The sequence below is a fragment of the Paraburkholderia antibiotica genome (assembly GCF_012927125.1).
GTDB lineage: Bacteria > Pseudomonadota > Gammaproteobacteria > Burkholderiales > Burkholderiaceae > Paraburkholderia > Paraburkholderia antibiotica.
Genome location: NZ_JABBFZ010000001.1, coordinates 225,943 through 283,250 on the forward strand (window position 1 = coordinate 225,943; position 57,308 = coordinate 283,250).

The 57,308-nt window shown below is 64.1% G+C and carries 49 protein-coding genes, 1 other RNA gene and 1 pseudogene (1 of these 51 running past the window's edge); 32 read left to right on the top strand and 19 right to left on the bottom strand.

From position 1 onward, the window contains the following. A protein-coding gene (locus HHL14_RS01070) for a type 1 glutamine amidotransferase (RefSeq protein ID WP_169495741.1) crosses the window boundary here: on the top strand, nt 1–1,103 show its 3' portion. The gene continues 388 nt to the left of window position 1, outside the view; only the last 1,103 of its 1,491 coding nucleotides appear in the window; its start codon lies beyond the left edge, outside the window; it ends in the stop codon at nt 1,101–1,103. Between the two features lie 98 nt (nt 1,104–1,201). Here HHL14_RS01070 and HHL14_RS01075 read toward each other — a convergent pair whose 3' ends face one another. Next, entirely contained in the window at nt 1,202–1,597 is a 396-nt protein-coding gene (locus HHL14_RS01075; RefSeq protein ID WP_169495742.1) for a VOC family protein, read from the bottom strand. 414 nt (nt 1,598–2,011) lie between these two features. Between HHL14_RS01075 and HHL14_RS01080 the strand changes: the two genes are divergently transcribed. Then, nucleotides 2,012–2,791 (top strand): DUF2968 domain-containing protein, encoded by a 780-nt coding sequence (locus tag HHL14_RS01080; protein ID WP_169495743.1) that lies wholly within the window; start codon nt 2,012–2,014, stop codon nt 2,789–2,791. A 165-nt stretch (nt 2,792–2,956) separates the two neighbouring features. On the opposite strand, the gene HHL14_RS01085 is transcribed toward HHL14_RS01080, so the two are convergent. Both HHL14_RS01085 and HHL14_RS01090 read right to left on the bottom strand, forming a co-directional pair. Then, complete coding sequence (locus tag HHL14_RS01085; RefSeq protein ID WP_169495744.1) at nt 2,957–4,102, bottom strand: hypothetical protein; 1,146 nt, start codon at nt 4,100–4,102, stop codon at nt 2,957–2,959. A 162-nt stretch (nt 4,103–4,264) separates the two neighbouring features. After that, a complete protein-coding gene (locus HHL14_RS01090; RefSeq protein WP_169495745.1) occupies nt 4,265–4,789 on the bottom strand; it encodes a GNAT family N-acetyltransferase in 525 nt (174 codons plus the stop codon). Nucleotides 4,790–5,130: 341 nt separating this feature from the next. Between HHL14_RS01090 and tcuC the strand changes: the two genes are divergently transcribed. Next, entirely contained in the window at nt 5,131–6,432 is a 1,302-nt protein-coding gene (gene tcuC, locus HHL14_RS01095) for an MFS transporter (RefSeq protein WP_169495746.1), read from the top strand. Nucleotides 6,433–6,550: 118 nt separating this feature from the next. Here the strand turns inward: tcuC and HHL14_RS01100 are convergent, their stop codons facing one another. Next, entirely contained in the window at nt 6,551–8,398 is a 1,848-nt protein-coding gene (locus tag HHL14_RS01100) for a tetratricopeptide repeat protein (RefSeq protein WP_169495747.1), read from the bottom strand. 375 nt (nt 8,399–8,773) lie between these two features. Here HHL14_RS01100 and HHL14_RS01105 point away from each other — a divergent pair, with 375 nt between their 5' ends. Beyond that, on the top strand, nt 8,774–10,519 hold the full coding sequence (locus HHL14_RS01105; protein WP_169495748.1) for an FAD-dependent monooxygenase: 1,746 nt from the start codon (nt 8,774–8,776) through the stop codon (nt 10,517–10,519). 114 nt (nt 10,520–10,633) lie between these two features. Here HHL14_RS01105 and HHL14_RS01110 read toward each other — a convergent pair whose 3' ends face one another. Genes HHL14_RS01110 through HHL14_RS01125 form a run of 4 tightly spaced genes read right to left on the bottom strand, consistent with a single transcriptional unit; the run spans nt 10,634 to nt 15,923 of the window. Next, nucleotides 10,634–10,888: a formate dehydrogenase subunit delta gene (locus HHL14_RS01110; protein ID WP_169495749.1), complete on the bottom strand. Its 255-nt coding sequence runs from the start codon at nt 10,886–10,888 to the stop codon at nt 10,634–10,636. 8 nt (nt 10,889–10,896) lie between these two features. Further along, nucleotides 10,897–13,842, bottom strand: a complete 2,946-nt coding sequence (fdhF, locus tag HHL14_RS01115; protein ID WP_169495750.1) for a formate dehydrogenase subunit alpha — start codon at nt 13,840–13,842, stop codon at nt 10,897–10,899. A gap of 15 nt (nt 13,843–13,857) precedes the next feature. Next, the gene (locus HHL14_RS01120; protein ID WP_169495751.1) at nt 13,858–15,441 is read right to left on the bottom strand and encodes a formate dehydrogenase beta subunit; all 1,584 of its coding nucleotides are present in this window, start codon (nt 15,439–15,441) and stop codon (nt 13,858–13,860) included. Next, complete coding sequence (locus HHL14_RS01125) at nt 15,438–15,923, bottom strand: NAD(P)H-dependent oxidoreductase subunit E (protein ID WP_169495752.1); 486 nt, start codon at nt 15,921–15,923, stop codon at nt 15,438–15,440. Before HHL14_RS01125 ends, HHL14_RS01120 begins: the two co-directional genes overlap by 4 nt. Nucleotides 15,924–16,055: 132 nt before the next feature. On the opposite strand from HHL14_RS01125, the gene HHL14_RS01130 reads away from it, so the two are divergent. Beyond that, entirely contained in the window at nt 16,056–17,135 is a 1,080-nt protein-coding gene (locus tag HHL14_RS01130; RefSeq protein ID WP_169495753.1) for a substrate-binding domain-containing protein, read from the top strand. Nucleotides 17,136–17,277: 142 nt separating this feature from the next. Then, nucleotides 17,278–17,544: a hypothetical protein gene (locus tag HHL14_RS01135; protein ID WP_169495754.1), complete on the top strand. Its 267-nt coding sequence runs from the start codon at nt 17,278–17,280 to the stop codon at nt 17,542–17,544. Between the two features lie 298 nt (nt 17,545–17,842). Here HHL14_RS01135 and HHL14_RS01140 read toward each other — a convergent pair whose 3' ends face one another. The 8 genes and pseudogenes from HHL14_RS01140 to ompA form a co-directional block, all read right to left on the bottom strand. After that, the gene (locus tag HHL14_RS01140) at nt 17,843–18,211 is read right to left on the bottom strand and encodes a COG4315 family predicted lipoprotein (protein WP_169495755.1); all 369 of its coding nucleotides are present in this window, start codon (nt 18,209–18,211) and stop codon (nt 17,843–17,845) included. An 860-nt stretch (nt 18,212–19,071) separates the two neighbouring features. Then, the gene (locus HHL14_RS01150; protein ID WP_169495756.1) at nt 19,072–19,827 is read right to left on the bottom strand and encodes a hypothetical protein; all 756 of its coding nucleotides are present in this window, start codon (nt 19,825–19,827) and stop codon (nt 19,072–19,074) included. A 145-nt stretch (nt 19,828–19,972) separates the two neighbouring features. Continuing rightward, nucleotides 19,973–20,410: a VOC family protein gene (locus HHL14_RS01155; RefSeq protein ID WP_169495757.1), complete on the bottom strand. Its 438-nt coding sequence runs from the start codon at nt 20,408–20,410 to the stop codon at nt 19,973–19,975. Nucleotides 20,411–20,496: 86 nt separating this feature from the next. Next, a pseudogene (locus tag HHL14_RS01160) lies at nt 20,497–20,743 on the bottom strand (Arm DNA-binding domain-containing protein); the annotation flags it as partial. A 188-nt stretch (nt 20,744–20,931) separates the two neighbouring features. Further along, nucleotides 20,932–21,301: a transfer-messenger RNA gene (ssrA, locus tag HHL14_RS01165) on the bottom strand. A 146-nt stretch (nt 21,302–21,447) separates the two neighbouring features. Then, nucleotides 21,448–22,161 carry a phosphoglycolate phosphatase gene (gene gph / locus HHL14_RS01170; protein ID WP_169495759.1) on the bottom strand — a complete coding sequence of 238 codons (714 nt, stop codon included), beginning with the start codon at nt 22,159–22,161 and terminating at the stop codon, nt 21,448–21,450. A 28-nt stretch (nt 22,162–22,189) separates the two neighbouring features. After that, nucleotides 22,190–22,888 carry a bifunctional 2-polyprenyl-6-hydroxyphenol methylase/3-demethylubiquinol 3-O-methyltransferase UbiG gene (gene ubiG, locus HHL14_RS01175; RefSeq protein WP_169495760.1) on the bottom strand — a complete coding sequence of 233 codons (699 nt, stop codon included), beginning with the start codon at nt 22,886–22,888 and terminating at the stop codon, nt 22,190–22,192. A 241-nt stretch (nt 22,889–23,129) separates the two neighbouring features. Continuing rightward, entirely contained in the window at nt 23,130–23,777 is a 648-nt protein-coding gene (gene ompA, locus HHL14_RS01180; RefSeq protein WP_169495761.1) for an outer membrane protein OmpA, read from the bottom strand. Between the two features lie 476 nt (nt 23,778–24,253). Here ompA and gyrA point away from each other — a divergent pair, with 476 nt between their 5' ends. The 17 genes from gyrA to cysM all read left to right on the top strand — a co-directional run bounded on the left by gyrA (nt 24,254) and on the right by cysM (nt 43,770). Further along, nucleotides 24,254–26,884, top strand: a complete 2,631-nt coding sequence (gene gyrA, locus HHL14_RS01185) for a DNA gyrase subunit A (protein WP_169495762.1) — start codon at nt 24,254–24,256, stop codon at nt 26,882–26,884. A gap of 124 nt (nt 26,885–27,008) precedes the next feature. Then, a complete protein-coding gene (locus tag HHL14_RS01190) occupies nt 27,009–27,614 on the top strand; it encodes a DUF2059 domain-containing protein (RefSeq protein WP_169496277.1) in 606 nt (201 codons plus the stop codon). 241 nt (nt 27,615–27,855) lie between these two features. Further along, nucleotides 27,856–28,938: a 3-phosphoserine/phosphohydroxythreonine transaminase gene (serC, locus tag HHL14_RS01195; protein WP_169495763.1), complete on the top strand. Its 1,083-nt coding sequence runs from the start codon at nt 27,856–27,858 to the stop codon at nt 28,936–28,938. A gap of 64 nt (nt 28,939–29,002) precedes the next feature. Beyond that, complete coding sequence (gene pheA / locus HHL14_RS01200) at nt 29,003–30,082, top strand: prephenate dehydratase (RefSeq protein ID WP_169495764.1); 1,080 nt, start codon at nt 29,003–29,005, stop codon at nt 30,080–30,082. Nucleotides 30,083–30,183: 101 nt separating this feature from the next. Continuing rightward, nucleotides 30,184–31,305 (top strand): histidinol-phosphate transaminase, encoded by a 1,122-nt coding sequence (hisC, locus tag HHL14_RS01205; RefSeq protein WP_169495765.1) that lies wholly within the window; start codon nt 30,184–30,186, stop codon nt 31,303–31,305. A gap of 75 nt (nt 31,306–31,380) precedes the next feature. After that, nucleotides 31,381–32,322, top strand: coding sequence for a prephenate dehydrogenase (locus HHL14_RS01210; RefSeq protein WP_169495766.1), 942 nt, complete (start codon nt 31,381–31,383; stop codon nt 32,320–32,322). Nucleotides 32,323–32,364: 42 nt separating this feature from the next. After that, nucleotides 32,365–33,669: a 3-phosphoshikimate 1-carboxyvinyltransferase gene (gene aroA / locus HHL14_RS01215; RefSeq protein WP_169495767.1), complete on the top strand. Its 1,305-nt coding sequence runs from the start codon at nt 32,365–32,367 to the stop codon at nt 33,667–33,669. Between the two features lie 46 nt (nt 33,670–33,715). Further along, nucleotides 33,716–34,402 carry a (d)CMP kinase gene (cmk, locus tag HHL14_RS01220; protein WP_169495768.1) on the top strand — a complete coding sequence of 229 codons (687 nt, stop codon included), beginning with the start codon at nt 33,716–33,718 and terminating at the stop codon, nt 34,400–34,402. A 165-nt stretch (nt 34,403–34,567) separates the two neighbouring features. Continuing rightward, the gene (gene rpsA, locus HHL14_RS01225) at nt 34,568–36,301 is read left to right on the top strand and encodes a 30S ribosomal protein S1 (protein WP_169495769.1); all 1,734 of its coding nucleotides are present in this window, start codon (nt 34,568–34,570) and stop codon (nt 36,299–36,301) included. Nucleotides 36,302–36,322: 21 nt separating this feature from the next. After that, entirely contained in the window at nt 36,323–36,646 is a 324-nt protein-coding gene (locus HHL14_RS01230; protein WP_169495770.1) for an integration host factor subunit beta, read from the top strand. Between the two features lie 303 nt (nt 36,647–36,949). After that, nucleotides 36,950–37,243 (top strand): LapA family protein, encoded by a 294-nt coding sequence (locus tag HHL14_RS01235; protein WP_169495771.1) that lies wholly within the window; start codon nt 36,950–36,952, stop codon nt 37,241–37,243. A gap of 69 nt (nt 37,244–37,312) precedes the next feature. Continuing rightward, nucleotides 37,313–38,488, top strand: coding sequence for a lipopolysaccharide assembly protein LapB (gene lapB / locus HHL14_RS01240; RefSeq protein ID WP_169495772.1), 1,176 nt, complete (start codon nt 37,313–37,315; stop codon nt 38,486–38,488). A gap of 177 nt (nt 38,489–38,665) precedes the next feature. Beyond that, on the top strand, nt 38,666–40,069 hold the full coding sequence (locus HHL14_RS01245; protein ID WP_169495773.1) for a UDP-glucose dehydrogenase family protein: 1,404 nt from the start codon (nt 38,666–38,668) through the stop codon (nt 40,067–40,069). Further along, on the top strand, nt 40,035–41,042 hold the full coding sequence (gene rfaE1 / locus HHL14_RS01250) for a D-glycero-beta-D-manno-heptose-7-phosphate kinase (RefSeq protein WP_329601594.1): 1,008 nt from the start codon (nt 40,035–40,037) through the stop codon (nt 41,040–41,042). Before HHL14_RS01245 ends, rfaE1 begins: the two co-directional genes overlap by 35 nt. Nucleotides 41,043–41,133: 91 nt before the next feature. After that, nucleotides 41,134–42,126 (top strand): ADP-glyceromanno-heptose 6-epimerase, encoded by a 993-nt coding sequence (gene rfaD, locus HHL14_RS01255; RefSeq protein ID WP_169495775.1) that lies wholly within the window; start codon nt 41,134–41,136, stop codon nt 42,124–42,126. A 79-nt stretch (nt 42,127–42,205) separates the two neighbouring features. Then, entirely contained in the window at nt 42,206–42,577 is a 372-nt protein-coding gene (locus HHL14_RS01260; RefSeq protein ID WP_169495776.1) for a ComEA family DNA-binding protein, read from the top strand. Between the two features lie 290 nt (nt 42,578–42,867). Further along, nucleotides 42,868–43,770 (top strand): cysteine synthase CysM, encoded by a 903-nt coding sequence (gene cysM / locus HHL14_RS01265; protein ID WP_169495777.1) that lies wholly within the window; start codon nt 42,868–42,870, stop codon nt 43,768–43,770. A 145-nt stretch (nt 43,771–43,915) separates the two neighbouring features. Here the strand turns inward: cysM and mltB are convergent, their stop codons facing one another. Next, complete coding sequence (mltB, locus tag HHL14_RS01270) at nt 43,916–45,184, bottom strand: lytic murein transglycosylase B (protein WP_169495778.1); 1,269 nt, start codon at nt 45,182–45,184, stop codon at nt 43,916–43,918. Nucleotides 45,185–45,440: 256 nt separating this feature from the next. Here mltB and HHL14_RS01275 point away from each other — a divergent pair, with 256 nt between their 5' ends. Together HHL14_RS01275 and HHL14_RS01280 are read left to right on the top strand one after the other, a co-directional pair. Further along, the gene (locus HHL14_RS01275) at nt 45,441–46,364 is read left to right on the top strand and encodes a histone deacetylase family protein (RefSeq protein ID WP_169495779.1); all 924 of its coding nucleotides are present in this window, start codon (nt 45,441–45,443) and stop codon (nt 46,362–46,364) included. Nucleotides 46,365–46,515: 151 nt separating this feature from the next. Then, the gene (locus HHL14_RS01280) at nt 46,516–47,334 is read left to right on the top strand and encodes an enoyl-CoA hydratase (protein ID WP_169495780.1); all 819 of its coding nucleotides are present in this window, start codon (nt 46,516–46,518) and stop codon (nt 47,332–47,334) included. A gap of 200 nt (nt 47,335–47,534) precedes the next feature. On the opposite strand, the gene HHL14_RS01285 is transcribed toward HHL14_RS01280, so the two are convergent. Next, a complete protein-coding gene (locus HHL14_RS01285; RefSeq protein WP_169495781.1) occupies nt 47,535–48,440 on the bottom strand; it encodes an alpha/beta hydrolase in 906 nt (301 codons plus the stop codon). Nucleotides 48,441–48,698: 258 nt separating this feature from the next. On the opposite strand from HHL14_RS01285, the gene HHL14_RS01290 reads away from it, so the two are divergent. The 6 genes from HHL14_RS01290 (at nt 48,699) to HHL14_RS01315 (ending at nt 55,099) form a co-directional block, all read left to right on the top strand. Then, entirely contained in the window at nt 48,699–49,733 is a 1,035-nt protein-coding gene (locus HHL14_RS01290; protein ID WP_169495782.1) for a methionine ABC transporter ATP-binding protein, read from the top strand. Then, nucleotides 49,723–50,376: a methionine ABC transporter permease gene (locus tag HHL14_RS01295; RefSeq protein ID WP_169495783.1), complete on the top strand. Its 654-nt coding sequence runs from the start codon at nt 49,723–49,725 to the stop codon at nt 50,374–50,376. The genes HHL14_RS01290 and HHL14_RS01295 overlap by 11 nt, the downstream gene beginning before the upstream one ends. Before the next feature lie 55 nt (nt 50,377–50,431). Continuing rightward, nucleotides 50,432–51,229, top strand: coding sequence for a MetQ/NlpA family ABC transporter substrate-binding protein (locus HHL14_RS01300; protein WP_169495784.1), 798 nt, complete (start codon nt 50,432–50,434; stop codon nt 51,227–51,229). Between the two features lie 261 nt (nt 51,230–51,490). Then, nucleotides 51,491–52,240 (top strand): electron transfer flavoprotein subunit beta/FixA family protein, encoded by a 750-nt coding sequence (locus tag HHL14_RS01305; RefSeq protein WP_169495785.1) that lies wholly within the window; start codon nt 51,491–51,493, stop codon nt 52,238–52,240. 14 nt (nt 52,241–52,254) lie between these two features. Then, on the top strand, nt 52,255–53,190 hold the full coding sequence (locus tag HHL14_RS01310) for an electron transfer flavoprotein subunit alpha/FixB family protein (protein ID WP_169495786.1): 936 nt from the start codon (nt 52,255–52,257) through the stop codon (nt 53,188–53,190). 118 nt (nt 53,191–53,308) lie between these two features. Continuing rightward, nucleotides 53,309–55,099, top strand: a complete 1,791-nt coding sequence (locus HHL14_RS01315) for an acyl-CoA dehydrogenase (RefSeq protein WP_169495787.1) — start codon at nt 53,309–53,311, stop codon at nt 55,097–55,099. Nucleotides 55,100–55,257: 158 nt separating this feature from the next. Here HHL14_RS01315 and HHL14_RS01320 read toward each other — a convergent pair whose 3' ends face one another. Beyond that, nucleotides 55,258–56,544: a D-amino acid dehydrogenase gene (locus tag HHL14_RS01320; RefSeq protein ID WP_169495788.1), complete on the bottom strand. Its 1,287-nt coding sequence runs from the start codon at nt 56,542–56,544 to the stop codon at nt 55,258–55,260. Between the two features lie 180 nt (nt 56,545–56,724). Between HHL14_RS01320 and HHL14_RS01325 the strand changes: the two genes are divergently transcribed. After that, nucleotides 56,725–57,213, top strand: a complete 489-nt coding sequence (locus HHL14_RS01325) for an Lrp/AsnC ligand binding domain-containing protein (RefSeq protein ID WP_169495789.1) — start codon at nt 56,725–56,727, stop codon at nt 57,211–57,213. The last annotated feature ends 95 nt before the right edge of the window (nt 57,214–57,308 follow it).

Genomic DNA, 57,308 nt, shown 5'->3' on the forward strand with positions numbered 1-57,308 from the left:
CGCGGCAGCCGCAACCGCAGCCGGCCACGGTGACGAGCGAACCGCTCACGCGCGCATCGGCGCCGCTGGGCGCCGCGGACATCGCCACCGACGCGGACGTCGCCACCGAAGACGCGCCTGCCACCACCGCGCGTGCGGCCGGCTCGCCGCCGCCGGGCTTCGGCGCGGCGCCCGATTTCAGCGCGACCAATCCGCCGCCGCCCAACGCACTACCGCCGTCGCCGCCGCGCTATCTGCGCCAGAACGATTCGGCGTGGAGCGTGTTCGGCCGCATCATCGCGGCGCGGGCGCGGCAGCTGTTCGATCGCGCGGGCCAGCGGATCACGCAACGCACGCTGCGCATCGGCGTGTCGGCGCGCATCTTCCACCCGGAGCCGGGCGCGAAGGGGCTGCGCGGCAAGACACTGCAGTATCTGGAGGAGTCGATCGCGCATTGGGTGATGTCGCGCGACGTGCTCGTGTTCATGATTCCGACCGTCGGGCATCAGGGCATGCTGCACCCGAGCAACATCCGCCTGCGCGACTACGCGAAGCATCTCGACGGCCTGCTGCTGCAAGGCGGCGCCGACGTGTCGCCGCAGACTTACGCGGAAGCGGCGAGCAGTCACGAGTGGCCCGGCGACCGCGTGCGCGACATGTACGAGCTGGAGCTGCTGCATGAGTTCATCGAGTCGGGCAAGCCGGTGCTGGGCGTGTGCCGCGGCTGCCAGCTGATCAATGTCGCGTTCGGCGGCACGCTGTACCAGGACATCGCGACCGATGTGCCGACCGCCAGCACGCACGTCAACGAGGACTACGATCAGCACCGGCACGGCGTGCATTTCCCGGACGGCTCGACGCTGTTGAACATGTTCCCGGGACGGCGCGATGCGATCGTCAACTCGATTCACCACCAGGCGGTGAAGACGCTCGGCCGCGATCTGAACATCGAGGCGGTGTCGGCGTCGGATGGCCTGATCGAGGCGGTGCGCTACCGGCGCGCGCCATTCGTGATGGGGGTGCAGTGGCATCCGGAGTTTCATCGCGCGGGTGGTCCGGAACTGCTCGATTGCACGCCGTTGCTCGATACGTTTCTGCGCGTGGCGCGGGAGACGCGCTTTTAGGCACGGTGGGGCGTCGGTTCGATCTGACCGCGTGCCGAGGCCCGGACACCGCAGAGAGACAAAAAACCCGCGAAGTCGTCAGGCTTCGCGGTTTTTTTTTATTGAGCCGCGTGACACACGGCCTCGACACGGTTGCCGGCGGGGTCGATCAGAAACGCCGCGTAGTAATCGCGATGGTAATGAGGTCTCAAGCCGGGCTCTCCGTCGGACCGGCCGCCTGCTGACAGTCCGGCCCGGAAAAATGCATCCACGTGCTCGCGGGAGGGCGCCTTGAAGCACCAGTGTCGTTTGTTCTGCGCGATGTCGCCGGGATCCAGATAGATCGCCAGATAGGACGATGTCGTGTCGTCGCTGCTGCAACGCTCGCCATAACTGAGTGCGTTGGGCCGGTCGTAGACCTTGGGTGCGTCGAGGGCGGTCATGACGGCGTCGTAAAAGATCCGCGCCATCTCAATATCGGGAACGCCAATTGACACGTGATCGAGAAGTTGCATCGCATTTGCTCCGTGGAATTCAGGCGAGTTTATACGAGCATGCTTTATCCAGAGAAATAGGGTCGGTCGGCCGACCGCATCGGAACGAAGTTGCTCTGACGTGATTGATGCCATGCATTCACGCTGCAAAAACGCTCAGAGCGTGATTTGCAGCCAGATCCGAACCTTGTCTTCCCATTCGCTCGGCGGCGCGCCGCTTGCCCCATTATTTTTCGAAATAATCAGGAATCCCGGATTTTTCTGATTGCCATTATTTCGCGATATAAATTCGAGATAGAGAGTTTCGCGGATAAACGCTATTTCAACGACCTATCTCGATTTTGAGTGCGTAGAGACAACAGTTCAGCACTTCGCCTCGCAACGAATCCGCGAGATAATCATCGGCTATTCAGAATTTGCGTGGAGCAGGTAGGTATGACGTATCCCTTGATCATCCGACGCGCGGTGCTGCTGGCAAGCACTTATGCGCTGTGGCATGCGGGTGTCGCAATGGCAGGGCAGGACGGGGGCACCGCGCCGCTGGCCGGCACGCGCCCGGCCGTGAGCGAACTGACGCCGCAACCGGACGCGGCGGGACAGGGCGTCGCGGGTCAGGGCGGTGCGTCCGCGAACGCCGCCGATGCAACGGCAGACGCGCAGGCAGGCGCCATGGCCACATCCGGCACCGCGCGCGGCGACGTCGCCGAACTGATGCAGCTGATTCACGACGCCGACCTGAGCGAGTTGCGCACCACCTATAACGGCAGCTACGGCGCGAGCCTGTTCTTCTACCCGTCGCGGATGACGTATTACGTCGCGCTCTTTCAGGACAAACATTTCTGGCGCGTGATCCGCTCGGATTCGGCCGAGCGCGCGGAAGCGATCTACGCCGATTTCGCGCAGCAGACCGAGAAACTCGCGGACATCGAGATTCGTCGCACGCAATTGCAGGCTCAGAACGCGTATCTGCAAGCGATCATCGAGACCTCGCAGACGCAGGCGCAGCGGTTGAAGGCCGATATCGACGTCGCGCGCACGCAGCAGGCGAAGGTCGACGATCATCAGCGGCAGACTCGCGGCGAAGCGCTCGCGTTGCGCGCGGAGCGCGACAGGGCGCAGGCGCAATTGCGCGCGGTGCAGAGCCAGGTCATGCAATTGCAGCAGCAGACGGAACTCGGTTTGCCCGGACAGAAAGGCTTGCCGCCGCAGAAATAACGGCGACAAAGAACGGCGACAAAAACCAGCGACAAAAACAGAAAGCCCGGCTGTGCATCACAGCCGGGCTTTTTTGTATGGATTGGCGCCGATCCGGACGATGGGCCGCGAACGCTCAGTTCACCGTAGCTTTGCCGCGGATTTCAGCAAACCGGGCGTGCGAATCTAGTGTGCGAATTGGTCGGGAATTTCCGTGACGCGTCGCTGCGACAGGTGATTCATCCACTCGGTGCTGCTCGCGGGCGCGGCATTCGACGCGGCAGCGCGCGGCAAGGAAGCGGTGTCGTGCAGATGCAGCGCAGCCGAGGTCGTGACGGACGCGTAGTCGTCGTTGGCCCAGGACTGCGCGGCGGATGCTGTGTTTTTCGCCGCCGATTTTGCCGCCGATGCCATCTCCGGACGCGCATGCGAACGCGTGGCGTGCGGCAGCCCGTATTCGTGCGATGCCGGATCCGCCGCGTAGCGATAGGCTGGCTGGCGAGGCGTTTGTGTTTGCGGGCGCACCGCTTGCCGTGCGGATTGCGAGCGGGTATCGGCGGTATTGCCGGTCTCGGCGGTGAGCGCCGTGCGCGGTGCGGCTTCCCGAACCGAAGCAGAGACAGGCGCGCGCACGGACGCAGACTCGGCGCCGGCGCCGGCCTTGGACCCTGGCTCAGCCGTGACGGCTGGCGGCGCCACATCCGCATGCACCGGCGCGACAGGCGAAGTTTGCGCGGTGGTCGCACCGACCGCTGCCGCATCACGACTTGCCACTTCATTCGACCGAGGCGACGCCACCGGCGCCTCACCGCGAGCCATCAGTGCCTGCACCGGTTTCAGCAGGTTACTGACGATCTGCCGGTACGCGAGATCGTCATACCGACCGAACAGGAACCATGCGAACGCCGCCAGGCAGCCAAGCGCGCAAACGCTGCCGATAACCTTCTGCCGATGCCGTGCCGCGCGACGCCGCGCGCTTCCCGGCGCACGCGGCTTCAGTTCGACGCGCACGGGGTGCCGGGGGCCGTTGTGTACCATAGCGATCGTCGGACCGCGCGGAACCGGCTTGGTGGCGGGCTTTGCGGTCACCCGGCGTTCGTCGACCAGCATGCCGTCGATCTTGACCCACTGCCCATACGACAGCAGATCGTGATCGTCGATGCAGACCGTGCGCAGCAGCGCGGCGTACAGCATCTCGAGTTCAGCCCGCCAGCGCTCCCCGACCCGCAGCAACGACCAGTCGCGCCCGAACGGCTCGGGCAGATGCGCGAGCGGACGCAGGCGGGGCAGCGCATAAGCGCCTTCAATCAAGGTGAACGGCGTGCTGGACATCGGTTGCTTCCGGTATCCGTGACAGAACAGCTGGTGAGGCAGTCACGGAATCTGTAGGAGACCGACGAAATTATCGGCAATAAAAAATAATGCCTCGAAACGGCCATCCGAAGGTTCAGATAACTCCGAAAAATGCGAATCGTGCCCGCGCGGTGGCTGCGCTCAGGGCGTCAACCGGTACACATAGCGCAACGCGGTGATGTCGACGCCGCCCATCTGGTCGGGTTCCGCGCCGACGAAGCGCCAGCCGTGCCGTTCGTAAAAACCGATCGCCGGCGTATTGCCCTCGAGCACGTACAGATACAGCTGCGCTTCGCCCTGCGCGCGCGCCCAGTCCTCGGCCGCGCGCATCAGCGTCCGGCCGACGCCGATGCCCTGGTAGCCGGGCAGCGCATGCAGGTTGTCGAGCAGCACGCCCCACGCGGACTCCGGCTGACGCTCGACGCATACGAAGCCGGTCGGCTCGCCGCGCAGCTCGGCGATCAGCACGATGCGCCGTTCGCCGCCCGGCGCGCACATGCGCGCCTCCCAGTAGGCGGCGCGTTCGCGCGTGACGTCGCCGTCGAGAAACGCGTCGGGCAACAGCCCGCGATAGGTGGCCTGCCAGCTGGCGCTATGAATCGACGCGATCAGCGCGGCGTCGGCGGGTGTGGCCGGGCGCAGGGAAAGGGCAGGGGTGGTTCGCATCGTCGTAGTAATAGTGGCAATCGACTCATTGGCCTCTCGCGGAGAGTCTACCGCGCTGCTTCCCCGGATGCCGTGCGTAAGTAAACTGTATGCGTTTCGCGGCGACGTTATCAGCAGTAACATTACGTGGCACGGGCACCGCATGAATCACAACGTTTACCCTTATATCGCGTGAGCGCTGTGCGCAGCAGAATGCGGCGCCCCGCGCGTGTCCGTTTCGTCACAGTTTCGCGTCCGTCCGCGGCATCCGCTTGCCAACCGCAGTGGATTGGTTCAACTGCCCAATCGTCATGGTCCGCGTCGATCCGCCGGACCGGACGACGGGCTCATCCGAGAGTGTCATGTCTACTGCGACCCACGCTACTTCCGCCACGGAAGAATCCAAGTTCAAGACCGTTTTCCGCGTCGTCAGCGGCAACTTTCTTGAAATGTACGACTTCATGGTCTACGGCTACTACGCTTCGGCGATCGCCAAGACCTACTTCCCGAGCGGCAGCGATTTCGCTTCGCTGATGCTGTCGCTGTCCGTGTTCGGCGCGGGCTTCCTGATGCGTCCGCTCGGCGCGATCGTGCTCGGCGCCTACATCGACCATCACGGCCGTCGCAAGGGCCTGATCCTCACGCTGAGCCTGATGGCGCTCGGCACGCTCACCGTCGCGACGATACCAGGCTACGCGACCATCGGGCTCGTGGCGCCGGTGCTCGTGCTGCTCGGCCGGCTGCTGCAAGGCTTCTCGGCCGGCGCCGAGCTTGGCGGCGTGTCGGTGTATCTGTCGGAAATCGCGACGAAGGGCAACAAGGGTTTCTATTGCTCGTGGCAGTCCGGCAGCCAGCAGGTCGCGGTGGTGTTCGCCGCGCTGATCGGCGTGGGGCTCAACAAGATTCTTCCCGCCGACCAGATGTTCGCGTGGGGCTGGCGCGTGCCGTTCCTGATCGGCTGCCTGATCGTGCCGTTCCTGTTTTTCATCCGCCGCTCGCTGCAGGAAACCGAGGAGTTCACGGCGCGCAAGCATCGTCCGAGCATCGGCGAGATCCTGAAGTCGATGGCCGCGAACTATCCGATCGTGCTGGGCGGCATGGGCATGGTCATCATGACGACCGTGTCGTTCTACATGATCACCGCCTATACGCCGACCTTCGGCAAGGAAGTGCTGAAGCTGTCGGCGATCGACGCGCTCGTCGTTACCGTGTGCGTCGGTCTCTCGAATCTGATCTGGCTGCCGCTCGCGGGCGCGTTGTCGGATCGCATCGGTCGCCGTCCGGTGCTGCTCGCGTTCACGATCCTGACGATCCTCACCGCGTATCCGGCGCTGCAGTGGCTGGTCGCGGAGCCGTCGTTCGCGCGGCTGCTGGCCGTGCAGCTGTGGCTGTCGTTCCTGTACGGCAGCTATAACGGCGCGATGGTCGTCGCGCTGACCGAGGTGATGCCGGTCGAAGTGCGTACCGCGGGCTTCTCGCTCGCGTACAGTCTCGCGACGACGATCGGCGGCTTCACGCCGGCCATCGCGACGCTGCTGATCCACGTGACCAACAACAAGGCGGCGCCGGGTCTGGTGCTCGGCGTGGCGGCGATCTGCGGGCTGCTCGCGACGCTGTTCCTGTACCGCACGCCGGAGGCGCGCAATCAGTATCGGGCGGCCTGACGGTTCCGTTCGTTGCTCCGAAAACAAAAAACCCCGCGCAAGCGGGGTTTTTTATTGGCCGGACGGTGCCGGCGCATTGTGCGCATTGCGTGCATTGTTGCGCATGGCCGCGCTCGCGCTAGCCGTGCCGCAGTTCCCGCGCGACCGCCTCGACGACTTCGTCCCACGCGCCCGGCCGCGGTTGCCGCACGAGCGTCGCGCCCGGATACCACGGGCTGCGCGCGTCGCCGTCGAACCAGCGCCAGTCGGCGGCGAACGGCAGCATCAGCCACAGCGGTTTGCGCAGCGCGCCGGCGAGGTGCGCGATCGAGGTGTCGATCGACACCACCGCATCGAGCCGCGAGACGATCGCCGCGGTATCCGCGAAGTCGCCGATGCGTCGATCGAAACGATGGATCGACGTCGCGCGCGGATGCGCATCGAGCGCCGCGCGTTCGGCGTCGGCCAGATCGGGTTGCAGCACGATCCAGTCGATGCCGTCGAGCGCGAACAGCGGTTCGAGCGCGGCGAGCGGCATCGTGCGCGTTTCGTTGCGCTGGATGCGCCCCGACCACGCGAGCCCGACCTTGCGTTTCGCGTGACCGCCGAGCGAGCCGCGCCATTTGCGGCTATAGGCCGGCGGCACGTCCAGATACGGCGTGCGCTCCGGCAGCGTGTCGTAGCGTGTGCCGAGCACGAGCGGCAGGCTCAGGAGCGGAATCTGCAGATCGGCGGCGGGGCGCGGCTGGCCCTGCGCGATCAACGTTACGCGCCACGCCTTCGCGACGGGCGCCACGAGCGGCAGCAACTGCGGCTGCACTTCGAGCACCACGCGTGCGGCGCGCTGCGCGGCGAGCGGCACGAAGCGCACGAACTGCAGCGTGTCGCCGAGACCCTGCTCGGCGTGAATCAGCAGCGTGTGCTTTTCGATCGGTTCGCCGTGCCAGCGCGGCAGTGTCTGGATGGCCGGTTGCGCGACGGTTTGCAGACGCCATTCGTATTCGGGCAGCCCGCGCGCGAAGTCGCGCATCGCGAGCCACGCGAGCGCGCGGTTCATATGCGCGGACGCGAGATCGGGGCGCAGGCGCAGCGCCTGATCGAGCGCGCGCACTGCTGCCGCGTGCGCGCCGAGCGCCTGGTGCGCGGTGCCGAGCGCGAGCCATGCAAGAGCGAACTGCGGATCGAGCCCGACCGCGCGCTCCAGATACGGCAGCGCGTCCGCGGCCCGGCCGAGCGCCGCGAGTGCGTTGCCCATCCCGTAGATCGCGGGCGGCAGGTTCGGCTGCAGACGCAGCACCGCTTCGAACGAGGCGACCGCTTGCGCGTGGCGGCCGGTGGCGTCGAACGTATTGGCGAGATTGAAGTGCGCGGCGACGAAGCGCGGCTCGGCCGCGAGCGCGGCCTCGAAGCAGGGCACTGCTTCGTCCGGCCGATCGAGCGCGTTCAGCGACATGCCCATGTTGTTCAGCGCGCCCGCGTGACCGGGGCGCAGCTCGAGCGCGCGCCGGAACGATGCGATGGCCTCCGTATGACGGCCGAGCGCATGTAGCGCGTTGCCGAGATTGTTGTGCGACGACGCGTCGTCCGGTTGCAGGCGCAGCGAGCGTTCGAACGCGTCGGCGGCGTCTTCGTGACGGCCCTGCGACGCATAGGCGTTGCCGAGGTTGTAGTGCGCCATCGGGAACGTCGGCGCGAGCGTCAGCGCGTTGCGGAACTGCTCGATCGCGGCATCGATCTGGCCGAGCGCCTTCAGCGCGTTGCCGAGGTTCAGCTGCAGCGCGGCGTCTTCCGGGCGCAGATCGACCGCGCGCCGCACCAGCGCCGCGGCTTCCGCGTGCTGGCCCTGCTGATGGCGCAGCACGCCGAGCAGATGCAGCGCGTCGACGTGCGAGGGATTGAGTTCGAGCGTGGCGCAGTAGCCGCGTTCGGCGTCGTCGAGGCGGCCGTCACGATGCGCGGCGAACGCGCGGTCAAATACAGGTTGCATGACGGGGAGGGCATTCGGATCAGGCTGAGGCGGCATTTTCCCATACTTGGCGTGGCGGGCCTGGAAATGGGCGGGAGCGGCGTGGGTGGCGAGGGGACGCGCGCTTGGGTCAAGCACAGGGCGGGCTCGGTTCATGCGCGCTGCCTGGATGGCGTGGACGGGGTTATGTGTGCTGCATGAACGAGGTCCGCGTGTCACGGTCGCTGCCCACGTTACGCATCAACCCACGCGACGATTGATGCAGCGCACCGCTGCCGATTTAAACGGCAGCGTACACTAAGGCCTGTTTGCATAGAGGGACTGCCCGCGGGCAGTCGCACACGCATTCCCTATGCAAACAGACCCTCGAACGCATTGTTGCCTCCGGAGTTCCGCATGGACGCTGCCGCCTACGACGCGTCGCCGGTGCTGATCGTCGGGGCCGGTCCCACCGGACTTGCCGCAGCGATGAGTCTCGCGCGCGCCCACATCCCCGTGCGTCTGATCGATAAGGCGCCGCAGCCGAATCCCTATTCGCGCGCGGTCGGCATTCAGGCGCGCACGCTCGAATTGCTCGAACAGCATCGGCTGATCGAACCGTTTCTCGATCTGGGTCATCGCGCGCGCGTCGCCAATCTGTTCTCGAATGGCATGCGGCTCGCGCAGCTCGATTTCGATCCGTTGCACACGCGCTATCCGTATCTGCTGTTTCTCGATCAGTCGGTGACCGAGCGGCTGCTCACCGAACATCTCGCGACGCTCGGTGTGAGCGTCGAGCGCGGCGTCGAACTGACGACGTTCCTGCAAGGCTCGGCGAGCATCGAGGCGACGCTGCGTCACGCGGACGGCCGCAGCGAAACGATCCGTCCGTCCTACCTGATCGCCGCCGACGGCGCGCATAGCTCGATTCGCCATCGTCTCGGTCTGAGCTTCGAAGGCAAGACCCTCGAACAAAGCTTCCTGCTTGCCGATCTGCACGCCGAAACCGACTGGCCCGAGGACGAGTTCCATATCTTCGCGTCGGGAGAAGGCCTCGTTGCGCTGTTTCCGATGGGGCATGGCCGGCATCGGCTGATTGCCGATCATGCGGTCGGCGGCATCGGTAGCGTGTTGCCGGCCACGCCCGCAGTCGCTGGCGGCGATGCGTCGACGTCGTCGAACCCATCGGCGGAGGCGGTGCCGCCGCCGTCGCTCGAACACTGCAAGGCGCTGATCGCGCGGCGCGTGCGCGAACGCGTCGACGTGTCGGACCTCGCGTGGTCGTCGTATTTTCGTGTCAATAGCCGGATGGTGGATCGGCTGCGCGTGGGCCGCGTCTTTCTCGCCGGCGACGCCGCGCACGTGCACAGCCCGGCCGGCGCGCAAGGCATGAACACCGGCATCCAGGAAGCGCTCAATCTCGGCTGGAAGCTCGCGCGCGTGATTCGCGGCGCGGCGCCGAACCGGCTACTCGACACCTATCACGCCGAGCGCCATCCGATCGAGCGCGACGTGCTGCGCCAGACCGGCTTCATCACGCAGATGGCCGAGGCCGATCACGGTCCGCTGAAGCTGCTGCGCGAGCGCGTGATGCCGGTGCTGGCCGCGCTCGGTCCGCTACGCGATGCCGCGCGCGCGACGATCAGCGAACTGTCGATTCAATACCGTCGCAGTCCGCTGACGCTCGAACGTGTGCTCGACGGCGGCCCGCGCGCCGGCGAGCGGGCGCCGGATGCGCTGGTGCACGTGGTCGATGGTCCGCTTGGGCGCGCGCCGGGCGTCGGCTGCATTTTCGATCTGCACGACCCGGCGTTCTTCTCGCTGTTTCTGCTGGTGCCGCCGCTGCCCGTCGACGACACGCCGCTCGATCCCGCCGCGAAGCATGCGCCGCCGCCGGATCCGGAGGTGGAGAAGATCGCGGCCGAGGTCGAGCGGCTGCTGCCCGGCGCGGTGCGAATCTGGCGCGTCACCGATACGACCGGCGACGGCGCGCCGGCGCTCGCCGAATCGTATGGACGCACGCGGCCGTCGTTCTATCTGGTGCGGCCGGACGGCTATATCAGCGTGCGCGGGCGCACCGGCTCGGACCTGCTTGGTCTCGTGCGGCACTGCGAGGCGTGGTATGCGACGGGCGCGGAGATCGCGGAGCGCGTGGCGCTTTGAGGTGCTGCGCGAAGGGGCTGCCGAGGTGGGGCGTGCTCAGGTGGCGTATTGACGTGACTTACTAACGTGACGTACTGAGGCGGCAAGCGCGCCGCCTCGTCTTCCAGATCGTCGCTAAACCGCCGGCGCTTCCGCCGGCGTCAACTTCTCGCGATACCTGACGATCGCCTCGCGCGTGAAATCCGTCAGCGCGAGCCCGTATGCATCCGGCGCTTCGTCGAGCGTCGAGAGCAGCGCGCGCCGCATGCGCGGCTCCCAGAAACGGCGGATATGCTCGGCGACGCCGGTCAGCGCTTCCTCGTGATCCGGCATCGATTCGAAGAAATCGCCGATCCGGTTCGCCATGTCGATCAGATTCTGGTTGTCCATGGCTTGCCTTACTTGCCTGCGCTCACGTTGGCCAGCTCGCGCTGTTTCAGCAGATCGAGCTGCTCGCGATTGAAGCGTGAGTAGTCCTTCTGCCATTGCGACGGCTGTTCGACCGGCATCACCTGCACCGCGGTCACCTTGTATTCGGGGCAGTTGGTGGCCCAGTCGGAACTGTCGGTGGTGATCACGTTCGCGCCCGATTCGGGGAAGTGGAACGTCGTATAGACGACGCCCGGCTGCATCCGCGAGGTGACCTTCGCGCGCAGCACGGTCTGTCCCGCGCGCGACTCGATGCCGACCCAGTCGCCGGTCCGGATGCCGCGTTCCTCCGCATCGTGCGGATGCAGTTCGAGCCGGTCCTCGTCGTGCCAGCGCGAGTTCTCGGTGCGGCGCGTCTGCGCGCCGACGTTGTACTGCGACAGGATGCGACCGGTCGTCAGCAGCAGCGGATACTTGCGCGTGACTTTCTCCGGCGACGCGATGAACTTCGTGATCACGAACTTGCCCTTGCCGCGCACGAAGGTATCGACGTGCATCGTCGGTGTGCCGTCAGGCGCTTCCTCGTTGCATGGCCACTGGATGCTGCCCATCTCGTCGAGCTTACGATACGACACGCCGTGGAAGGTCGGCGTGAGCCGCGCGATCTCGTCCATGATCTCGGCCGGATGCGTGTAGTCCATCTCGTAGCCGAGCGCGCGTGACAGCAGGATCGTGACTTCCCAGTCCGCGTAGCCGGCGAGCGGCGGCATCACCTTGCGCACGCGCGAGATGCGGCGTTCGGCGTTCGTGAACGTGCCGTCCTTTTCCAGGAACGACGAACCGGGCAGCAGCACGTGCGCGTATTTCGCGGTCTCGTTGAGGAAAATGTCCTGCACGACGATGCATTCCATCGACGACAGCGCCGCCGCCACATGATGCGTGTTCGGGTCCGACTGCACGATGTCCTCGCCCTGGCAGTAGAGGCCCTTGAAGCTGCCGTGCAGCGCGGCGTCGAACATGTTCGGAATGCGCAGCCCCGGTTCGGGTTGCAGCGTGACGCTCCACGCGTCCTCGAATAGCGAGCGCGTCACCGTGTCGCTGATATGGCGATAGCCGGGCAACTCGTGCGGGAACGAGCCCATGTCGCACGAACCCTGCACGTTGTTCTGACCGCGCAGCGGATTCACGCCGACCCCTTCGCGGCCGATGTTGCCGGTCGCCATCGCGAGGTTCGCGATGCCCATCACCATCGTCGAGCCTTGCGCATGCTCGGTGACGCCGAGGCCGTAGTAGATCGCCGCGTTGCCGCCGGTCGCGTAAATGCGGGCCGCTTCGCGCACCTGCTGCGCGGGCACGCCGGTCGCCGCTTCGGTCGCTTCGGGCGAGTTGTCCGGCAGCGCGACGAAATCGCGCCACTGCTCGAACGCGCGGGTTTCGCAGCGTTCGGCGACAAAGGCGTCGTTCACCAGCCCTTCGGTGACGATCACATGCGCGAGCGCGTTGACGATCGCGACGTTGGTGCCCGGGCGCAACTGCAGATGATGCGAGGCCTTCACGTGCGGCGTATCGACGATATCGATCCGGCGCGGATCGACCACGATCAGCTTCGCGCCTTCGCGTATGCGCCGCTTCAGACGCGAGCCGAACACCGGATGGCCGTCGGTCGGATTCGCGCCGATCACCATGATGACGTCGGCCTTGTCGACCGACGCGAAGGTCTGCGTGCCCGCCGATTCGCCGATCGTCGTCTTCAGGCCATAGCCGGTCGGCGAGTGGCACACGCGCGCGCAGGTGTCGACGTTGTTGTTGCGGAACGCGGCGCGCACGAGCTTCTGCACGAGGTAGGTTTCCTCGTTCGTGCAGCGCGACGACGTGATGCCGCCGATCGAATCGCGCCCGTGCTTGTCCTGGATGCGGCGGAATTCGGATGCCGCGTACGAAATCGCTTCTTCCCAGCTGACTTCGCGCCACGGGTCGGTGATCTTCGCGCGGATCATCGGCTTCCTGATGCGGTCCTTGTGCGTCGCATAGCCCCACGCGAAGCGGCCCTTCACGCATGCGTGTCCTTCGTTCGCCTGACCATTCTTGTGCGGCACCATCCGCACGACCTGGTTGCCCTTCATCTCGGCCTTGAACGAGCAGCCGACGCCGCAGTACGCGCAGGTCGTGACGATCGAGTGCTCGGCCTGACCCAGCATCACGACGGACTTTTCCTGCAAGGTCGCGGTCGGGCACGCGGCGACGCAGGCGCCGCACGACACGCACTCCGAATCCATGAACGGCTGGTTCTCGCTCGCGGCGACGCGCGACTCGAAGCCGCGTCCGGCGATCGTCAGCGCGAACGTGCCCTGGGTTTCCTCGCACGCGCGCACGCAGCGATTGCAGACGATGCACTTCGACGGGTCGTACGTGAAGTACGGATTCGATTCGTCCTTCTGGTCCTTCAGATGGTTCGCGCCGTCGAAGCCGTAGCGCACTTCGCGCAGGCCGGTCACGCCGGCCATGTCCTGCAGCTCGCAGTTGCCGTTGGCGGGGCAGGTGAGGCAGTCGAGCGGGTGATCGGAGATGTACAGCTCCATCACGTTGCGGCGCAGCGACTGCAGACGCTCGGTCTGCGTGCGCACCTTCATGCCGGCTTCGACCGGCGTCGTGCACGAGGCCGGATAGCCGCGCCGTCCTTCGATCTCGACGAGGCACAGACGGCATGAGCCGAACGGTTCGAGCGAGTCGGTCGCGCACAGCTTCGGCACGTTGACGCCGGCAACGGCCGCCGCGCGCATCACCGACGTGCCGGCCGGCACCGTGACCGACTGGCCGTCGATGTCGAGCGTGACGTCGACGTCAGAATGGCGCGCGGGCGTGCCGTAGTCGGTGTCGTCGAAGAACGGGTTGGCGGCGCGCGCCATCGCTTGCGACTTGCACGCGCAGTTGCCGGAGCCGCAGCCGCCGGAAGTTGAGTTGATCTGATCGGACATGGTGAGGCTCCTGGGTCAGGCCGCGGCGGCTTTGGTGGCGTGGTCGGCGGAATCGGCCGATGCGCCGGCGAGACCGAAATCTTCAGGGAAATGGTCGAGCGCGGATAGCACCGGGTAGGGCGTCATGCCGCCCATCGCGCACAGCGAGCCGGACACCATCGTGTCGCACAGATCGCGCAGCAATTGCACCTGGCGCGTCGACGTGTCGCCGTTGCGGATGTGCGCGATCACCTCGACGCCGCGCGTCGAACCGATCCGGCACGGCGTGCATTTGCCGCACGATTCGAGCGCGCAGAAGTGCATCGCGTATTGCGCGAGCTCGGCGAGATTCGAGGTGTCGTCATGCACGACGAGACCACCGTGACCGACCACCGCGCCGACCGCCGCATACGCTTCGTAGTCCATCGGAATGTCCCACTGACTTTCCGGCAGATAGGTGCCGAGCGGACCGCCGACCTGCACCGCGCGCGCCGGCCGGCCGCTTGCGGTGCCGCCGCCGTAGTCGTCGAGCAGCTCGCGCAGCGTGACGCCGAACGCGAGCTCGACGAGCCCGCCGCGTTTGATGTTGCCGGCCAGCTGGAACGGCAGCGTGCCGCGCGAGCGGCCCATGCCGAAGTCCTTATAGAACGCGGCGCCGCGCGCGAAGATGATCGGCACGGTGGCGAGCGTGATCACGTTGTTGATCACGCTCGGCTGACCAAAGAGGCCGGCGAGCGCGGGCACCGGCGGCTTCGCGCGGACGATCCCGCGTTTGCCTTCGAGCGATTCGAGCAGCGCGGTTTCTTCGCCGCACACGTATGAGCCCGCGCCTTTGGCGACGAACAGCTCGAAGCGGTGTGCGTTCGAGCCGAGCACGCTGTCGCCGAGCCAGCCGGCTGCGCGCGCGCGTTCGATGGCCGCTTCGAGTGTTGCGATCGAATGCGGGTATTCGCTGCGCACGTAGATATAGCCGACGGTCGCGCCGGTCACGACGCCCGCGATGATCATGCCTTCGATCAGCATGTACGGATCGCTTTCCATCACGAGACGATCGGAGAAGGTGCCCGAGTCGCCTTCGTCGGCATTGCAGACGATGTACTTCTGCGCGGCCTTCGCGCCGCGCACCGTGCGCCATTTGATGCCGGCTGGGAACGCCGCGCCGCCGCGGCCGCGCAGGCCGGATTCGATCAGCGCTTCGCAGGCGGCGTCGCCGTCGGTTTGCAGCGCATTGCGTAGGCCTTCGAGGCCGCCGTGCGAGACGTAGTCGTCAATGGAAAGGGGATCGGTGATGCCGATGCGCGCGAAGGTCAGGCGCTGCTGTTTCTTCAGATACGGAATCTCGTCGACGATACCGACGCGCCGCTCATGCTCGTCGCCGTCGATAAAGCCCGCATCGAACAGCGCGGCGACGTCTTCCGCCTCGACGTTCGCATAACCGATGCGGCCCGCCGGCGTCGCGACTTCGACGAGCGGTTCGAGCCACAGCAAACCGCGCGAGCCGTTGCGGATCAGTTCGATCGCGATGCCGCGGCGCGCGGCCTCGGCTTCGATCGCCTGGGCGAGCGCGTCGGCGCCGAGCGCGAGTGCCGACGAATCGCGTGGAACGTAGATGCGTGTCATGCCGGCACCTCCACGCACTTGCTCGCCGCGGCGAACAGCGCGTCGAATTTTTGCGGCGTGACGCGCGCGTGCAGCGTGCCGTTGAGCATCATGGCCGGCGACAGCGCGCACTGGCCGAGGCAATACACCGACTCCAGCTCCACCGTCGCGCCATGCTCGTGCGCGGCGTCGAAGCGGCAGCCGGTGTGCGCCTCGATATGCTGCGCGAGCGCCTCGGTGCCCATGCTGCGGCAGGCTTCGGCGCGGCACAGCTGCACGGTGACGGGCGCGGGCGGCTGGCTGCGGAAATGGTGGTAGTAGGTGATGACGCCGTGGACTTCCGCGCGCGACAGGTTCAGCGCACGCGCGAGCGGCTCGACCGTTGCCGCCGGCACGTAGCCGACTTCGTCCTGGATCGCGTGCAGGATCGCGATCAGCGAGCGGCCCGGCTGCGCGTGACGTTGCACGAGCTGATCCGGTGCCGTGGCGAGAGTATCGTCCAAGGGGGCTCCTCCAAAGCTATATATGCACTTGTGATTCATAATACGTGCACGTATGCTTCTTCTATTCGATATGGTATTACCGAACGATAGGCGGGCTAACGGGCGCACGCAATAGGAAAGAGCCAAACATATATGATCAGGATCGAGTGCCAGGTCGAGCTGGTGGTGAAGGGGGCGGACGGCCGCGAGGCCAGCCTGTCGGACGTGGTGCCGCTGCTTGCGCTCGTCGGCGAATCCGGCAGCATCGCGCAGGCTGCGGCGCTTAAGGGTTTGTCCTACCGGCATGCGTGGGGCTTGCTGCGCGGCATCGAGGAGCGTCTGGGCGGTCCGCTGATCGCGAAGGAGCGCGGTCGCGGCTCGGTGCTGTCGGACCTCGGCCATGCGGTGCTGCGCGCGCAACGGCTGTGCGGCGAGCGGCTCGACGGCAATCTGCAGGCGCTCGCGAGCGAAGTGGCGAGCGATCTGAACCGCTGGCTCGCGCCACCCGCCGACGACGTGCGCATCCACGCGTCGCACGGTTATGCGGTGGCCGCACTGGTGACGGCGCTGGTCGCCCGCGATCTGCCGGTCGATATCAAATACCGCGATAGCGCGGATGCGGTGAGCGCGCTGGCGCGCGGCGAATGCGATCTGGCGGGCTTTCATCTGCCGCTCGGCGAATTTCGCGCGACCTGCGCCGATACGTACCGACGCTGGCTCGATCCGCAGCGTCACGTGCTCGTGCATCTGACGCGCCGCAAGCAGGGGTTGTTCATCGGCAAGGGCAATCCGAAGCGGCTCGGCGGCCTCGGCGATCTCGCGCGCGACGACATCCGCTTCGTCAATCGCCAGCCGGGCTCCGGCACGCGGATGCTGCTCGACCTCGCGCTGCGGCGGGTTGGCGTGGACCCGGATCGCGTCAATGGCTACGCGTCGACCGAACTCACGCATTCGGCGATCGCGGCGTTCGTCGCCAGCGGGATGGCGGACGTGGGCTTCGGCGTGGAGCCGGCCGCGCATCACTTCGGGCTCGACTTCATTCCGATCGTCGACGAGGACTATTACTTCGCTTGCGACCGCGCGCATCTGACCCGCGCGCCGCTCGCGGCTGTGATCGATCTGCTGCGCGGCAGCGCGTTTCGCCACAGTGTCGAGCAGCTCGACGGCTACGATCCGAGCGGTTGCGGACGGATCGTCGATCTGGCCGAAGGGCTCGGCGAGACGACGGCGTGAGCGCGCGATTTACTGTGGCGTAAGAGCCTGTAAACTTAAAAACGTCGTCGGCGGGCATGTGCCACTGCGCAGCGCGCCGGTTTCCGCTACTCTCTTGGCTTCGCCTCCGCTTTAACCGCGCGCCACGTCGCGCTGAACCGACATGAAAGCTCTTCTTCACGCATGTGCCGCCGTTGCCGCGGCAGGTGTGCTTTGCGCCACCGTCTCCGTTGCTTTTGCGCAGAATTCTCCCGGCGTGCCGGGCGGCATCCTGACCGACGAATTCCGTATCAACGAGCATCCGCAGATGCCGTTCGCGGCGTCCGCGCCGTCGGACAAGTATCAGCACGGCAAGCGCTCGTCGGCGCGCAAGCGCGGCGACATGGGCGATCCGAATGGCTGTAATCTGCAGTGCCCGAAGGACGAGTGAGGTTTCGTTCGGGTGGTCTGGAAGGTTGATGCAACGCCGGCTTTTGGGCCGGCGTTGTAGTTTGTGGGCGTGGGTTTTGGGGCTGTCTGTCGTTTCCTGGCTGTTGGTATTTTTGCGGCTTACGGTTTTTTTTCGGACTTTCGTTTTCCGCGTTGTCTTTGCGGTGGATGACTTTCGTCACCGCCGCGTCGTGAGGGCGGCGGCGGTAGCGGTGCCGCCGTGCGGCTGCTCTTAATGTGGTCTCGTGGCCGCTACCGTTTGAAGCTGAAGCTGGTCTGCTGCTGGACCCTGGCGTGTCTCAAGGTTTCGCGACGTGCCACATGTCCTTGAAGCCGTCTCCCTTTGCATCGCCCGCCTGTTTATCGGCCGCGTAGCGATACAGCGGATGGCCCTTGTACGCCCATTGCTGCTTGCCGTCCGCGCTCGGGATCAGCGTCCAGTCGCCCGACGGCTTGTCGGTCGACGCCGCGGTGGCCGCGGGCCAGTTGCTCATGCAGCCGCCGGTGCAGGCGCTGACGCCGGGCGAGGTGTCCTTGTCGAAGGTGTAGAGGGTCATGCCGTCGGCGGTGACGAAGCGGCCTTCGCTGATTTTGGGCGGCTCGGCGAACGCGCTTGTATGCAGTGCGGCGAGCGCGAGCGGGGCCAGGAAGAGGATGGTCTTGCGCATGATGCGGGCTCCTGTGTTGACGACGTGTGAGATGACGCGCCTGGGCACCAGGCTTGAAACCGCCGACGAAGTCGTGACCATGACCGCAGTCGACATCGCTCGTCTGCGTTGATGCTTCTTCGAGTATAGGCAGCGTAGACAGCGTCGCTGGCTGCCGTTGCCGTTGTGCGTGCAAGGTAGTGAACGGATGAAGGTGGCCCGATATTCCCGTTCCGGCAACATCCATGCGTTCGGGCGATGCTCGCGCGCCGCATTGGGCGGGCTGAAAAACAAAAAACCCCGATAGCGCGACGGCAATCGGGGTTTTTCGTGAGGCAGGCGGGTGAGCCATGCCGGAGTTTGGGGCGGCGTCAACCGAATTATGGCCTCCGATCCTTGGCAGGTAAGGCTATAAGTTTCCATGAATCGATAACAACCCCCAAAAGCCCCCTTATTGCCAGCCTTGCTGGACGCTTTCCATAGCTTCCTCGTCGACGGCGATCCTGAGCCGAAGGACTGCCGTAAGTTCGTCGAGAGTCCAAGCGGTGATCGGCATCGTACAATCGCGAGCGACGAACCCAAAGTGGGCGCGGAGAAGGTCATCTGCCTCGTGAGAGAAGGGTCGGGGACTTCTGCGGGCGGGCGGCGCGCGGTCGAGCGCGGGGCGCATCCCTTTGTTCGGCGCGGACATCACGCGGCGCGTGCTGGCCGCGATCGCGCGCCGCTGAGCGTGCACAAAAATCTGCTGCTCGGGCTCGCGTCGGCTGTCGCTGCGCGCCTCGCGGCTGCGGGCAGCGCGTCACGTTGCAGGCTGTTCCGGTGCTCGCCGAGCGCACGCGTGTCGGCGCGCTACTCATTAAGCGAGGCGGATGCTAGCTACATTAACGCTGCAATACTTCGCGCAATAGCATAGCGACCGCCGTAGAGCCCAGCGCAAGAGGTAAGCCTGCATCAATGAAGAGCCATCTGAGGTTTTGGCTTTTCAGAAAAAATTTGAACCAGGCATCGAATCTTCCCAGCGATACAGGTATGCGCGCCGACGTGACGGTCTGTTCGATGCTTTCCATGGCGGATTTGAGCTTGGTCATATCGTTTCGGATGTGTACCAGGCTTTCGATGGCGGCGCGTTTGTTCAATTCTTGCGCGTCCTTCATTGCTTCCCGCACGCTCGATTCCCAGCCGGCAATACGATTCGTCATTTCTTGAAGTGAGGTCGACACCCGGTAACCTGAAGATGCTTGACTCTTCCACCAGTTGTATAGGGTAGATTGGCGAGGGTCAGCCGGATAATCCGCGTGCTGGGAACCTAACGTTGATCCCGTTTGAAATGCGACTTTTGTGCCGGTCAGTCTGATGCGCCACTCGATAAAAGCATCGAAGAAATACCATGCGAAATGGACAAGCAGATAAGTAGTGACAATAAGCAGCCCCTTGTTGATCAGGGTGCTGGTTAGGCCAGTAAACTGCAATCCGAGGATAGTGGATTGTGGATTGACGTGTAGATCTCCAAGCACGCTTGCGATTGAGACGAAGCTTGCAATAAGAAGATTGCGTTTGACCTTTAGCGCATCATCGCTCATCTCAGGAGCAACTGGCTCTCCAAGGATTTTTCCAACTGCTTCCAAGTTATCTGTCATTTCTACCTGTGCTAACTAGCCGTACGAGAACACGTCAATTTCAGCTTTGTTGAGAATGACGAAACCTGGGCGCCATTCTCTTGATGTCCGACTGGGGCCCGACGCAACACATGCGAAGCGTTTCAGGCTCCAAGTCGTCGTTCGGCTAGCCTTGTGCGCAAGCCGGCGGCTCTCCTTGATGTTGCACGTTAACCATCCACGGCACACCAAACCGATCTACCAGCATTCCAAAACCGGCCGTCCAGAACGTTTTCTGCAACGGCATTGTCACTTGGCCGCCCAGCGCTAAGGCATTGAAAAACTTCTCGGCTGATACCGGATCATCCGCCGTCACTGAAAGACTGAAACCGGAATGCGCCGAATTACCCGTGCTGCAATCACCGTCGGACATGAGCACGTGCGTTTTGCCGATCGCGAGAGTCGCGTGCATGATCTTGTCCATGCTTTCCGGCGGCACCGGCGAACCTTGGGGCGCATCCCGGAAGCGCATCTTCAGCAGTTCCTTGGCGCCAAGCGCATCACAATAAAAACCGATGGCTTCTTCGCATCGGCCGTTAAAAAAAAGGTACGGTTGAATTTCCATTCTGGTTCTCAGAAAGTAGGTAAAAGGAGAATGCCAACGGTCTTGCCGGTGGCGTCGAGCGTCCGTTTATGGCCGAATCTACCTCAAGGGTCAATGCTGGCCGCCAGGCTTGTCGCGGGCTTCGTCGCGGCACCGCTTGCGGGCCTCGACGAGCGTCACGGCGGGGTAGATGCCAAGGGCGAGACTTTGCTCCTTGCCGACGAACCGGTACTTGAGCACCCATCGCTTGCCGCCGGCCGACGTGACCAGTAGGTGCAGGCCACCTCCGTCGAACAGCTTCTGCTGCTTCTCCGCCGGCTTGGCATTACGAATCGCCATATCGGTCAAGGCCATGTGTGTTTCCGTGCGTGTCTGCCGCGTTGGGGGGGCGATTTGCTGAACAATGAAACACCCCCAAGACAACCCCCGCCTGGGGTTGTAGCTACTGGGGATTGTTGGTGAAAGATTGCAATAAAAAACCCCCGCGAGGCAAGGCCAGGCGGGGGTTCTTGGTCAAACGTGGTGAACGTTTGGAAGGTATTTGGTGGAGGCGGCGGGAATCGAACCCGCGTCCAGAAGTCCTCTACGACCAGTTCTACATGTTTAGTTCTGTCTTTTGATTTAACCGCAGCGACGCGGACGAACACGCTGCGCTACGGCGATTCACTAGATTTTCGACCCGGACGTCGTGACGCCGCCAAGGCTTAACTGACGTATATGACCTCTGTCGGTATTGCTACCGGTCTTGCGACACTAGCCCGTCAGTGAACTAGGCAGAGGACGGCGGCCCTTAGGCTGCCAGTGCGAACGTATCGTCGTTTGCAGTTACGTTTTTCCCATTGATTAACGAGGTGACGGGTCCTCGACATGCCCTAGCCGCTTCGCAACCCCTGTCGAAACCAGGTCGCCCCCGCGGTTCGTTGCTCACATATATGAGCCAGTGGAGATTTTACAATAGATTGATGGGCGCGTTGTGTGTTCCTGCGGTCGACGGAGGTTGCAACTTCGTTAGCAAGTGTGTCGACTGGGTCTTTCAGACGCGTTTTGTCACTCATCCATCAGCCGATGTCGCGCAGCAGCGTCTGCAGCTCGACCGGCGATTGCACCACATGCTGCGCGTGCCATTGCGTCGGCGGAATGTCGTTGCCGCAATAGCCGTACGCCGCCGCGATGGTCTTCATGCCGGCGGCAAACCCGGCCTGCACGTCGCGCAGGTCGTCGCCGACATAGACGACGCGCTCCGGCGCGACGTTCAGTTCGCGCGCCGCGTGCAGCAACGGCGCCGGATGCGGCTTCGAATGAGGCGTGGTGTCGCCGCTCACGACGCAGCCGGCGCGCTCTTCGAGTCCCAGTTGCGCGACCAGCGGCTCGGTCAGTTGCGTGACCTTGTTCGTCACGATGCCCCAGCGCACGCCGCGTGCGTCGAGGTCGTCGAGCACTTCGGCGATGCCGGGAAAAAGCGTGGTTTCGATGCACAGATCCGCTTCGTAGTTGGCGAGGAACTCCTCGCGCATCGACGCAAACTCGTGGTGGTCCGGGCCGATGCCGAACGCGCCGCCGATCAACCCACGCGCGCCGGCCGAGGCCAGCGGACGCAGTTTTTCGAGCGGAACCATGTCGAGGCCGCGGTCGTGGCGCATCTTGTTGACGGCGGCCGCGAGGTCGGGCGCTGTGTCGGCAAGCGTGCCGTCGAGGTCGAACAGCACGGCCTGGCAAAAGCCGAGCATGTTCTCGTTGTCTTCGCGTTGGGGCAGGGGAGTCGGGTCGCTCATTGTTCGTTGGGTGCGGCGTTCAGACGGCTCAGGCTTCGCGGCGGCACGCGAGCATGTAGTTGACGCTCGTGTCGGCCGACAGCGTGAAGTGCTTGCTGAGCGGGTTGTAGACGATGCCTTTGATGTCCGCCGTGTGCAGGCCGGCGGCGCGCACGAAGCCGGCGAGCTCGGACGGGCGGATGAAGCGTGTGTAGTCGTGAGTGCCTTTCGGCAGCATCCGCGCGATGTATTCGGCGCCGATCACTGCGAACAGATACGACTTCACGTTGCGGTTCAGCGTCGAGAAGAAGACCCAGCCGCCCGGCTTCACGAGGTTCTTGCAGGCCTCGACGATCGCAGCCGGTTCGGGCACATGCTCGAGCATTTCCATGCAGGTGACTACGTCGTAGGTGCCGGGTTCGCGGGCCGCGAGCGCCTCGGCGGCGATTTCTTCGTAATCGACGGTTACACCACTTTCAAGGCTGTGAAGATCGGCGACGCCAAGCGCCTGCGTCGACAGGTCGATACCCTTCACATGAGCACCGAGCCCCGCCATCGATTCCGACAGGATGCCGCCGCCGCAACCAATATCGAGCACTTTTTTGCTGGCGAGATGGGCGTGCGCGTCGATCCAGCTCAGGCGGATCGGATTCAGTTCGTGCAGCGGTTTGAATTCGGCGTTCGGATCCCACCACCGGTGCGCGAGGTCGCTGAATTTCTGTAGTTCGTGGGGATCGGCGTTGGTCATGGCGAAAGCTGCCTCGATGAGAGCGGTGAGCGGGCGCTCGAGGATAAACCCCGAGTATATAGGGCGAGAGACAGGGCGGCAAAAACGCGGGCAGGACGGGGTGAGCGTCGGCCGGTAGCGGTGGGGGGAGGCCGCGGTCCCTTGCGTGCCGGCGGGGGCGCTACGCTACGCCTCCGAATGGCGGCGCGCATAAAAAAAGCCCCGCCGGAGCGGGGCTTTCGATACTGCGGTAATTTGCAGCTTACTGCTTCGGCGTACCGACCACTTCGACTTCCACGCGGCGGTCCGGTGCGAGGCAGGCGATGAGTTGCTTGCGGTTCTTCTGGTTGCAACCGGTGGTAACCGGGTTGCGACGGCCCTTGCCTTCCGTGTAGATACGGTTGGCTTCGACGCCCTTGCTGACCAGGAATGCCTTCACAGCTTGAGCACGGCGCAGCGACAGACGGTCGTTGTACGCGTCCGAACCGATACGGTCGGTGTGGCCCGTTGCAACGACGACTTCGAGGTTGATGCCCTGAATCTTCGCTGCCAGTTCGCTCAGGCGTTCCTTGCCAGCCGGCTTCAGGATTGCCTTGTCGAAGTCGAACAGCGCGTCAGCTTGATACGTAATCTTTTCGCTGGAGATGGCCTGTGCCGGAGCGACCGGAGCCGGCGGGGTCGGAGCTTGAGCAACCAGAGCGCCGTCGCACTTGGCGTTAGCCGTTGCGGGCGTCCAGAATGCATCGCGCCAGCAAAGCTCGTTCGTGCCGTTCATCCACACGTATTCGCCAGTACCATTCACCCAGTTGTCGTTGGTAGCTTGTCGCGACGCCGGCACCGATTGGGCCATGGCGGATGCAGCCATAACTGCGGTAGCTGCAATGAACGCGAGCTTTGAAAGTTTATTCATATTTCTCCTCTCGAAATTGAGATTACCGCAGGTTTACTGCGAGCCTGTTGACGAAGACAAGTCATACATTGCTCGAAGTATAACATTGGTGCGGAACAAAAACCGTTTGTGTAGACTTCGAGCAGTGTCTGACTCTTTGTGCGTTGGCATTTTGCCATATCGTTCCCTTCCGACGAAAAAAAAATCCACCCCCCATCAAATCCCCCTTCAATTGTGGTGCATGCGCAACAAATGCTTTTCCCGGAGTGGTCCGTCAGCTCTGGCTGAGCGGCGAATTGCCGCACGCACGAATCGAGCCCGATCGGCGGGAAAATCAGGGTGTCGGCAGGGCCGGAGTGGAGCGCCCTCTAATATGTATACGTACCGTCGTCGGGGGCGGATGCCCGGCATGTTAGAATCGCGTGATGCGTTGCGCCTGCAATGCTTACGCGAAGGCGCGGCCCAACCGTCGCCTTGGCACGTAAAAGATACGGATAATGGATCAATTCGCCAAAGAGACTCTGCCAATCTCCCTAGAGGAGGAAATGCGCCGTTCGTATCTCGATTACGCGATGAGCGTGATCGTAGGGCGAGCGCTTCCCGATGTCCGCGATGGCCTGAAGCCGGTGCACCGGCGCGTGCTGTACGCGATGCACGAGCTGAACAACGACTGGAACCGCGCGTACAAGAAGTCGGCGCGTATCGTCGGCGACGTCATCGGTAAATACCACCCGCACGGCGACACGGCTGTATACGACACGATTGTCCGGATGGCGCAGGACTTTTCGCTGCGCTATATGCTGGTGGACGGTCAGGGCAACTTCGGTTCGGTCGACGGCGACAACGCCGCGGCCATGCGGTACACCGAAATCCGCATGGCGAAGATCGGCCACGAACTGCTGGCCGACATCGACAAGGAAACGGTCGACTTCGTGCCGAACTATGACGGCAGCGAGAACGAACCGGCCATCCTGCCCGCTCGTATCCCGAATCTGCTGATCAATGGTTCGTCCGGCATCGCGGTCGGCATGGCGACCAACATCCCGCCGCATAACCTGAACGAAGTCGTCGACGCGTGTCAGCATCTGCTGAAAAACCCCGAGGCGACGATCGACGAGCTGATCGAGATCATCCCCGCGCCCGATTTCCCGACTGCCGGCATCATCTACGGCGTGGCCGGCGTGCGCGACGGCTACCGAACGGGCCGCGGGCGCGTCGTTATGCGAGCGCTCACGCACTTCGAGGAAATCGATCGCGGCCAGCGCATGGCGATCATCGTCGACGAACTGCCGTACCAGGTGAACAAGCGCTCGCTGCTCGAGCGCATCGCCGAGCTCGTCAACGAGAAGAAGCTCGAAGGCATCTCCGACATCCGCGACGAATCCGACAAGAGCGGTATGCGTGTCGTGATCGAGCTCAAGCGCGGCGAAGTGCCCGAAGTCGTGCTGAACAACCTGTACAAGGCCACCCAGCTTCAGGATACCTTCGGCATGAACATGGTCGCGCTCGTCGACGGCCAGCCGAAGCTGCTGAATCTGAAGGAAATGCTGACGTGTTTCCTGTCGCACCGCCGGGAAGTGCTGACGCGGCGCACGGTCTACGAACTGCGCAAGGCGCGCGAACGTGGCCATGTGCTCGAAGGTCTCGCGGTCGCGCTGGCGAACATCGACGAATTCATCGCGCTCATCAAGGCCGCGCCGACTCCGCCGATCGCCAAGCAGGAACTGATGTCGCGTGCGTGGGATTCGTCGCTCGTGCGCGAAATGCTGTCGCGCGCCGAGGCTGAAAACGCGACGGCCGGTGGTCGCGAAGCGTATCGTCCGGAGGGTCTGAACCCGTCGTTCGGTATGCAGGCCGACGGGCTTTATCGTCTGTCCGATACCCAGGCGCAGGAAATCCTGCAGATGCGTCTGCAACGCCTGACCGGTCTCGAGCAGGACAAGATCATCGGCGAATACCGCGACGTGATGGCGCAGATCGCCGACCTGCTGGACATTCTGGCTCGCCCGGAACGCATTTCGGCCATCATCGTCGAGGAACTGACGTCGATCAAAGCCGAATTCGGCGATGCGCGCCGCTCGAAGATCGAACTGAACGCGACCGAACTGAACACCGAAGACCTGATCACGCCGCAGGAAATGGTCGTGACCATGTCGCACGCGGGCTACGTGAAATCGCAGCCGTTGTCCGAATATCGCGCGCAGAAGCGCGGCGGTCGCGGCAAACAGGCGACTTCCATGAAGGAAGACGACTGGATCGACACGCTGTTTATCGCGAACACGCACGACCACATCCTGTGCTTCTCGAACCGCGGCCGCGTCTACTGGGTCAAGGTCTACGAAGTTCCGCAGGGCTCGCGCAATTCGCGCGGTCGTCCGATCGTCAACATGTTCCCGCTGCAGGAAGGCGAGAAGATCACGGTCGTGCTGCCGGTCAAGGAGTTCTCGGCGGATAAATTCGTGTTCATGGCGACCGCGTTAGGAACGGTAAAGAAGACACCGCTCGAAGCATTCAGCCGTCCGCTGCGCAAGGGTATTATTGCGGTCGGTCTCGATGAGGGCGATTACCTGATTGGCGCGGCCATCACCGATGGTCAGCACGACGTGATGCTGTTCTCGGATTCGGGCAAGGCAGTGCGCTTCGACGAGAACGACGTGCGTCCGATGGGCCGCGAGGCGCGTGGCGTGCGCGGCATGCAGCTCGAAGACGGCCAGAACGTGATCGCGTTGCTGGTGGCCGGCGACGAGCAGCAGTCGGTGCTCACCGCAACCGAAAACGGCTTCGGCAAGCGCACCCCGATCATCGAGTACACGCGTCACGGCCGCGGCACAAAGGGCATGATCGCGATCCAGACCTCGGAGCGTAACGGCAAGGTGGTCGCCGCGACGCTGGTGGATCCGGAGGCGCAAATCATGTTGATCACCACGACCGGTGTGCTGATTCGCACGCGGGTGTCGGAGATCCGTGAGATGGGCCGCGCAACCCAAGGTGTTACACTCATCAGCCTTGACGAAGGGACCAAGCTGTCTGGTCTGCAACAGGTAGCTGAGGCCGAGGGCGAGTCGGAAGGTGATTCCGACGGCTCCGTCGAAGGTGACAACGGCGGTGAGGGCGGCGGCGCGGCTTGATCCGTGTCAGCGGCTTTCAGTCTCAGTTAATACGTTGAAGCTACGCTGCGGGTCACCGCGTATCGGGCCGGTACGCTTTCCCGTGCGGCGTGCAGTTCAAGTTAATTTCTCTTAGGGAGTAATGATGCAAAAACGATTCAAACAACTGATGTTGCTGGCTGCCATCGTGCCGACCTTCGCCATGGCTCAAGCGCTGCAGAACCAGGCGCCGGCAGCTCCGGCTGCTGCAGCAGCACCGGTTGACCCGGCCAAGCAGGCTGCGATCAAGGACCTGCTCGACGCCATCGACGCACAGAAGCTGGTCGGCGCGATCGGCAACAGCGCGCAGATGCAGGCCAAGCAGCTTGTGCCGGCAATCCTGTCGGACGCGCTGAGCGAAAACAAGACGATGACGGACAAGCAGAAGCAGGCTGCCGTTCCGACGCTGCAGAAGAACACGGTGCCGAAGCTGGTTGACAGCGCAGGTCAGGTTTTCGCGACCGACGCTTTCCGTCAGGACGCGATGCAAGCTCAGTACGACGCGTACGCGAAGTACTACAGCACGTCGGAAATCAAGGATCTGACGACGTTCTACAAGAGCCCGACCGGCCGCAAGTTCATCCAGGTGCAGGACCAGGTTGGCCGCGACGTCGTGAACAGCCTGATGCAGAAGTACATGCCGGAATCGATCAAGGCAACGCGTGAGCAGGCCGACAAGGAAGTCGCATCGGTCAAGTCGGCTGCCAAGTAAGTTCTGCCCGCAAGGCTGCGCCAGGTTGAATTGGGCGCAGCTTGCCGCGGTCTCCGGGTAAGTGCCTGGAGGCGCGCCCGCTGGGCCATACGGCGTGGCGGGTTGGCGGCGACAATGCGATAATGGCCGTTTGCGCACTGGCGCAAACGGCCATTTTCTTTTTCGGCGAGCAGTTTCGCAGTTCTTTTTCCGCCGATTTTCGCGCGATTCCGTTTTTTCGCGCCTGCTTCCAGGACCACCCATGCGCGTCTTTAATTTCTCCGCCGGCCCGGCGGCCATGCCCGAAGAAGTGCTGCGCCAGGCAGCCGACGAGATGCTCAACTGGCACGGCAGCGGCATGAGCGTGATGGAAATGAGCCATCGCGGCAAGGAATTCATGTCGATCCACGAGGAAGCGCTGACCGACCTGCGCGAGTTGCTGCAGGTGCCGGCGAGCCACCGCATCCTGTTCCTGCAGGGTGGCGGCCTCGGAGAAAACGCCATTGTGCCGATGAACCTGCTCGGCTCGAAACCGCGCGCGGATTTCGTCATCACCGGTTCGTGGTCGCAGAAATCGTTCAAGGAAGCGCAGAAATACGGCAGCGTGCATCTGGCGGCGACCGGCCAGACCGCCGAAGGCTTCACGCGCGCGCCCGCGCGCTCGGAATGGCAACTGTCGGACGATCCGGCATACGTGCATCTGTGCACGAACGAGACCATTCACGGCGTCGAAACCTTCGAGATTCCCGACCTCGGTGACGTTCCGCTCGTCGCGGACGCGTCGTCGCATATCCTGTCGCGCCCGATGGACATCGCCAAGTACGGCGTGCTGTTCGGCGGCGCGCAGAAGAACATCGGCATGGCCGGCGTAACGGTTGTGATCGTGCGCGAGGACATGCTCGATCGCGCAATGCCGATCTGCCCGTCGGCGTTCGAATGGAAGACCGTCGCCGAGAACAATTCGATGTACAACACGCCGCCCACCTACGCGATCTATATCGCAGGGCTCGTGTTCAAGTGGTTGAAGAAGCAGGGCGGCCTCGTTGCGATGGAAGCGCGCAACCTCGAAAAGTCGCAATTGCTGTACGACGCGATCGATTCGAGCAGCTTTTATCTGAACAAGGTCGAGCGTGGCTCGCGCTCGCGGATGAACGTACCGTTCTTCCTCGCCGACGAGTCGCGCAACGAAGATTTCCTGTCCGGCGCGAAAGCGCGGGGCTTGGTGCAGCTAAAGGGCCACAAGTCCGTCGGCGGCATGCGGGCGTCGATTTATAACGCCGTCCCGCTCGAAGGCGTCAAAGCGCTTGTCGAATACATGAAGGAATTCGAGCAGCGCAGCGCCTGAGTCGGCCGACTCGCAGGCGCGCGCATCCTTTCCAGCAGTTACCCGGCAGGGCCGTTTTTCACGCATGGACGACGAACTCAATAACCGACTCAAACCTCTGCGCGATCGCATCGACGCGCTCGACGCGCAACTGATCGCGCTTCTGAACCAGCGCGCGTCGGTCGCGCTCGAAGTGGGCGAGGTCAAGAAGCATTTCAACGCGCCGGTGTTCCGGCCGGAGCGCGAGCAACAGGTGATCGCGCGTCTGCAGGAAATGAGCAAAGGGCCGCTCGCGGACGAGCACATCAGCGCGATCTGGCGCGAGATCATGGCCGCGAGCCGCGCGCTCGAAAAGACCATCAAGGCCGCTTACCTCGGGCCGGTCGGCACGTATAGCGAACAGGCGATGCACGAATACTTCGGTCAGTCGATCGAAGGCCTGCCGTGCTCGTCGATCGACGAAGTGTTCCGCTCGGTCGAAGCAGGCGCCGCCGACTACGGCGTCGTGCCGGTCGAGAATTCGACCGAGGGCGCGGTGTCGCGCACGCTCGATCTGCTGCTGCAAACGCAACTGATTATCGGCGGCGAACTCGCGCTGCCGATCCATCACAACCTGCTCACGCAAAACGGGCTTGCCGGCGTCAAGCGCGTGTGCGCGCATGCGCAGGCGCTCGCGCAATGCCAGCACTGGCTGTCGGCGAACGCGCCGCATCTGGAGCGCCAGGCGGTTGCGAGCAACGCGGAAGCCGCGCGCATGGCGGCCGAAGATCCGACCGTCGCGGCGATCGCCGGCGATCGCGCGGCGATTCACTACAGTCTGCAGGTCACCAATGCGCTGATTCAGGACGACCCGCACAACCGCACGCGCTTCGTGATGATCGGCAAGCAGCCGACCGGTCCGAGCGGTCATGACCAGACTTCGCTGATCGTGTCGGTCGCGAACGAGCCGGGCGCGATGGTCAAGCTGCTCGAGCCGCTCGCGCGGCACGGTGTGTCGATGACGCGTTTCGAATCGCGCCCGGCGCGCATCGGCACGTGGGAGTACTACTTCTATATCGACGTCGAAGGCCATCGCGACGATGCGGCCGTGGCCGCCGCGCTCGCTGGACTCGGCGAGAAGGCCGCGTTCCTGAAGATACTCGGCTCCTATCCGCGCGCCCGCTAGGCGGATCAGGCAATACCGGCAGCGCAGTCCGGGCGGCATCACAGGTACCGCCTGGCCGTCCGGCCGCATATAACACTACTCACCGTCGTTCGGAGATTGTCATGACAGCGTCTTTCGGCCCTTCCTATGTGCGCGCGATCGCGCCGTATATCGCCGGCAAGCCGATTTCGGAAGTGGCCCGCGAGTTCGGTCTCGACGAAGCGAGCATCGTGAAGCTGGCGTCGAACGAAAATCCGCTCGGCATGCCGGAGTCGGCGCAGCGCGCAATGGCGCAGGCGATCGCCGATCTTGGCCGCTATCCGGACTCGAACGGCTTCGAGCTGAAAGCGGCGCTTGCCGCGCGCTACGGCGTGCCGGCCGAATGGATCACGCTCGGCAATGGCAGCAACGACATCCTCGAACTCGCCGCGCATGCGTTCGTCGAGAAGGGGCAGTCGGTCGTGTTCTCGCAGTACTCGTTCGCGGTCTACGCGCTCGCGACGCAAGGCGTCGGCGCGCGCGCGATCGTCGTGCCGGCCGTGCGCTATGGCCATGACCTCGACGCGATGCTCGCCGCGATCACGGACGATACGCGTCTCGTGTTCGTCGCGAATCCGAACAATCCGACCGGCACGTTCATCGACGGCCCGACGCTCGAAGCGTTTCTCGACAAGGTGCCGCGCCACGTGGCTGTGGTGCTCGACGAGGCGTACACCGAGTACCTGTCGGCGGATCAGCGCTACGACTCGATCGCATGGGTGCGGCGCTATCCGAACCTGCTGGTGTCGCGTACCTTCTCGAAGGCGTTCGGCCTCGCGGGCCTGCGTATCGGTTTCGCGATCGCGCAGCCCGAATTGACCGATCTGCTGAACCGTTTGCGTCAACCGTTCAACGTGAACACGCTCGCGCAGGCCGCGGCGATCGCCGCGCTGAACGACAACGCGTTTCTCGAGAAGAGCGCGGCGCTGAACGCGCAGGGCTATCGCCGTCTCGCCGAAGCGTTCGACAAGCTCGGTCTCGAGTACGTGCCGTCCGCGGGCAACTTCGTGCTGGTGCGTGTCGGCGACGACAACGCCGCCGGCGCTCGCGTAAACCTCGCGCTGCTGAAGCAGGCCGTGATCGTGCGCCCGGTGGCGAACTACGGTTTGCCGCAGTGGCTGCGTATCACGATCGGCCTGCCGGAGGAAAACGAAGCGTTCCTCGCGGCGCTCGAAAAGACGCTTGCCGAACCTGCCGCGGTATAAGCATCGGTCCCTTGACCGGCGCGCCCGACCAGCAGGAACGGCGCGCTTATTGTTCGAACTTATTCTCCGAATTGTGTGAACGACGTGGCCGCGTTTTCTTTTAACAAGCTGGTGATTTTCGGTGTCGGTCTGATCGGCGGATCGCTCGCGCGCGCGTTGCGTGAGCGGGGCGAGGGCCGCGGGGCGCGCAAGGTGATCGGTGTTGGGCGAACCGCCGCGTCGAGCGAGCGTGCGCTGGAGTTGGGCGTGATCGATGCTGCGGTGGCACTCGGCGACGATGCTGGTTTGCGCGACGCGCTCGCGGGCGCCGATGTCGTACTGCTCGCGGCGCCTGTCGCGCAGACGCAGCCGCTGCTCGAACGCATCGCGCCGTATCTCGGCGCCAACACGATCGTCACCGATGCGGGTAGCACCAAGTCCGACGTAGTCGCCGCCGCGCGCGCGGCGCTTGGCGCGCGGATCGGCCAGTTCGTGCCAGGCCATCCGATCGCCGGCCGCGAGTCGAGCGGTGTCGACGCCGCGTTGCCCGACCTGTATGTCAACCGCAATGTCGTGTTGTGCCCGCTGCCGGAGAATCAGGCGGATGCGGTCGAACATGTCGCCGCGATGTGGCGCGCGACCGGCGCGTTGGTGCGTGAAATGGCGCCGGCCCAGCATGATCGGGTGTTCGCGTCGGTGAGCCATCTGCCGCACGTGTTGTCGTTCGCGCTCGTCGAACAGATCCTCAATTCACCCGACGCCGCGCTGAAGTTCTCGTTCGCGGCCGGCGGCTTTCGCGACTTCACGCGCATTGCCGCGTCGAGCCCGGAGATGTGGCGCGACGTGTGCGTCGCCAATCGCGCCGCGCTGCTCGACGAACTCGACGCCTACACCGCGATACTTGCGCGCCTGCGCGAGGCGATCGAAGCCGGCGACGGCGCCGCGCTCGAAGCGGTGTTCGCTCGCTCGCGCGTCGCGCGCAGTCAGTGGCAGGAGCAGCGCGCGGCCGGAGTGGCCGGCAGCGACGCGTCGAAATAACCGGAAACGGGCTCATCGAAATAACCGGAAACTGGACTCATCATGGAATTCCTCGATCTCGGACCTTTTTCCCGTGCGTCCGGCACGGTTCGTCTGCCAGGCTCGAAGAGCATCTCGAATCGCGTGCTGCTGCTCGCCGCGCTCGCTGAAGGCGAAACGACGATCACGAACCTGCTCGATTCCGACGACACCCGCGTGATGCTCGACGCGCTCGAAAAGCTCGGCGTGCGTCTGAAGCGCGAGGGCGACACCTGCGTCGTCACCGGCACGCGTGGCGCGTTCACCGCGCGCACGGCCGACCTGTTCCTCGGCAACGCCGGCACGGCAGTGCGCCCGCTGACGGCGGCCCTCGCGGTGAACGGCGGCAGCTATCGGATTCACGGCGTGCCGCGTATGCATGAGCGGCCGATCGGCGATCTGGTCGACGGCTTGCGCCAGATCGGCGCGAAGATTGACTACGAGCAGAACGAGGGCTATCCGCCGCTGCGCATCCGTGCCGCGGAAATCACCGCCGATGCGCCGATTCGCGTGCGCGGCGACGTGTCGAGCCAGTTCCTGACCTCGCTGCTGATGACGTTGCCGATCCTGCGTACCGCGAGCGGCGTGACGACCGTGCAGGTCGACGGCGAGCTGATTTCCAAGCCCTATATCGAGATCACGATCAAGCTGATGGAGCGCTTCGGCATCAAGGTCGAGCGTCACGGCTGGCACCAGTTCGTCGTGCCGGCGGGGCAGCGCTATCAGTCGCCGGGCACGATCATGGTGGAAGGCGATGCATCGTCGGCGTCGTATTTCCTTGCCGCGGGCGCGCTCGGCGGAGGCCCGCTGAAGGTGGAAGGCGTGGGCCGCGCGAGCATCCAGGGCGACGTCGGCTTTGCCGATGCGCTGATCAGGATGGGCGCGAATCTGCAGATGGGCGACGACTGGATCGAAGTGCGCGGTGTCGGCAACGACCACGGCAAGCTCGACCCGATCGACATGGACTTCAACCTGATCCCCGACGCCGCGATGACGATCGCGGTCGCCGCGCTGTTCGCGGACGGCACGAGCACGCTGCGTAACATCGCGAGCTGGCGCGTGAAGGAAACCGACCGGATTGCGGCGATGGCGACCGAACTGCGCAAGGTCGGCGCGAAAGTGCAGGAGGGCGAGGATTTCCTCGTCGTGACGCCGCCTGAAAAGCTGATCCCGAACGCGGCGATCGATACCTACGACGACCATCGCATGGCCATGTGCTTTTCGCTTGTGAGCCTTGGCGGCGTGCCGATCCGTATCAATGATCCGAAGTGCGTCGGCAAGACGTTCCCGGATTATTTCGAGCGCTTCATGGCGCTGGCTCAACCTTGATTCAACCCAGATTCGCGTGCGAATCGCCTGACGTGCGACTTTTTAGATGAAACCGATCCGTCCCTTTCACCAGACGCCCGTGATTACGATCGACGGCCCCAGCGCTTCCGGCAAAGGCACCGTCGCCGCGATGGTGGCCGCGAACCTTGGCTTTCACCTGCTCGACAGCGGCGCGCTGTATCGGCTCGCGGCGCTCGCGAGCCTGCGCTATGGCATTGCGGTGGACGACGTCGACGCACACGTCAAGCTGATCGACGACCTCCACATCACGTTCCGCGAGGGGCTCGCGCAACTCGACGGCGCCGATGTGTCGACCGAAATCCGTGCCGAGGAAGTGGGCAGCCGGGCCTCGGCGATCGCGGTGCACGCGCCGGTGCGAACCGCGCTGGTGGCGCGCCAGCGGGCTTTCCGCAAGGAGCCGGGACTGATCGCCGATGGCCGCGACATGGGTACCGTGATCTTCCAGGACGCCGTGCTGAAGGTGTTCATGACCGCGAGCGTTGAGGCCCGCGCGACGCGCCGGTATAAGCAATTGATCCAAAAAGGATTTTCTGCTAATATGGATGACTTGCTCCGGGATTTGCGTGAGCGCGACGAGCGTGACAGTCAGCGCGCGGCCGCGCCGCTCAAGCCCGCGGCGGATGCAAAGCTGCTTGATACCTCCGCATTGTCGGTCGACCAGGCGGTCGAGCAGGTGGTGCAATGGTATGAAGCGCTGGTCCCGCAAGCGTGACTTCAAGGAAGTAACGCATCGGCGGCCAGGTAGCAGCAGTTCCGTTGCTGGTAGGTGCTTCGCGATGGTCGCGAAGCGTTGTTTTTAACCCTTTAACCCCGCGTGACATTCGCATGTTTGCCTAAGCGGCTAACCAGTCCGGTGAGCCAGGCGCTGCGAAAACCCATGCAAACTCTGATTTTTATGTCCGACCTGCAAACCTCTACCCCGAATACCGAATCTTTTGCGGCTCTGTTTGAAGAGTCGCTGACCAAGCAGGACATGCGCGCTGGCGAAGTGATCTCCGCCGAAGTCGTGCGTGTCGACCACAACTTCGTGGTCGTGAATGCTGGTCTGAAGTCCGAAGCCTACATCCCGCTCGAAGAGTTCCTGAACGACGCGGGCGAGGTAGAAGTGCAGGCGGGCGACTTCGTTTCCGTCGCGATCGACGCGCTGGAAAACGGCTATGGCGACACGATCCTGTCGCGTGACAAGGCGAAGCGTCTGGCTTCGTGGCTGTCGCTGGAAAAGGCGCTCGACAACAACGAACTCGTGACCGGCACGATCACGGGCAAGGTCAAGGGCGGCATGACCGTGATGGTCAACGGCATCCGCGCGTTCCTGCCGGGTTCGCTGGTCGACACGCGTCCGGTCAAGGACACGACCCCGTACGAAGGCAAGACCCTCGAATTCCGCGTTATCAAGCTCGACCGCAAGCGTAACAACGTCGTGCTGTCGCGCCGCGCTGTGATCGAAGCGACCCAGGGCGAAGAGCGCGCAAAGCTGCTCGAAACGCTGAAGGAAGGCGCGATCGTCGAAGGCGTGGTCAAGAACATCACCGATTACGGCGCGTTCGTGGACCTCGGCGGTATCGACGGCCTGCTGCACATCACCGACATCGCATGGCGTCGTGTGCGTCACCCGAGCGAAGTTCTGTCGGTTGGCCAGGAAGTCACCGCGAAGATCCTCAAGTTCGACCAGGAAAAGAACCGCGTTTCGCTCGGTATCAAGCAACTGGGCGACGATCCGTGGGAAGGCATCTCGCGCCGTTACCCGTCGGGCACGCGCCTGTTCGGTAAGGTCACCAACATCACCGACTACGGCGCATTCGTCGAAGTGGAATCGGGCATCGAAGGCCTCGTCCACGTGTCGGAAATGGACTGGACCAACAAGAACGTTGCTCCGTCGAAGGTTGTCCAGCTGGGCGACGAAGTCGAAGTCATGGTTCTCGAAATCGACGAAGACCGCCGCCGTATCAGCCTCGGCATGAAGCAGTGCAAGCCGAACCCGTGGGACGACTTCAGCCGCAACTTCAAGAAGGGCGACAAGCTGCAAGGCGCAATCAAGTCGATCACCGACTTCGGCGTCTTCATCGGTCTGCCGGGCGGCATCGACGGTCTGGTTCACCTGTCGGACCTGTCGTGGTCGGAAACGGGCGAAGAAGCCGTTCGCAAGTACAAGAAGGGCGACGAAGTGGAAGCGATCGTTCTCGGCATCGACGTCGAGAAGGAACGCATTTCGCTGGGTATCAAGCAGCTCGAAGGCGACCCGTTCAGCAACTTCGTTGCAATGAACGACAAGGGTTCGATCGTCGACGGCGTGGTCAAGACCGTGGACGCGAAGGGTGCCGTGGTTCAGCTGTCGGGTGAAGTCGAAGGCTACCTGCGTGCTTCGGAAATCGCGCAAGACCGCGTGGAAGACGCTCGCAACGTGCTGAAGGAAGGCGACAAGGTCAACGCGATGATCATCAACATCGATCGCAAGTCGCGCGGCATCAACCTGTCGATCAAGGCTAAGGATTCGGCTGAGCAGCAGGAAGCCATCCGTGGCCTCGCTGCTTCGGATTCGAGCGCAGCTGCTACCGGCACGACGAACCTCGGCGCGCTGCTGAAGGCCAAGCTCGACGGCCAGAACCAGTAAGTCTGAGAGGTCTGCTGCAGTATGACCAAATCGGAATTGGTCGCCCAGCTGGCTACGCGATTTCCGCAACTTGTTCTTAAAGATGCGGATTTCGCGGTGAAGACGATGCTCGATGCGATGTCGGAGGCGCTTGCCAAAGGTCATCGTATCGAAATTCGCGGCTTCGGCAGCTTCGGCCTCAACCGCCGTCCTTCCCGCGTCGGACGCAATCCGAAGTCGGGCGAGAAGGTGCTGGTACCCGAGAAGTACGTACCGCACTTCAAGCCGGGCAAGGAATTGCGCGAACGCGTGGATCGTCGCGCGGGCGAGCCGCTGAAGGACGAAGAGCCGGATGACGACCTGTAATGACTCCGCTGTGCGTCGTGCAGCGTGGCAAAGCTAGCATCAGCGGCCAAAGCCAAGTGGCAAAAGACCATGAAAAGCGCCTTCGGGCGCTTTTTTTTCGTCCGCGTTTTTTGGGGCGTTGCCGGTGAAGCGCCGGGCCGTAGCGCGATGCGATGAAATCGCCCGCAAGGCTGCTTCCGGCCACGTGCTGCCCAGCCGCGAGGGCATCCATTACAATACGGGTCACTTCGGCGCGGGCAACACCGTGGCGCGACGCGTCATCAAGCCGGCGTCACCCCGCAACTGCCGTCAAGAGATCTATTCATGAAATTTATCGTCTGGCTGATCCGTGTGCTGGTGTTCGTGCTGCTGCTGGTGCTGGCGCTTTCCAACACGCAAACCGCTACGCTGAATTTCCTCGCCGGCTACATGTGGTCGGCGCCCTTGATTCTGATTGGCCTCGCGTTTTTCGTGATCGGCCTGCTGGCCGGGCTCGTGTCCGCGATGCCGGCCATGCTGCGTCTGCGTATGGAGAATGGCCGGCTGCGCCGCGAGTTGCGCGTGGCCCGCGAGACTCCGGTCGCCGTCGAACAGCCGCCGCTGCCGCCGTTGATCTGATCTGTCCTGTGCCGCGCTCGCTGAGCGCGGCTTTCCGTTTCCGCTTTCCCGCACATTTGCATTAATCGCATGGATCTAGACTTCTGGTGGCTGCTCGTCATACCCGTCGCATTCGCGTTCGGCTGGATGGCGGCGCGCTACGACCTCAAGACGCTGCTGTCCGAAAGCGCCAACCTGCCGCGTTCGTATTTCCGCGGGCTGAATTTCCTGCTCAACGAGCAGCCCGATCAGGCGATCGACGCGTTCATCGAAGTCGTCAAGCTCGACCCCGAAACGGTCGAGTTGCATTTCGCGCTCGGCAATCTGTTCCGCCGGCGTGGCGAAACCGATCGCGCGATTCGCGTGCATCAGAATCTGTTGAGCCGCGCGGATCTGCCGGTCAGCGAGCGTGATCACGCGCTCTATGAACTCGGCCAGGACTTCCTGAAGGCGGGTCTGCTCGACCGCGCCGAGGAAACCTTCCGCTCGCTGCAGTCCGGTGACTACGCCCTGGGCGCGCAACGCGCGCTACTGACGATCTACGAGATCGAGAAGGACTGGATCAAATCGATCGACACCGCCCGTCATCTCGAAACGATGGGTGCGCCGTCGCTGGACAAGGAAATCGCGCAGTTCCATTGCGAGCTCGCACAGGAAGCGCTGCAGCAGAAGAATCCGGACGAGGCGCGTCGTCAGCTCGGCCTCGCGCTGAAAGCGAATCCGACCAATGTGCGCGCGACGATCCTGTTCGGCGACGTCGACGCAGCCGGCGGCGCGCCGGAAGCGGCGATCGAACAATGGCGCCGCGTCGAGGAACAGAACCCCGCGTATCTGCCGCTCGTCGCCGAAAAGATCATGAAGGCGTATGAAGCGCTCGGCCGCGCGCAGGAAGGGGCCGATTTGCTGACCACCTGGGTCGACCGTCATCCGAGTAACGATCTGCTCGACGTCGCCTATCAGCACGTTGCGTCGTTGCGCGGCGCCGATGCCGCACATGCGCTCGCGCGCTCGCAGATGCAGAAGTCGCCGAATCTGGCTGGCATGACGCGTTTGCTCGAGGCGCAGCAGGCGGTTGCCGAAGAGCCGCGGCGCAGCGAGCTCGAACTGATGCGCACACTGATCCGCCAGCGCACCAAAAATCTGCCGCGCTATACGTGCCAGAATTGCGGTTTCAGGGCGCGGCTTTTCTATTGGCAGTGTCCGGGTTGCAGCGGTTGGGAGACCTATGCGCCGCGTCGCGTCGAACCGATTACGGCGTCGAGCTAACTCCGCGCCGGCCGGGCTGGCGCACGACGCAACGGCGGCGGTAACGATCGCGCTGCCATCGCGCGGCCCGGCCCCCGCGGGCCATGCCCGCGTGCGCGGCGGCCGCACCGAATACCGCGAGTTCATCGCCGGGTTTGTGACCGGCGCTCATTCCCGGAACTCTCCACCGGAACGCATATGAAAATCACCATCATCGGCACGGGCTATGTCGGCCTCGTCACCGGCGCGTGCCTCGCCGAAATCGGCAACGACGTCTTCTGTCTCGACGTCGATCAGCGCAAGATCGACATCCTCAACAACGGCGGCGTACCGATTCACGAGCCGGGTCTGCAGGAGATCATCGCCCGTACGCGCGCGGCCGGCCGCATCACGTTCTCGACCGATGTCGCGGCGAGCGTCGCGCACGGCGACGTGCAGTTCATCGCGGTCGGCACGCCGCCGGACGAAGACGGCTCGGCCGATCTGCAATATGTGCTCGAAGCGGCGCGCAACATCGGCCGCACGATGAACGGCTTCAAGGTGATCGTCGACAAATCGACGGTGCCGGTCGGTACTGCTCAGCGCGTGCGCGCGGTGATCGACGAAGAGCTCGCGAAGCGCGGTCTCGTCGATAGCGCGCAGCATCGCTTCTCGGTCGTGTCGAATCCCGAGTTCCTGAAGGAAGGCGCGGCCGTCGATGATTTCATGCGCCCCGATCGCATCGTGATCGGCATCGACGAAGACGAGCCGGGCATCCGTGCTCGCGAAATGATGAAGCGCCTGTACGCGCCGTTCAACCGTAATCACGAACGCACGCTGTACATGGACGTGCGCTCGGCCGAGTTCACGAAATACGCGGCTAACGCGATGCTCGCGACGCGCATCTCGTTCATGAACGAGATGTCCAATCTTGCCGACAAGGTCGGCGCCGACATCGAAGCGGTGCGTCGCGGCATCGGCTCCGATCCGCGCATCGGTTATCACTTTCTGTATGCGGGCTGCGGCTATGGCGGCTCGTGCTTCCCGAAGGACGTGCAGGCGCTGATCCGCACCGCGAGCGAAAGCGGCCACAACCTGCGCATTCTCGAAGCGGTCGAGGAAGTGAACTACGCGCAGAAAGACGTGCTCGTGCGCAAGGTCACCGCGAAGCTCGGCGAGGATCTGAGCGGTCGCACGTTCGCGCTGTGGGGCCTCGCGTTCAAGCCGAATACCGACGACATGCGCGAGGCGCCGAGCCGTCGTGTGATCGGCGAGCTGCTCGCGCGCGGCGCGACGGTGCGCGCGTACGATCCGGTTGCCGTGACCGAGGCGCGTCGCGTGTTCGCAATGGATCTGCGCGACGCGCCCGAACAACTCGCGCGCCTTACGTTCACGAACACGCAGGACGAAACGCTGACCGACGCCGACGCGCTCGTGATCGTGACCGAATGGAAGGAATTCAAGAGTCCCGATTTCGCGTATCTGAAATCGGTACTGAAGACGCCGCTGATTTTCGACGGCCGCAACCTGTACGAACCGGACGCGATGACCGAACTCGGCATCGACTACCACGCTATTGGACGCCCCTATGCCCAACCCTCTGAACTTCCGGCCCATGCCTGAGGCCCGGCCCGAGGCGCCCATGGCCACGCCGGCGCAGAAACTGACGACGGTGCCGCGCGCGCAGCTCGGCGCGGCGCGCGTGCTGGTGGTCGGCGACGTGATGCTCGACCGCTACTGGTTCGGCGACGTCAACCGCATCTCGCCGGAAGCACCGGTGCCGGTCGTGCACGTGCAACGGCAGGAGGATCGCCTGGGCGGCGCGGCGAACGTCGCGCGTAACGCGGTTGCGCTCGGCGCGCAGGCGGGTCTGCTGTGCGTGGTCGGTCATGACGAGCCGGGCGAGCGCATCGTTCAACTGCTCGACGAAAGCGGCGTGACGCCGCATCTCGAGCGCGACCCCGCATTGCTGACGACGATCAAGCTGCGCGTGCTGTCGCGTCAGCAGCAACTGCTGCGCGTCGACTTCGAAAATTCGCCGGCGCACGAAGTGCTGCTCGCGGGTCTCGCGCGTTTCGACGAGCTGCTGCCGTCGCACGACGTGATCCTGATGTCCGACTACGCGAAGGGCGGCCTCACGCACGTCACGCAGATGATCGCGAAGGCGCACGCCGCCGGCAAGGCGGTGCTGGTCGATCCGAAGGGCGACGACTGGGAGCGCTATCGCGGCGCGACGCTGATCACGCCGAACCGCGCGGAATTGCGCGAGGTGGTCGGGCAGTGGAAGTCCGAGGAAGATCTGATCGCGCGCGTGACGAAGCTGCGCGCCGAACTCGAGTTCAAGGCGCTCCTGCTGACGCGCTCGGAAGAGGGCATGACGCTCTTCTCCGACGACGGCATCCTGCACGCGTCGGCCGTCGCACGCGAAGTGTATGATGTGTCGGGCGCGGGCGACACCGTGATCGCGACGCTCGCCGCGATGCTCGGCGCGGGTCTGTCGCTCGTCGACGCGGTCGGACTCGCGAATCGCGCGGCCGGCATCGTGGTCGGCAAACTCGGCACCGCCACCGTCAACTACGACGAACTCTTTTCCTGATGCCACCCGCCGGGCGTGGCCGTCGCCGACGGAGCCGCGCCCCGCGAGGCGTCATCCACCGCTCAATACCGCTCACTATCGCAGGATCATCATGACCGTCATCGTCACCGGCGCGGCCGGTTTTATCGGCAGCAACCTCGTGAAGGCGCTCAACGAGCGCGGCGAACAACGCATCATCGCCGTCGACAACCTGACGCGCGCGGACAAGTTCAAGAATCTGGTCGACTGCGAAATCGACGACTATCTCGACAAGACCGAATTCGTCGAGCGCTTCAAGCGCGGCGACTTCGGCAAGGTGCGCGCGATTTTCCACGAAGGCGCCTGCTCGGACACGATGGAGACCGACGGCCGCTACATGATGGACAACAACTATCGCTATAGCCGCGATGTGATCGACGTCTGCCTCGCGCAGAACATCCAGTTCCTGTACGCGTCGTCGGCGGCGACGTACGGCGGCTCGAGCCGCTTCGTCGAGGAGCGCGAGGTCGAGCAGCCGCTGAACGTGTACGGCTATTCGAAGTTCCTGTTCGATCAGGTGATCCGCCGCGTGCTGCCTGCCGCGAAGAGCCAGATCGCGGGCTTCCGCTATTTCAACGTGTACGGTCCGCGCGAAACGCACAAGGCGCGCATGGCGTCGGTCGCGTTTCACAACTTCAACCAGTTTCGCGCCGAGGGCAAGGTCAAGCTGTTCGGCGAGTACAACGGCTATGCGGCCGGCGAGCAGACGCGCGATTTCATCTCGGTCGAAGACGTCGTGAAGGTCAACCTGTTCTTCTTCGATCATCCGGAGAAGTCGGGCATCTTCAATCTCGGCACCGGGCGCGCGCAGCCGTTCAACGACATCGCGAGCACCGTGGTCAACACGCTGCGCGCGTTGAACAACGAGCCGGCGCTGTCGCTCGCGGAGCAGGTGCAGCGCGGACTGATCGAGTACATCCCGTTCCCCGACGCGCTGCGCGGCAAGTACCAGTGCTTCACCCAGGCCGATCAGTCGAAGCTGCGCGCGGCCGGCTACGACGCGCCGTTCCTGAGCGTACAGGAAGGTGTCGATCGTTACGTGCGCTGGCTGTTCGGCCAGGTGTAATTAGTACGTCATCCTCTTTAAACTGGAATCTCCCTGACCGGTGATGGTCGCCGGTCAGTGGCAACAGGGAGAGTCCAATATGTTTCGAAAAGTACTGGTTACCGCGGCGATGCTCGCTGCTTTCGGCCACGCGTATGCGGCGGTCGACGTCAACACCGCGAACGAGGACGCGCTGCGCGGCATCAAGGGCATCGGCCCGGCGAAGGCCAAGGCGATCCTCGACGAGCGTACCGCGCACGGTCCGTTCAAGGACCCGACCGATCTCGGCAAGCGCGTCAAGGGCATGGGCGGGCATACCGTCGAGCGTCTGCAGGCGGAGGGTCTCGCTGTCGGTCCGGCTGGCGCTGCTGCTGGTACGCAGGTTGCGGCGGCACAGACCAAAGAGCCGGCCGCTGCGGTTGCTCATGACGCCGCGCAGAAAAGCGCACCTGCAGTGGCGGTGAAGAAATAAGCCGCCGCGGACCGGCGCGCCTGCACGGTGAAATGCAGGCGCGTCGGTCCGCCATCGTCGTTCGCCGCGTGCTTTCCTTTCGTGATCGACTCGGGTCACGTCGTCGCGGCGGGCGACCCCTCCTTCAGTGACTACACACACTTTCCCGCGGTTCGCAGCCGCGGGCTTTTTGCGTGGCGGCGGCAGTCTGCATCCATGCGGACAGAAGGGCTGCCCGACAGCGCCGGACATCGTGGTTTAGAATCGATAGATTCAAGACACACTTTCGCGTCCCGACCGCTAGATCCGATATGGCATACCAAACGATTGAAGACACGATCGGCAATACGCCGCTCGTGCAACTCGTCCGGCTTCCCGACGACGAGATCCGCAGCCGCAACAACGTGATCCTCGCGAAGCTCGAGGGCAACAACCCCGCAGGTTCGGTGAAGGACCGCCCGGCGTTGTCGATGATCAAGAAAGCGGAAGCACGCGGGCGCATCAAGCCGGGCGACACGCTGATCGAATCGACGAGCGGCAACACTGGCATTGCACTGGCGATGGCGGCCGCGATCCGCGGCTACAAGATGGTGCTGATCATGCCGGAGGATCTGTCGGTCGAGCGCCGTCAGAGCATGGCCGCGTACGGCGCGCAGATCATCCTGACGCCGGTGAAAGGCGGCATGGAGTACGCGCGCGATCTCGCCGAGCAGATGCAGCGCGAAGGCAAGGGCATCATCCTCGACCAGTTCGCGAACCCGGACAATCCGGCCGCGCACATCGAAGGCACGGGGCCGGAAATCTGGCGCGACACCGAAGGGCGCATCACGCATTTCGTGTCGTCGATGGGCACGACCGGCACGATCATGGGCGTGTCGACCTATCTGAAAACGCAGAACCAGCAGATCGAGATCATCGGTGCGCAGCCGGAAGAGGGCTCGCGCATTCCCGGCATCCGCAAATGGCCGGAAGCGTATCTGCCGAAGATTTTCGATCGCAGCCGCGTCGATCGCGTCGAGAACGTGAGCCAGGCCGCGGCTGAAGCGATGGCGCGTCGCCTCGCATCGGTCGAGGGCATCTTCGCGGGCATTTCGTCGGGCGGCGCGTGCGAAGTCGCGCTGCGTGTCGCGCGTCAGGTCGAGAATGCGACGATCGTGTTCATCGTCTGCGATCGCGGCGATCGTTATCTGTCCACCGGGGTGTTTCCCGCGTAAGCGGGCAGGGACGTCGGTTTGCGCGCGTGCCGCTGCGCTCGCGCGAGCCAATAAAAAAAGCGCTGGTCTCTTCACAGAGCCGGCGCTTTTTTCATGCGGACGATGCGAGGCGTGCACCGCGCTTCATCGCGCGGTCATTGCTCGATTATTGCGAATTGGCGTTCGACGGATTCATCGCGCCGGATGCGCCATTTCCGTTGTTCACCGCATTCGCGGCGTTGGCCGCATCGATCGCTTCCATCTGCGCCTTCACCTTCTGACCCAGCTGATACACCGCGAGCGCATAGAAGAAGCTGCGGTTGTAACGCGTGAGCACGTAGAAGTTCTTCAGCCCGAGCACGAATTCGGTACCGCGTCCCGGCGACGGCAGATCGACCACCGTCACCGGCGTACCGGCTTCGGCCGCGACGTCGACGTTCGGCTCGTTGAGCACGAGGCCGGCGCGCAGCAATTGGGAGAGCGGCCAACGCGGCTCCGGCTGACCATCCGCGGCCGCCTGGGCGACGCCGAGACTGCCGATGTCCGAGCCGATCTTCCACACCACCGGCCGGCCGCTTTCCCAGCCGTTCTGCCGCAGATAATTCGCGACGCTGCCGATCGCGTCCGCTTCGCTGGTGCGCAGATCGATGCGCTTGTTGCCGTCGTAGTTCACCGCGTATTGCACGATGCTGCTCGGCAGGAATTGCGGAATGCCGATCGCGCCGGTGTACGAGCCGAGCACCGAGCTCGGGTCGATCTGCGCGTCGCGCGTCCACACCAGATAGTCTTCGAGATTCTTGCGGAAGGTCGCCTGGCGGTCCGCGCGATTCGCGGTGTTCGGGTAGTCGAAGCTGAGCGTGGTCAGCGCGTCGAGCACGCGGAAGTTGCCCATGTAGCGGCCGTAGATCGTCTCGACACCGATGATGCCGACGATCACCTCCGGCGGCACGCCGAACTCCTGGGCCGCGCGCTGCAGCGTGGCCTGGTTCGCGCGCCAGAAGCGCACGCCAGCGTTCACGCGCACCGGATCGAGAAAGCGCGCCTGATACGAGCGCCAGTTCTTGACCGACGGTGTCGGCGACGGCGTGACCAGTTTCACCGCGGTCGCCGAATAGCTGACGCCGGCGAAGAGCGCGTGCAGCGATGCCTGGTCGAAGTCGTAGCGCGCGACCATCTCGTTGATGAACGCATCGACATTCGCGTTGTTCGCGTAGCGCTGCGGAATGATCTCTTCCTCGAACGTCTGTCCTTGCGGCACGGCCTGCTGCGGCTGACTCTGCGCGACTTGCAGCGGCGCTTTCTTCGCGGCGCTCTGCGCGTTCGCCGGAGCCGCCGCGCTTGCCAGGCACGCCGCGACGGTCAGTGAGGCGGCGATAGTGCCGAGGTGGAGCCGGTTGCGTGGGGATCGTGCGGACAGAGCAAGCTTGACGGTCATAGTGAGCAGTGAGCGCGATGCGTGAAAGACAGATGCAAGACGGAGGCGACAGAAACGTGACCGCGAATGACAGGGTCGGGGCAGTATACCCGACGCCTTTCGCAAAACCGTGCCGAATGTGCGACAGCCACGCTGGCATGGCGTCGTGTGGTAACTTGATGAACATTGGCGCGCCGGGGGCGCGCGCCGCTCGACGGAGACACGTCGCGCGCGTATCGAAATGCGCCGCGCCGTAGCAGAGACGAATACTAGAACTATGGCAACAGGTTTCTATTCCCACGCCGACTGTCTGCTGCACGACATGGGACAGTGGCATCCCGAATGTCCCGCGCGCCTGCAGGCGATCGAGGATCAACTGATCGCGAGCCGCATCGACGCGCTGATCGAGCGCGAATCGGCGCCGCTCGCCGACGAAGCCGCGCTGCTGCGCGTGCATACCCAGGCGCACGTCGACTACATTCGCAGTCGCGCGCCCGCCGAGGGCATCGCGGAAATCGATCCCGACACGACGATGAATCCGCACACGTGGCAGGCCGCGTTGCGCGCGGCGGGTGCCGCGGTCGCCGCGACCGACGCGGTGATCGAAGGGCGCTACGACAATGCGTTCTGCAGCGTGCGGCCGCCCGGTCACCATGCGGAGCCGGCGCGCGCGATGGGCTTCTGCTTCTTCAACAACGTCGCGATCGCCGCGCGCCATGCGCTCGATGTGCACGGCTTGCAGCGCGTCGCGATCATCGACTTCGACGTGCATCACGGCAACGGCACTGAGGCCGCGTTCTCGGGCGACCCGCGCGTGCTGATGTGCAGCATCTTCCAGCACCCGTTCTATCCGTTCACCGGCGCCGACAACCAGGCGCCCAACATGTGCAACGTGCCGATGCCGGCGCGCTCGAACGGCATGGCCGTGCGCGAGGCGGTCGACATCCTGTGGCTGCCGCGTCTGGAAGAATTCAAGCCGGAGATGCTGTTCATCTCGGCGGGCTTCGACGCGCATCGCGAGGACGATCTCGGCAACATGGGCCTCGTCGAGGACGACTACGCGTGGATCACCGACCAGATGTGCCGGATCGCGCGGCGTTATGCGCACGGGCGCATCGTCAGTTGTCTCGAGGGCGGTTATAACCTGTCGGCGCTCGGGCGCAGCGTGGTCGCGCACGTGCGCGCGCTGGCGGAAATCTGAGGTCCGCGTGCCGCTTGCGGTGAGTGGGTGGCGAGCCGGGTTGAGCGACGGCTGAACCGCGGTTAGACCATCGTTAAATCGTCGCTAAACTGTCGCTGAACCGTCCGTCAACGAGCTGCGATCGCGATCCACGCAAACCGAGGAGCAAGCCATGAACGCCAACTCCGTCAATCTCGCCGATACCGGCAACGCGCCGTTGGTCGAGGTCGAGCACGACGCTTATCGCGTGCCGGGCGTCGTGCGCGTGACGATGAATCGGCCCGACGCGTTCAACGCGCTGTCCGAAGCGTTGCTCGACGAACTGCAGCAGCGCTTGAGCGAAATCGCGAATAGCGATGCGCGTGTGGTCGTGATCGCCGGCGCGGGGCGCGCGTTCTGCGCCGGTCACGATCTGAAAGAAATGCGCGCGGCGCCGTCGCTTGCGTACTACCAGCAACTGTTCGCGCGTTGCACGAAGCTGATGATGACGATCCAGCGCATGCCGCAGCCGGTGATCGCGCGTGCGCACGGCATCGCGACGGCGGCTGGCTGCCAGCTCGTCGCGATGTGCGATCTCGCGGTTGCCGCCGATACCGCGCGCTTCGCGGTGTCGGGCGTGAATCTCGGATTGTTTTGCGCGACGCCGTCGGTGCCGTTGTCGCGCAACCTGTCGCGCAAGGCCGCGCTCGAGATGCTGCTGACCGGCGAGTTCATCGACGCCGCCGCGGCGAAGCAGCAGGGCCTCGTGAACCGCGTCGCTCCCACCGACGCGCTCGACGACGAAGTCGCGCGGCTCGCGGCGAGCATCTGCGCGAAGCCGGCCGAAGCGGTAAGCGCGGGCAAGGGTCTCTTCTACCGCCAGCTCGAAATGGGCATCGAGGCCGCCTACCAACTGGCCGGGCAGACGATGGCCTGCAACATGATGGCCGACTCGGCGCTCGAAGGCGTGCAGGCGTTCATCGATAAACGCGCGCCGGAGTGGCGGCGTTAAGTGGTGGCGTTAAGCGGCGGCGTTAAGTGTGGCATTAAGCGGCGGCGCTCATCTCAGGAGGGCGACGCGCAGCGGTTAGCGAGCGTCGCCCCGGCGCCCTCGGCCGCGTTCGCGAAAAAGTTTGTCGAACCGTCACACGCCGTCGCGTTACGCGAACTTTACGCGAGCCTCATGCGAACCTCACGCGAGCGTCTCGCGGCTCAACTCCGTCCCACCGCCCGCTTGTCGATCCAGTCGACCAACGCGTCGATCACCCGGTCGCGATCGAGGTCGTTCATCGTCTCGTGATAGCTGCCTTCGTGCAGCGTCAGCGTCTTGTCCGGCGAGCCGGCGTGCTGGCCGAACGCCCGGCTGCCGTCGGGTTCGGTGAGTTTGTCCTCGGTGCCGTGAAACACCAGCAGCGGCATGCGCAGCCCCGCGCGGCCACGCTCGATTCGCGCCATCGCGAGCAGCAGTTCGGCGCCGGTGCGCGCCGGAATCGCGCCGTGATGCACGAGCGGGTCGTTGCGGTTCGCGTTCACGACGGGCTGCAGGCGCGACAGCAGCGCGGCGTCGATTTTCATCGCCGGGAACGACGGGTAGACGCGGCTGATCACCTGACTCATGCTGAGCATCCACTTCGGCACGTCGCGGCCCGGCGCGAGCGCGGGGCTCGACAGGATCAGGCCGGCGAGGCGTCGGCCGCTCGCGTCGAGACGTTCGACCGCGTACAGCGCGGCAACCGCGCCGCCCATGCTGTGGCCCATCAGAAAGAGCGGCGCGCAGCTTTGCGCGGCGGCGTCGAGCAACGCCTGCGCATCGAGCAGATAGTCGTCGAAGCGTTTCACGTAGGCGCGCTTGCCGGGCGCGTGGCCGTGGCCGCGCAGATCGATCGCGACCACTTCGACGCCCGTCGCGTTGAGCCGGCCGGCCAGCGCCGCGTAGCGGCCGGCGTGCTCGGCGAGACCGTGCAGCAGCGCGACCGTCGCACGGATCGGCCCGCCGGGCACCCAGCGATAGAGCGGCAACTCGACGCCGTCGGCGGTACTGACCGAGGTGCGCTGCGGCGCGCTGTTGACGAGGCGGCCGGCGCTTGCGCGTACGGTGTGGTTGGGAGAGTTCTGCATGGCGGCTGGATCGGTTGAAGAGCGGTAGAGAGCGCTGAAAGGCGGTGCAGCGATCATAATCGGAGCCGCACACCGTGCGCGAATTTCGCGGGGCGCGAAGTCCTCTAATGCTTTCAGGTTATGAAAAGATCGGAATTGATTATTAAAGGGTATGTCGCCGCTGCGGTAGAATGGCGCGTCAAATCCCAATAAAAGCAACGGCGGCCGCTAGTCGGGAGCAATACGCTCGCCGGCAGCCTCCGCCGTTTTCGTTTGTCCATGATCGAAATACGCAATATTTCCCAGCGCTTTGCCGGACCCCGGGGTTGGGTCGAAGCGCTGCACAACGTCAATCTGTCGATTCCGGCAGGCGAGGTGTTCGGCATCATCGGCCGCAGCGGCGCGGGCAAGAGCACGCTCGTGCGCACCATCAACCTGCTGACGCGCCCGTCCGAGGGCAACATCGTCGTCAACGGCCGCGATCTGACGACGCTGCCCGCCGCGCAACTGCGCGACGCGCGGCGCGAGATCGGCATGATCTTCCAGCACTTCAATCTGCTGTCGTCGCGCACCGTGTACGAGAACGTCGCGTTGCCGCTCGAACTGGCCGGCATGAAGCGCGACGAAATCGAGGCCAACGTGCTGCCGCTGCTCGATCTGGTCGGGCTGTCGGCGCAGAAGGACCGTTATCCGGCGCAGATCAGCGGTGGTCAGAAGCAGCGCGTCGGCATTGCGCGCGCGCTCGCGAGCAAGCCGAAGGTGCTGCTTTCGGACGAAGCGACTTCGGCGCTCGATCCCGAAACCACCCGCGCGATTCTCGAACTGCTCAAGCGCATCAACCGCGAACTGAACCTGACGATCGTGCTGATCACGCACCAGATGGACGTGATCAAGCAGGTCTGCGACCGTGTCGCGGTGCTCGACGCGGGCCGCGTGGTCGAAGAGGGCAAGGTGATCGACGTGTTCCTGCAGCCGCGCCACGAAGTCACGCGCGCGCTGATCGGCGACGTGATCGCGCAGGAACTGCCGCCGGCGCTGAAGGCGCGTGTCGCGCAACGGCTGAAGACCGGCAACGGCCATCTGCTGCGCCTCGCGTTCACCGGTTCGGGCGTCGACCAGCCGATCCTGTCGGAGACGATTCGCCGCTACGAACTCGACTTCAACATCCTGCACGGCCAGATCGACGAGATCCAGGGGCAGGCGTTCGGCTCGCTCGCGGTGCTCGCGGGCGGCGAACCGACGAAGGTCGCGCAGGCGATGACGTTCCTGCGCGAACAGGGTGTGGTGGTGGAGGAGCTGTCGCATGTTGAGTGAAATGTTCGATATGTTCGTCCAGTCGTTCTGGGAAACGCTGGTGATGGTCGGCGTGTCCGGACTGATTGGCGCGGTGGTGGGCGTGCCGCTCGGCGTGCTGCTGTATCTGACCGATCGGCAGGGCGTGCTCGAAAACGTCGCGGTGAATCGGGTGATGGGCGTGATCGTCAATGCGGTGCGCTCGACGCCGTTCATCATCCTGCTGGTCGCGGTGATTCCGTTCACGCGGCTCGTGGTCGGTTCGTCGATCGGCACGGCCGCTGCGATCGTGCCGCTGACGATCGCCGCCGCGCCGTTCATCGCGCGGCTGGTCGAGACCGCGCTGCGCGAGGTCGATCGCGGTCTGATCGAGGCTGCCCAGGCGATGGGCGCGACCACCGGCCAGATCGTCTTCAAGGTGCTGCTGCCGGAATCGCTGCCGGGCGTGATCGCCGGTTTGACGATCACGTTCGTGTCGCTGGTCGGCTATTCGGCGATGGCCGGCGCGATCGGCGGCGGCGGTCTTGGCGACCTCGGCATCCGCTACGGCTATCAGCGCTTCCTGCCGGAAGTGATGCTGATCGTCGTGCTGATCCTGATCGTATTCGTGCAGTTGGTGCAGTCGTTCGGGGATTGGCTCGTGCGTCGCCTGAGCCACAAATAAATCAACAAGGGCTGTCGGCACGGCCGCCCATCAGAGGATTCGGAGAAGGTTCGTCATGCAACGTCGCTTCATGCTCAAGCTGGCTGCCGCGCTCGGCGCGGCCTCACTGTTCGCCGCCACCGCGGCGCACGCGGAAGACACGATCAAGGTTGGCGTGACCGGCGGTCCGCACGCGCAGATCATGGACGTCGTGAAAACGGTCGCCGCGAAGAACGGCCTGAACATCAGGATCATCGAGTTCTCGGATTACGTGCAGCCGAACGCGGCGCTCGCCGGCGGCGATCTGGACGCGAACAGCTACCAGCACGATCCGTATCTGCAGGCGCAGGTGAAAGACCGCGGCTACAAGCTGATCCGTATCGCCGATACGGTCACGTATCCGATGGGTATCTATTCGAAGAAGGTGAAGACGCTCGCCGAGTTGCAGCCGGGCGCGAAGATCGCGGTGCCGAACGATCCGACCAACGGCGGCCGCGCGCTTCTGCTGCTGCAGAAGCAGGGGCTCGTGAAGCTGCGCGCCGATGCGGGCCTGAAGGCGACGCCGCTCGATATCGTCGAGAATCCGCGCAAGCTGAAGATCGTCGAACTCGACGCCGCGCAGATTCCGCGTTCGCTGAACGACGTCGACGCCGCCGCGATCAACACCAACTTCGCGATGGAAGCGGGCCTGAAGCCGAAGCAGGACGCGATCGCGATCGAAGATCCGAAGGGGCCGTACGTGAACATCATCGCGATCCGCGAGGCCGACAGGAACAAGCCTTGGGTCGCGAAGCTGGTGGCGGCGTACCACTCGCCGGAGGTGAAGCAGTTTGTGGAGAGCAAGTTCGGCGGATCGGTGATCACTGCGTGGTGATGTAACGGCCCGCGACCTCGCAAGAAAATGACGGCAACTCGGACAGCAATGCAGACAGCGATGCGAATTAGAGGTCTGAGTCGGAACCCGGGGTTGTCGCCCGGGTTTTTTAGATATTAAAATAGAACGATCGTTCGATATTGCCGTCACGCCGCTGAGGAGCGATATCCTTCCGCTAATGCGCCCGCGACAGAGGCTGCCATGAGGGCAGTCGTTATAATGTTTGGCGGGTTGACGTATTCGTAACTTTGGAGCGTGTGCATGAAAATTCTGGTGCCAGTGAAAAGAGTGGTCGACTACAACGTGAAAGTCCGCGTGAAATCGGACGGTACGGGCGTCGACATTGCGAACGTAAAGATGTCGATGAATCCGTTCGACGAAATCGCCGTGGAAGAGGCGGTGCGTCTGAAGGAAGCCGGCGTCGCGACCGAAGTGATCGCCGTGTCGGCTGGCGTCACGCAAGCGCAGGAAACGCTGCGCACGGCGCTGGCGATCGGCGCGGATCGCGCGATCCTGATCGAATCGAACGAAGACCTGCAGCCGCTGGCTGTCGCCAAGCTGCTCAAGGCGCTGGTCGACAAGGAACAGCCGCAACTGGTGATCCTCGGCAAGCAGGCCATCGACGACGACTCGAACCAGACCGGCCAGATGCTCGCCGCGCTGGCGAACCTGCCGCAAGCGACGTTTGCGTCGAAGGTTGTCGTAGCCGACGGTAAGGCAACGGTGTCGCGCGAAGTGGACGGCGGCGCGGAAACGCTGTCGCTGAAGCTGCCGGCTGTGGTCACGACCGATCTGCGCCTGAACGAGCCGCGCTACGTGACGCTGCCGAACATCATGAAGGCGAAGAAAAAGCCGCTGGAAACGATCAAGCCCGAAGATCTCGGCGTGAACGTCGCGCCGCGTCTGAAGACGCTGAAGGTCGTCGAGCCGCCGAAGCGCTCCGCCGGCGTGAAGGTGCCGGACGTGAAGACGCTGGTCGAGAAGCTGAAGACCGAAGCCAAGGTGCTGTGAGGAGACGCTAAAAAATGACGAATCTGGTAATTGCAGAACACGACAATACGTCGATCAAGGCCGCGACGCTGAACACCATCGCGGCGGCCCAGAAGGTCGGCGGTGATATTCACGTGCTGGTTGCAGGTCACAACGCACAGGCCGCGGCGGACGCCGCTGCGAAGATCGCCGGCGTTAGCAAGGTGCTGCTGGCCGACGCGCCGCAACTCGAAGCCGGCCTCGCGGAAAACGTCGAAGCGACCGTGCTGAACATCGCCAAGGATTACTCGCACATCCTCGCGCCGGCCACCGCCTACGGCAAGAACATCGCTCCGCGTATCGCCGCGAAGCTCGACGTCGCGCAGATCAGCGACATCACCGCAGTGGATTCCGCCGACACGTTCGAGCGTCCGATCTACGCGGGCAACGCAATCGCCACCGTGCAATCGGCTGACCCGATCAAGGTCATCACGGTCCGCTCGACGGGCTTCGACCCCGTTGCAGCCGAAGGCGGCAGCGCAGCGGTCGAGAAAATCGAAGCGGCAGCCGACAGCGGCATCTCGCAGTTCGTGAGCCGCGAAGTGACGAAGCTGGACCGTCCGGAACTGACGAGCGCGAAGATCATCGTGTCGGGCGGCCGCGGTCTCGGCAACGGCGAGAACTACACGAAAGTGCTCGAGCCGCTGGCGGACAAGCTCGGCGCGGCGCTGGGCGCATCGCGCGCGGCAGTCGATGCGGGCTTCGTGCCGAACGACTATCAGGTCGGCCAGACCGGCAAGATCGTCGCGCCGCAGCTGTACGTGGCGGTCGGCATCTCGGGTGCGATCCAGCATCTGGCCGGCATGAAGGACTCGAAGGTGATCGTCGCGATCAACAAGGATGAAGAAGCACCGATCTTCAGCGTCGCCGATTACGGCCTCGTCGGCGATCTGTTCACTGTCGTGCCGGAGCTCGTGAAAGAACTCGGCTAAGCGCCGCGGCGCCGGCAAGCCAGGGCAACCCGGCAGCGGCCGCTGACAGCAGCCAGGCAAAGGGCGCCGGACCGACCAGGTCCGGCGCCCTTTTTTCATCTCAAGGGAGGAGTACACAATGAGCTATACGGCGCCCATCAAGGACATGCTGTTCGTGATGAAAGAACTGGCCGGACTCGAAGACATCGCGAAGCTGCCCGGTTTCGAAGACGCCAACCTCGACACCGCGCAAGCCGTGCTCGACGAGTCGGCGAAGCTGTGCGGCGAAGTGCTCGCGCCGCTGAACGTCGAAGGCGATCGCAATCCGAGCAGCTGGAAGGACGGCGTCGTTACCGCGACGCCGGGTTTTAAGGACGCGTTCCGCCAGTTCGCCGAGGGCGGCTGGCAAGGCGTGCAGCATCCGCTCGACTACGAAGGGCAGGGCTTGCCGAAGCTGCTCGGCACGCCGTGCGTCGAAATGCTGAACGCGTCGAATCTGTCGTTCGCGCTGTGTCCGCTGCTGACCGACGGCGCGATCGAAGCGCTGCTGACCGCCGGCAGCGAAGCGCAGAAGCAGACCTTCGTGCCGAAGCTGATCTCCGGCGAGTGGACCGGCACGATGAACCTGACCGAGCCGCAGGCCGGCTCCGATCTCGCGCTCGTGCGCACGCGCGCCGAGCCGCAGGCCGACGGGTCGTTCAAGCTGTTCGGCACGAAGATTTTCATCACGTGGGGCGAGCACGACATGGCGACGAACATCGCCCATCTCGTACTGGCGCGCACGCCGAGTGCGCCCGAAGGCGTGAAGGGCATTTCGCTGTTCCTCGTGCCGAAGTTTCTGGTCAATGAAGACGGTTCGCTCGGCGAGCGCAACGACGTGCATTGCGTGTCGATCGAACACAAGCTCGGCATCAAGGCGAGCCCGACCGCGGTGCTGCAGTTCGGCGATCACGGCGGCGCGATCGGTCAGTTGATCGGCGAAGAGAATCGCGGCCTCGAATACATGTTCATCATGATGAACGCCGCGCGTTTCGCGGTCGGCATGCAGGGCGTGGCGATCTCGGATCGTGCGTATCAGCACGCGGTCGCGTATGCGAAGGAGCGCGTGCAGAGCCGGCCGGTCGACGGTTCGGCGAAGCAGTCGGTCGCGATCATCCAGCATCCGGACGTGCGCCGTATGCTGTCGACGATGCGCGCGCTCACCGAGGCATCGCGCGCGCTCGCGTATGTCGCGGCCGCGCATTGCGACGTCGCGCATCGCGATCCGGACGACGCGACGCGTGCGCGTCATCAGGCCATCTACGAATACCTGGTGCCGATCGTGAAGGGCTGGAGCACGGAGCTGTCGATCGACGTGACGAGCCTCGGCGTGCAGGTGCATGGCGGCATGGGCTTCATCGAGGAAACCGGCGCCGCGCAGTACTACCGCGACGCGCGCATTCTGCCGATCTACGAAGGCACCACCGCGATTCAGGCCAATGACCTGATCGGCCGCAAGACGCTGCGCGATGGCGGTAAGGTCGCGAAGGAGCTGCTCGCCGGCATCGCGCAGACCGTCGATGCGCTCGGCGCGCATCAGGGCGCGGCGTTCGCGTCGATGAAGACGCAGCTCGCGCACGGACAACGCGCGCTGGGCGCCGCAGTCGATTTTGTGCTCGCGAATGCCAAGGGCGACCCGAACGCGGTGTTTGCCGGCAGCGTGCCGTATCTGAAGCTCGCGGGCATCGTGCTCGGCGGCTGGCAGATGGCGCGCGCACTGCTCGCCGCGACGGCGAAGCGCGACGAGGATCCGGCGTTTTATGGCGCGAAGATCGCGACCGCGCAGTTCTACGCGGAACACGTGCTGCCGCAGGCGGCCGCGCTCGAAGTGGCGATCGTCAGCGCGAAGGGTGGCGAGGGCGTGCTGGCGTTGTCGGCGGATCAGTTCTGAGCGTGCGCAGTCGACGCAGGTATCGAGCCTGATGTTCGAGCCTGATGAAATGCAAACGGCGCCTTGCGAGGCGCCGTTTGTTTTTGCCGTGGTAGTTTTACCGCTTGCGTGGGCGGCGGCGGTTTGCCGTCGCCCGCATGCTCATTTTGAGTCGTCACTCAGGCATAAGCCGGCCGATGTTCTCCCGCGGTTTCGCCGAGATAGCGATGCACCGACAGATCGTCCGCGCGGATGGCCGGCTGCTTGCCCGACATCAGATCGGCGAGCAGTTGCCCCGAGCCGCACGACATCGTCCAGCCGAGCGTGCCGTGGCCGGTGTTCAGGAACAGGTTCGGCACCGGCGTACGGCCGACGATCGGCGTGCCGTCCGGCGTCATCGGCCGCAGACCGGTCCAGAACGTCGCCTTCGACGTGTCGCCGCCGCCTGGGAACAGATCGTTCACGCACAGTTCGAGCGTTTCGCGACGCGCCTGGCGCAACGATTTGTCGAAGCCGACGATCTCAGCCATCCCGCCGACGCGAATCCGGTCGTCGAAACGCGTGATCGCGATCTTGTAGGTCTCGTCGAGCACGGTCGAGACGGGAGCAGCCGCCGCATCGACGATCGGCGCGGTGATCGAATAGCCCTTCAGCGGATAGACCGGAATCTTCACGATGCCGTCGAGGAAGCGCGTCGAGTACGAACCGAGCGCGACGACGAACGAATCCGCCCGCACCAGCTCGCTGCCGCACTGCACGCCGGCGATGCGGTCGCCGGCCATCGCAAGCGCGTCGATCGACGTGTTGTAGCGGAATTTGACGCCGAGTTCTTCGGCGAGCGCGGCGAGGCGGGTCGTGAACATCTGGCAGTCGCCGGTTTCGTCGCCCGGCAGACGCAGGCCGCCGGTCAGCTTGTGCGACACCGCGGCGAGCGCCGGTTCGGCCTTCGCCAGTTCGGCCGCCGACAGCAGTTCGTACGGCACATTGGCGTCGCGCAGCACCGCGATGTCTTTCGCGGCGCCGTCGAATTGCTGCTGGGTGCGGAACACCTGCAACGTGCCGCCGGTGCGGCCTTCGTAACTAATGCCGGTGTCGGCGCGCAGCGCCTGCAGGCAGTCGCGGCTGTATTCGGCGAGCCGCACCATGCGGCCCTTGTTGACCGCGTAGCGCGACGCGGTGCAGTTCTGCAGCATTTGCCACATCCATTGCAGCTGGAACGCGCTGCCGTCGAGTCGGATCGCGAGCGGCGCATGCTTCTGGAACATCCACTTGACGGCCTTCAGTGGCACGCCCGGTGCAGCCCACGGCGATGCATAGCCCGGCGAGATCTGGCCGGCGTTGGCGAAGCTGGTTTCGAGCGCCGGGCCGGCCTCGCGATCGATGACGGTGACTTCGTGACCTGCGCGCGCCAGATAATACGCACTCGTCACGCCGACGACGCCACTGCCCAAAACGACGACTCGCATAGCTGCTCCAGGGATTCGGAAAGAGAGTGAGGGCACGGTTTTCGTCGTTGAATTCGGTCTGATTCGTCTCGACGAGCTGTAACGCGAGGTGAAATGCGTTTTGCCCAGTGTTAACCGCTATACTATTTATAGTCATGTAGGTTTTGTTATCGTATTTTTCCAGATTTCAGAAAAAACACCATGCGTACACAGCGCCAGCCCGTGCGGGCTCTCGACAAGCTGGATCACAAGATCCTGCGGCTGTTGCAACAGGACGGCCGGATGGCGATGAAAGACCTCGCGGAGCAGGTCGGGCTGTCGGTGACCCCGTGCATCGAGCGGGTCAAGCGGATGGAGCGCGACGGTGTGATCACCGGCTACTACGCGCGTGTGAATCCGGCCGAACTGGGCGCGGCGCTGCTGGTGTTCGTCGAGATCACGCTCGACCACAAGAGCGGCAACATGTTCGACCAGTTCCGGCGCGAGGTGCAGAAGATCCCCGAGGTGCTCGAATGCCACCTCGTGTCGGGCGATTTCGACTACCTGATCAAGGCGCGGATCGGCGAAATGGCCGACTACCGCAAGCTGCTCGGCGACATCCTGTTGCAACTGCCGGGCGCGGTGCAGTCGAAGAGCTATGTGGTGATGGAGGAGATCAAGGAGACGTTGACGATTCCGGTCGGCGAATAGATGGGGACTTAGGACTTACGGAGCGGCGCTCGTAGGCGTTGGGCATCGCCCGGTTGGACTAACGCGGCACTCGACAAACGGCGTAAACACTGTAT

Excerpts from the sequence above, each read along its gene's own strand:
- cysM (WP_169495777.1), top strand. The coding sequence starts at position 42,868 with ATGGCATACCAAACGATTGAAGACACGATCGGCAATACGCCGCTCGTG.
- HHL14_RS01295 (WP_169495783.1), top strand. The coding sequence starts at position 49,723 with ATGTTGAGTGAAATGTTCGATATGTTCGTCCAGTCGTTCTGGGAAACG.
- tcuC (WP_169495746.1), top strand. The coding sequence starts at position 5,131 with ATGTCTACTGCGACCCACGCTACTTCCGCCACGGAAGAATCCAAGTTC.
- HHL14_RS01325 (WP_169495789.1), top strand. The coding sequence starts at position 56,725 with ATGCGTACACAGCGCCAGCCCGTGCGGGCTCTCGACAAGCTGGATCAC.
- HHL14_RS01230 (WP_169495770.1), top strand. The coding sequence starts at position 36,323 with ATGACCAAATCGGAATTGGTCGCCCAGCTGGCTACGCGATTTCCGCAA.
- HHL14_RS01320 (WP_169495788.1), bottom strand. The coding sequence starts at position 56,544 with ATGCGAGTCGTCGTTTTGGGCAGTGGCGTCGTCGGCGTGACGAGTGCG.
- mltB (WP_169495778.1), bottom strand. The coding sequence starts at position 45,184 with ATGACCGTCAAGCTTGCTCTGTCCGCACGATCCCCACGCAACCGGCTC.
- cmk (WP_169495768.1), top strand. The coding sequence starts at position 33,716 with ATGAAACCGATCCGTCCCTTTCACCAGACGCCCGTGATTACGATCGAC.
- fdhF (WP_169495750.1), bottom strand. The coding sequence starts at position 13,842 with ATGTCCGATCAGATCAACTCAACTTCCGGCGGCTGCGGCTCCGGCAAC.
- hisC (WP_169495765.1), top strand. The coding sequence starts at position 30,184 with ATGACAGCGTCTTTCGGCCCTTCCTATGTGCGCGCGATCGCGCCGTAT.
- HHL14_RS01105 (WP_169495748.1), top strand. The coding sequence starts at position 8,774 with ATGGACGCTGCCGCCTACGACGCGTCGCCGGTGCTGATCGTCGGGGCC.
- HHL14_RS01280 (WP_169495780.1), top strand. The coding sequence starts at position 46,516 with ATGAACGCCAACTCCGTCAATCTCGCCGATACCGGCAACGCGCCGTTG.
- ompA (WP_169495761.1), bottom strand. The coding sequence starts at position 23,777 with ATGAATAAACTTTCAAAGCTCGCGTTCATTGCAGCTACCGCAGTTATG.
- pheA (WP_169495764.1), top strand. The coding sequence starts at position 29,003 with ATGGACGACGAACTCAATAACCGACTCAAACCTCTGCGCGATCGCATC.
- aroA (WP_169495767.1), top strand. The coding sequence starts at position 32,365 with ATGGAATTCCTCGATCTCGGACCTTTTTCCCGTGCGTCCGGCACGGTT.
- serC (WP_169495763.1), top strand. The coding sequence starts at position 27,856 with ATGCGCGTCTTTAATTTCTCCGCCGGCCCGGCGGCCATGCCCGAAGAA.
- HHL14_RS01075 (WP_169495742.1), bottom strand. The coding sequence starts at position 1,597 with ATGCAACTTCTCGATCACGTGTCAATTGGCGTTCCCGATATTGAGATG.
- HHL14_RS01315 (WP_169495787.1), top strand. The coding sequence starts at position 53,309 with ATGAGCTATACGGCGCCCATCAAGGACATGCTGTTCGTGATGAAAGAA.
- HHL14_RS01090 (WP_169495745.1), bottom strand. The coding sequence starts at position 4,789 with ATGCGAACCACCCCTGCCCTTTCCCTGCGCCCGGCCACACCCGCCGAC.
- HHL14_RS01120 (WP_169495751.1), bottom strand. The coding sequence starts at position 15,441 with ATGACACGCATCTACGTTCCACGCGATTCGTCGGCACTCGCGCTCGGC.
- HHL14_RS01135 (WP_169495754.1), top strand. The coding sequence starts at position 17,278 with ATGAAAGCTCTTCTTCACGCATGTGCCGCCGTTGCCGCGGCAGGTGTG.
- HHL14_RS01245 (WP_169495773.1), top strand. The coding sequence starts at position 38,666 with ATGAAAATCACCATCATCGGCACGGGCTATGTCGGCCTCGTCACCGGC.
- HHL14_RS01150 (WP_169495756.1), bottom strand. The coding sequence starts at position 19,827 with ATGACAGATAACTTGGAAGCAGTTGGAAAAATCCTTGGAGAGCCAGTT.
- HHL14_RS01290 (WP_169495782.1), top strand. The coding sequence starts at position 48,699 with ATGATCGAAATACGCAATATTTCCCAGCGCTTTGCCGGACCCCGGGGT.
- HHL14_RS01080 (WP_169495743.1), top strand. The coding sequence starts at position 2,012 with ATGACGTATCCCTTGATCATCCGACGCGCGGTGCTGCTGGCAAGCACT.
- HHL14_RS01305 (WP_169495785.1), top strand. The coding sequence starts at position 51,491 with ATGAAAATTCTGGTGCCAGTGAAAAGAGTGGTCGACTACAACGTGAAA.
- HHL14_RS01275 (WP_169495779.1), top strand. The coding sequence starts at position 45,441 with ATGGCAACAGGTTTCTATTCCCACGCCGACTGTCTGCTGCACGACATG.
- HHL14_RS01100 (WP_169495747.1), bottom strand. The coding sequence starts at position 8,398 with ATGCAACCTGTATTTGACCGCGCGTTCGCCGCGCATCGTGACGGCCGC.
- HHL14_RS01140 (WP_169495755.1), bottom strand. The coding sequence starts at position 18,211 with ATGCGCAAGACCATCCTCTTCCTGGCCCCGCTCGCGCTCGCCGCACTG.
- ubiG (WP_169495760.1), bottom strand. The coding sequence starts at position 22,888 with ATGACCAACGCCGATCCCCACGAACTACAGAAATTCAGCGACCTCGCG.
- HHL14_RS01285 (WP_169495781.1), bottom strand. The coding sequence starts at position 48,440 with ATGCAGAACTCTCCCAACCACACCGTACGCGCAAGCGCCGGCCGCCTC.
- HHL14_RS01155 (WP_169495757.1), bottom strand. The coding sequence starts at position 20,410 with ATGGAAATTCAACCGTACCTTTTTTTTAACGGCCGATGCGAAGAAGCC.
- HHL14_RS01260 (WP_169495776.1), top strand. The coding sequence starts at position 42,206 with ATGTTTCGAAAAGTACTGGTTACCGCGGCGATGCTCGCTGCTTTCGGC.
- HHL14_RS01130 (WP_169495753.1), top strand. The coding sequence starts at position 16,056 with ATGATCAGGATCGAGTGCCAGGTCGAGCTGGTGGTGAAGGGGGCGGAC.
- HHL14_RS01300 (WP_169495784.1), top strand. The coding sequence starts at position 50,432 with ATGCAACGTCGCTTCATGCTCAAGCTGGCTGCCGCGCTCGGCGCGGCC.
- HHL14_RS01310 (WP_169495786.1), top strand. The coding sequence starts at position 52,255 with ATGACGAATCTGGTAATTGCAGAACACGACAATACGTCGATCAAGGCC.
- gyrA (WP_169495762.1), top strand. The coding sequence starts at position 24,254 with ATGGATCAATTCGCCAAAGAGACTCTGCCAATCTCCCTAGAGGAGGAA.
- HHL14_RS01085 (WP_169495744.1), bottom strand. The coding sequence starts at position 4,102 with ATGTCCAGCACGCCGTTCACCTTGATTGAAGGCGCTTATGCGCTGCCC.
- gph (WP_169495759.1), bottom strand. The coding sequence starts at position 22,161 with ATGAGCGACCCGACTCCCCTGCCCCAACGCGAAGACAACGAGAACATG.
- HHL14_RS01190 (WP_169496277.1), top strand. The coding sequence starts at position 27,009 with ATGCAAAAACGATTCAAACAACTGATGTTGCTGGCTGCCATCGTGCCG.
- rfaD (WP_169495775.1), top strand. The coding sequence starts at position 41,134 with ATGACCGTCATCGTCACCGGCGCGGCCGGTTTTATCGGCAGCAACCTC.
- rpsA (WP_169495769.1), top strand. The coding sequence starts at position 34,568 with ATGCAAACTCTGATTTTTATGTCCGACCTGCAAACCTCTACCCCGAAT.
- lapB (WP_169495772.1), top strand. The coding sequence starts at position 37,313 with ATGGATCTAGACTTCTGGTGGCTGCTCGTCATACCCGTCGCATTCGCG.
- HHL14_RS01110 (WP_169495749.1), bottom strand. The coding sequence starts at position 10,888 with ATGGACAACCAGAATCTGATCGACATGGCGAACCGGATCGGCGATTTC.
- HHL14_RS01235 (WP_169495771.1), top strand. The coding sequence starts at position 36,950 with ATGAAATTTATCGTCTGGCTGATCCGTGTGCTGGTGTTCGTGCTGCTG.
- rfaE1 (WP_329601594.1), top strand. The coding sequence starts at position 40,035 with ATGCCCAACCCTCTGAACTTCCGGCCCATGCCTGAGGCCCGGCCCGAG.